Source organism: Zoogloea sp. GDB6, assembly GCF_056724105.1.
Genome location: NZ_CM161497.1, coordinates 1,772,844 through 1,830,514, shown reverse-complemented (window position 1 = coordinate 1,830,514; position 57,671 = coordinate 1,772,844). Strand labels below are relative to the sequence as shown.

Annotated in this window: 49 protein-coding genes and 1 riboswitch (2 of these 50 cut by a window edge); of the genes, 6 read left to right on the top strand and 43 right to left on the bottom strand. The window is 63.0% G+C overall.

The features are described from left to right. From AC1PQG_RS08280 to AC1PQG_RS08225, 12 genes are all read right to left on the bottom strand, one after another. On the bottom strand, positions 1-37 hold the 5' end (the start) of the coding sequence (locus AC1PQG_RS08280) for a glutathione peroxidase (protein WP_481122118.1). The gene continues 464 nt to the left of window position 1, outside the view; 37 of the gene's 501 nt are visible here — the first part of the coding sequence; the start codon lies at positions 35-37; its stop codon lies off the left edge, out of view. Further along, positions 34-228 (bottom strand): Fe-S cluster assembly protein IscX, encoded by a 195-nt coding sequence (gene iscX, locus AC1PQG_RS08275; protein ID WP_481122117.1) that lies wholly within the window; start codon positions 226-228, stop codon positions 34-36. Before iscX ends, AC1PQG_RS08280 begins: the two co-directional genes overlap by 4 nt. Then, positions 228-569 (bottom strand): ISC system 2Fe-2S type ferredoxin, encoded by a 342-nt coding sequence (gene fdx / locus AC1PQG_RS08270; protein ID WP_079433529.1) that lies wholly within the window; start codon positions 567-569, stop codon positions 228-230. The genes iscX and fdx overlap by 1 nt, the downstream gene beginning before the upstream one ends. A gap of 23 nt (positions 570-592) precedes the next feature. Next, on the bottom strand, positions 593-2,461 hold the full coding sequence (gene hscA / locus AC1PQG_RS08265; protein ID WP_481122116.1) for a Fe-S protein assembly chaperone HscA: 1,869 nt from the start codon (positions 2,459-2,461) through the stop codon (positions 593-595). Next, the gene (gene hscB / locus AC1PQG_RS08260; protein WP_481122115.1) at positions 2,461-2,991 is read right to left on the bottom strand and encodes a Fe-S protein assembly co-chaperone HscB; all 531 of its coding nucleotides are present in this window, start codon (positions 2,989-2,991) and stop codon (positions 2,461-2,463) included. The genes hscA and hscB overlap by 1 nt, the downstream gene beginning before the upstream one ends. Positions 2,992-3,044: 53 nt before the next feature. Beyond that, complete coding sequence (gene iscA / locus AC1PQG_RS08255; RefSeq protein WP_481122114.1) at positions 3,045-3,368, bottom strand: iron-sulfur cluster assembly protein IscA; 324 nt, start codon at positions 3,366-3,368, stop codon at positions 3,045-3,047. Positions 3,369-3,382: 14 nt separating this feature from the next. Next, positions 3,383-3,766, bottom strand: coding sequence for a Fe-S cluster assembly scaffold IscU (iscU, locus tag AC1PQG_RS08250; RefSeq protein ID WP_079433533.1), 384 nt, complete (start codon positions 3,764-3,766; stop codon positions 3,383-3,385). A gap of 13 nt (positions 3,767-3,779) precedes the next feature. Beyond that, on the bottom strand, positions 3,780-4,991 hold the full coding sequence (locus AC1PQG_RS08245) for an IscS subfamily cysteine desulfurase (RefSeq protein WP_481122983.1): 1,212 nt from the start codon (positions 4,989-4,991) through the stop codon (positions 3,780-3,782). Between the two features lie 43 nt (positions 4,992-5,034). Beyond that, positions 5,035-6,183 carry a cysteine desulfurase family protein gene (locus AC1PQG_RS08240; RefSeq protein WP_481122113.1) on the bottom strand — a complete coding sequence of 383 codons (1,149 nt, stop codon included), beginning with the start codon at positions 6,181-6,183 and terminating at the stop codon, positions 5,035-5,037. A 16-nt stretch (positions 6,184-6,199) separates the two neighbouring features. Then, positions 6,200-6,688, bottom strand: coding sequence for a Fe-S cluster assembly transcriptional regulator IscR (gene iscR / locus AC1PQG_RS08235; protein WP_481122112.1), 489 nt, complete (start codon positions 6,686-6,688; stop codon positions 6,200-6,202). Positions 6,689-6,788: 100 nt separating this feature from the next. Further along, complete coding sequence (gene cysE / locus AC1PQG_RS08230) at positions 6,789-7,550, bottom strand: serine O-acetyltransferase (protein WP_481122111.1); 762 nt, start codon at positions 7,548-7,550, stop codon at positions 6,789-6,791. 94 nt (positions 7,551-7,644) lie between these two features. Then, complete coding sequence (locus AC1PQG_RS08225; RefSeq protein WP_481122110.1) at positions 7,645-8,367, bottom strand: RNA methyltransferase; 723 nt, start codon at positions 8,365-8,367, stop codon at positions 7,645-7,647. A gap of 78 nt (positions 8,368-8,445) precedes the next feature. On the opposite strand from AC1PQG_RS08225, the gene AC1PQG_RS08220 reads away from it, so the two are divergent. Both AC1PQG_RS08220 and AC1PQG_RS08215 read left to right on the top strand, forming a co-directional pair. Next, positions 8,446-9,252, top strand: a complete 807-nt coding sequence (locus AC1PQG_RS08220; protein WP_079433539.1) for an inositol monophosphatase family protein — start codon at positions 8,446-8,448, stop codon at positions 9,250-9,252. Between the two features lie 9 nt (positions 9,253-9,261). Next, positions 9,262-9,879: an arylesterase gene (locus AC1PQG_RS08215; RefSeq protein ID WP_481122109.1), complete on the top strand. Its 618-nt coding sequence runs from the start codon at positions 9,262-9,264 to the stop codon at positions 9,877-9,879. On the opposite strand, the gene AC1PQG_RS08210 is transcribed toward AC1PQG_RS08215, so the two are convergent. The 16 genes from AC1PQG_RS08210 to AC1PQG_RS08135 form a co-directional block, all read right to left on the bottom strand. Continuing rightward, positions 9,876-10,445 carry a class I SAM-dependent methyltransferase gene (locus AC1PQG_RS08210; RefSeq protein WP_481122108.1) on the bottom strand — a complete coding sequence of 190 codons (570 nt, stop codon included), beginning with the start codon at positions 10,443-10,445 and terminating at the stop codon, positions 9,876-9,878. The genes AC1PQG_RS08215 and AC1PQG_RS08210 overlap by 4 nt on opposite strands. Before the next feature lie 213 nt (positions 10,446-10,658). Beyond that, positions 10,659-12,758, bottom strand: a complete 2,100-nt coding sequence (gene pnp / locus AC1PQG_RS08205) for a polyribonucleotide nucleotidyltransferase (RefSeq protein WP_481122107.1) — start codon at positions 12,756-12,758, stop codon at positions 10,659-10,661. 197 nt (positions 12,759-12,955) lie between these two features. Next, a complete protein-coding gene (gene rpsO / locus AC1PQG_RS08200) occupies positions 12,956-13,225 on the bottom strand; it encodes a 30S ribosomal protein S15 (RefSeq protein WP_481114832.1) in 270 nt (89 codons plus the stop codon). Between the two features lie 74 nt (positions 13,226-13,299). Beyond that, positions 13,300-14,217, bottom strand: a complete 918-nt coding sequence (truB, locus tag AC1PQG_RS08195; protein ID WP_481122106.1) for a tRNA pseudouridine(55) synthase TruB — start codon at positions 14,215-14,217, stop codon at positions 13,300-13,302. A gap of 49 nt (positions 14,218-14,266) precedes the next feature. Continuing rightward, positions 14,267-14,683, bottom strand: coding sequence for a 30S ribosome-binding factor RbfA (rbfA, locus tag AC1PQG_RS08190; RefSeq protein WP_481122105.1), 417 nt, complete (start codon positions 14,681-14,683; stop codon positions 14,267-14,269). A gap of 3 nt (positions 14,684-14,686) precedes the next feature. Continuing rightward, the gene (gene infB, locus AC1PQG_RS08185; RefSeq protein WP_481122104.1) at positions 14,687-17,551 is read right to left on the bottom strand and encodes a translation initiation factor IF-2; all 2,865 of its coding nucleotides are present in this window, start codon (positions 17,549-17,551) and stop codon (positions 14,687-14,689) included. 19 nt (positions 17,552-17,570) lie between these two features. Beyond that, positions 17,571-19,043: a transcription termination factor NusA gene (nusA, locus tag AC1PQG_RS08180; RefSeq protein WP_481122103.1), complete on the bottom strand. Its 1,473-nt coding sequence runs from the start codon at positions 19,041-19,043 to the stop codon at positions 17,571-17,573. 21 nt (positions 19,044-19,064) lie between these two features. After that, positions 19,065-19,493, bottom strand: a complete 429-nt coding sequence (gene rimP, locus AC1PQG_RS08175) for a ribosome maturation factor RimP (RefSeq protein ID WP_481122102.1) — start codon at positions 19,491-19,493, stop codon at positions 19,065-19,067. Positions 19,494-19,626: 133 nt separating this feature from the next. Next, entirely contained in the window at positions 19,627-20,574 is a 948-nt protein-coding gene (rluB, locus tag AC1PQG_RS08170; RefSeq protein WP_481122101.1) for a 23S rRNA pseudouridine(2605) synthase RluB, read from the bottom strand. 178 nt (positions 20,575-20,752) lie between these two features. After that, positions 20,753-21,328, bottom strand: coding sequence for an SMC-Scp complex subunit ScpB (gene scpB, locus AC1PQG_RS08165; RefSeq protein WP_481122982.1), 576 nt, complete (start codon positions 21,326-21,328; stop codon positions 20,753-20,755). Continuing rightward, positions 21,306-22,148, bottom strand: coding sequence for a segregation and condensation protein A (locus tag AC1PQG_RS08160; RefSeq protein ID WP_481122100.1), 843 nt, complete (start codon positions 22,146-22,148; stop codon positions 21,306-21,308). Before AC1PQG_RS08160 ends, scpB begins: the two co-directional genes overlap by 23 nt. A gap of 67 nt (positions 22,149-22,215) precedes the next feature. Continuing rightward, on the bottom strand, positions 22,216-23,418 hold the full coding sequence (locus tag AC1PQG_RS08155; RefSeq protein ID WP_481122099.1) for a tryptophan--tRNA ligase: 1,203 nt from the start codon (positions 23,416-23,418) through the stop codon (positions 22,216-22,218). A gap of 6 nt (positions 23,419-23,424) precedes the next feature. Continuing rightward, the gene (locus AC1PQG_RS08150; protein WP_481122098.1) at positions 23,425-24,084 is read right to left on the bottom strand and encodes a site-2 protease family protein; all 660 of its coding nucleotides are present in this window, start codon (positions 24,082-24,084) and stop codon (positions 23,425-23,427) included. 97 nt (positions 24,085-24,181) lie between these two features. Continuing rightward, a complete protein-coding gene (locus AC1PQG_RS08145; protein ID WP_481122097.1) occupies positions 24,182-24,805 on the bottom strand; it encodes an L-threonylcarbamoyladenylate synthase in 624 nt (207 codons plus the stop codon). A gap of 21 nt (positions 24,806-24,826) precedes the next feature. Beyond that, the gene (locus AC1PQG_RS08140) at positions 24,827-25,666 is read right to left on the bottom strand and encodes a 3',5'-nucleoside bisphosphate phosphatase (RefSeq protein WP_481122096.1); all 840 of its coding nucleotides are present in this window, start codon (positions 25,664-25,666) and stop codon (positions 24,827-24,829) included. Beyond that, positions 25,663-26,541: an alpha/beta fold hydrolase gene (locus tag AC1PQG_RS08135; RefSeq protein WP_481122095.1), complete on the bottom strand. Its 879-nt coding sequence runs from the start codon at positions 26,539-26,541 to the stop codon at positions 25,663-25,665. Before AC1PQG_RS08135 ends, AC1PQG_RS08140 begins: the two co-directional genes overlap by 4 nt. Before the next feature lie 53 nt (positions 26,542-26,594). After that, a riboswitch (glycine riboswitch) is annotated at positions 26,595-26,689 on the top strand. Positions 26,690-26,869: 180 nt separating this feature from the next. On the opposite strand from AC1PQG_RS08135, the gene gcvT reads away from it, so the two are divergent. The 3 genes from gcvT to gcvP all read left to right on the top strand — a co-directional run bounded on the left by gcvT (position 26,870) and on the right by gcvP (position 31,350). Then, positions 26,870-27,952, top strand: a complete 1,083-nt coding sequence (gene gcvT, locus AC1PQG_RS08130) for a glycine cleavage system aminomethyltransferase GcvT (protein WP_481122094.1) — start codon at positions 26,870-26,872, stop codon at positions 27,950-27,952. Between the two features lie 55 nt (positions 27,953-28,007). Beyond that, positions 28,008-28,385 carry a glycine cleavage system protein GcvH gene (gcvH, locus tag AC1PQG_RS08125; RefSeq protein ID WP_481122093.1) on the top strand — a complete coding sequence of 126 codons (378 nt, stop codon included), beginning with the start codon at positions 28,008-28,010 and terminating at the stop codon, positions 28,383-28,385. Positions 28,386-28,458: 73 nt separating this feature from the next. Then, positions 28,459-31,350, top strand: a complete 2,892-nt coding sequence (gene gcvP / locus AC1PQG_RS08120; RefSeq protein ID WP_481122092.1) for an aminomethyl-transferring glycine dehydrogenase — start codon at positions 28,459-28,461, stop codon at positions 31,348-31,350. Positions 31,351-31,433: 83 nt separating this feature from the next. On the opposite strand, the gene AC1PQG_RS08115 is transcribed toward gcvP, so the two are convergent. The 9 genes from AC1PQG_RS08115 to modD all read right to left on the bottom strand — a co-directional run bounded on the left by AC1PQG_RS08115 (position 31,434) and on the right by modD (position 45,580). Continuing rightward, a complete protein-coding gene (locus tag AC1PQG_RS08115; protein WP_481122091.1) occupies positions 31,434-32,216 on the bottom strand; it encodes a S1 family peptidase in 783 nt (260 codons plus the stop codon). 11 nt (positions 32,217-32,227) lie between these two features. Next, positions 32,228-33,106, bottom strand: coding sequence for a transglycosylase SLT domain-containing protein (locus AC1PQG_RS08110; protein ID WP_481122090.1), 879 nt, complete (start codon positions 33,104-33,106; stop codon positions 32,228-32,230). Between the two features lie 46 nt (positions 33,107-33,152). Beyond that, positions 33,153-34,433, bottom strand: a complete 1,281-nt coding sequence (locus AC1PQG_RS08105; protein WP_481122089.1) for a nucleotide sugar dehydrogenase — start codon at positions 34,431-34,433, stop codon at positions 33,153-33,155. A 42-nt stretch (positions 34,434-34,475) separates the two neighbouring features. Continuing rightward, positions 34,476-37,283 carry an XrtA/PEP-CTERM system TPR-repeat protein PrsT gene (gene prsT / locus AC1PQG_RS08100; protein ID WP_481122088.1) on the bottom strand — a complete coding sequence of 936 codons (2,808 nt, stop codon included), beginning with the start codon at positions 37,281-37,283 and terminating at the stop codon, positions 34,476-34,478. Next, a complete protein-coding gene (prsR, locus tag AC1PQG_RS08095; protein WP_481122087.1) occupies positions 37,280-38,647 on the bottom strand; it encodes a PEP-CTERM-box response regulator transcription factor in 1,368 nt (455 codons plus the stop codon). The genes prsT and prsR overlap by 4 nt, the downstream gene beginning before the upstream one ends. Before the next feature lie 4 nt (positions 38,648-38,651). Beyond that, the gene (gene prsK, locus AC1PQG_RS08090; RefSeq protein ID WP_481122086.1) at positions 38,652-40,748 is read right to left on the bottom strand and encodes an XrtA/PEP-CTERM system histidine kinase PrsK; all 2,097 of its coding nucleotides are present in this window, start codon (positions 40,746-40,748) and stop codon (positions 38,652-38,654) included. A gap of 87 nt (positions 40,749-40,835) precedes the next feature. Beyond that, positions 40,836-42,221 (bottom strand): TIGR03013 family XrtA/PEP-CTERM system glycosyltransferase, encoded by a 1,386-nt coding sequence (locus AC1PQG_RS08085; RefSeq protein ID WP_481122085.1) that lies wholly within the window; start codon positions 42,219-42,221, stop codon positions 40,836-40,838. Between the two features lie 414 nt (positions 42,222-42,635). Beyond that, positions 42,636-44,531, bottom strand: a complete 1,896-nt coding sequence (locus tag AC1PQG_RS08080; protein WP_481122084.1) for a potassium transporter Kup — start codon at positions 44,529-44,531, stop codon at positions 42,636-42,638. Positions 44,532-44,716: 185 nt separating this feature from the next. Next, positions 44,717-45,580, bottom strand: a complete 864-nt coding sequence (gene modD, locus AC1PQG_RS08075; RefSeq protein WP_481122083.1) for a ModD protein — start codon at positions 45,578-45,580, stop codon at positions 44,717-44,719. A 238-nt stretch (positions 45,581-45,818) separates the two neighbouring features. On the opposite strand from modD, the gene AC1PQG_RS08070 reads away from it, so the two are divergent. After that, complete coding sequence (locus tag AC1PQG_RS08070; RefSeq protein WP_481122082.1) at positions 45,819-49,127, top strand: EAL domain-containing protein; 3,309 nt, start codon at positions 45,819-45,821, stop codon at positions 49,125-49,127. 9 nt (positions 49,128-49,136) lie between these two features. Here AC1PQG_RS08070 and AC1PQG_RS08065 read toward each other — a convergent pair whose 3' ends face one another. The 6 genes in view from AC1PQG_RS08065 to AC1PQG_RS08040 are tightly spaced (at most 31 nt apart) and all read right to left on the bottom strand, a layout consistent with a single transcriptional unit that may run on beyond the window. Next, on the bottom strand, positions 49,137-50,087 hold the full coding sequence (locus AC1PQG_RS08065) for a response regulator (protein WP_481122081.1): 951 nt from the start codon (positions 50,085-50,087) through the stop codon (positions 49,137-49,139). Then, positions 50,080-53,484, bottom strand: coding sequence for a hybrid sensor histidine kinase/response regulator (locus tag AC1PQG_RS08060; protein ID WP_481122080.1), 3,405 nt, complete (start codon positions 53,482-53,484; stop codon positions 50,080-50,082). The genes AC1PQG_RS08065 and AC1PQG_RS08060 overlap by 8 nt, the downstream gene beginning before the upstream one ends. Continuing rightward, the gene (locus AC1PQG_RS08055) at positions 53,484-54,857 is read right to left on the bottom strand and encodes a sigma-54-dependent transcriptional regulator (protein WP_481122079.1); all 1,374 of its coding nucleotides are present in this window, start codon (positions 54,855-54,857) and stop codon (positions 53,484-53,486) included. Before AC1PQG_RS08055 ends, AC1PQG_RS08060 begins: the two co-directional genes overlap by 1 nt. Beyond that, positions 54,854-56,437 carry a sensor histidine kinase gene (locus AC1PQG_RS08050; protein WP_481122078.1) on the bottom strand — a complete coding sequence of 528 codons (1,584 nt, stop codon included), beginning with the start codon at positions 56,435-56,437 and terminating at the stop codon, positions 54,854-54,856. Before AC1PQG_RS08050 ends, AC1PQG_RS08055 begins: the two co-directional genes overlap by 4 nt. Further along, positions 56,434-56,691, bottom strand: coding sequence for a PP0621 family protein (locus AC1PQG_RS08045; RefSeq protein WP_481122077.1), 258 nt, complete (start codon positions 56,689-56,691; stop codon positions 56,434-56,436). The genes AC1PQG_RS08050 and AC1PQG_RS08045 overlap by 4 nt, the downstream gene beginning before the upstream one ends. Positions 56,692-56,722: 31 nt before the next feature. Beyond that, a protein-coding gene (locus tag AC1PQG_RS08040) for a pyridoxal phosphate-dependent aminotransferase (RefSeq protein WP_481122076.1) crosses the window boundary here: on the bottom strand, positions 56,723-57,671 show its 3' portion. Its footprint extends 212 nt past the window's final position; 949 of the gene's 1,161 nt are visible here — the last part of the coding sequence; its start codon lies off the right edge, out of view; its stop codon occupies positions 56,723-56,725.

Here is a 57,671-nt window from a genome sequence, read left to right as displayed (position 1 = left end):
CGAAACTGTAGATGGTGGCCGGCGCCGCGGCAGTCACTCGGACTCCTCGATCCAGGCCTGCTGAATCGCTTCCAGCACGCGCTCGCCGCAGTGCTTGGGATCGTCATTGAACTCCGGCAAGGCCATGACCCAGCGCATCAGGTCCACGAAATTGATCCGCGTCGGATCAGTGTCGGGATGCGTGTCGGCAAGCTGGATGGCGATTTCCTGCACATCGGTCCATTTCATCAGTGCTTGCCCTCCCGCGCCATGTTGATGGAGTACTTGGGAATTTCCACCGTCAGCGGCGTTTCGCCGACGATGGCCTGGCAGGACAGGCGCGACGTCGGCTCCAGGCCCCAAGCCTTGTCCAGCAAATCCTCTTCCAGTTCCTCGGCCGGCTCCAGGCTGTTGAAGCCATCACGCACGACCACGTGGCAGGTCGTGCAGGCGCAGGACTTCTCGCAGGCATGTTCGATCTCGATGCCATTGGCGAGCAAGCTGTCGCAAATGCTCTGGCCGGGTTCGGCCTCAATGACAGCCCCTTCCGGGCAGAGTTCCACATGGGGCAGCACAATCAATGTCGTCATGGTTCTTTTCCGTCCGGATTCGTTCAGATCCGGATCTCGTCAATCTTGTGGCCCGCCAGCGCGCCACGGATGCTCTTGTCCATGCGGCGCGAGGCGAACTCGTTGGAAGCGCGGTTGAAGGCCTCCAGCTGGATCTTGATGGCGCGTGCGTCCTGGCCTTCCGCGGAGCTGCGCAAAGCCGCAATGGCTGCATCCAGCTCCGCCCTCTCGTCATCGTTGAGCAATTCGCCATCGGCCTGAAGCGCCTTCTCCGTCGCCTCGATCACGCGCTCGGCTTCGACCTGCTGCTCCTTCAGCGCACGCACTTCCATGTCGTTCTGTGCATGCTCGAAACCGGCCTTCAGCATCTCGGCGATCTCGTCGTCGGCGAGGCCGTAGGACGGCTTCACCTCGACGCGCGCCTCGACACCGGTGGTCTGTTCCCGCGCGGAGACGGACAACAGGCCGTCCGCGTCCACCTGGAAAGTCACGCGGATGCGCGCCGCACCTGCCACCATCGCCGGAATGCCGCGCAGCTCGAAGCGGGCCAGCGAGCGGCAATCGGACACCAGCTCGCGCTCGCCCTGCACCACGTGGAAGGCCATCGCACTCTGGCCGTCCTTGAAGGTTGTGAAGTCCTGCGCACGTGCGGTGGGAATCGTCGAATTACGCGGAATGATCTTCTCGACCAGCCCACCCATCGTCTCGATGCCGAGGGACAAGGGGATCACGTCGAGCAGCAGCCATTCGTCTTCCGTCGCCCGGTTGCCGGCCAGCACATTGGCCTGCATTGCGGCGCCGACAGCGACGACGGTATCCGGATCGAGGTTGGTCAGCGGGGTCTGGCCGAAGAGCTCGCCGACCGCCCGTTGCACGTGGGGCATGCGCGTCGCACCGCCGACCATCACCACGCCCTTCACGTCCTCCGGCGACAGGTTGGCGTCCCGCAGGGCTTTCTTGACCGGCTTGAGGGTCTTGCTGACCAGATTGGCAGTGATCTCGGCGAAGACCTGGCGCTCGATGACCAGATCGACTTCGTCGCCGTTCTCGAGCGCCGTGCGGATCGGCACGGACTCGTCGAGAGTCAGGCGCTCCTTGACCTCCCGCGCCTTCATCAACAGGCGGCGGGAGTCCCGGTCGGACGGCAGAGAGATGCCGGCATTGTCGAGAATCCAGCAGAACAGGCGGTGATCGAAGTCGTCGCCGCCCAGGGCTGCATCGCCGCTGGTCGCCACCACCTCAAAGACCCCGCGCGACAGGCGCAAGATGGAAATATCAAAGGTGCCGCCGCCGAGGTCATAGACCGCGTAGATGCCTTCGGACGCGTTCTCGAGACCGTAGGCGATCGCCGCCGCGGTCGGCTCGTTGAGCAGGCGCAGCACGTTGAGGCCGGCCACCCGCGCCGCGTCCTTGGTCGCCTGGCGCTGGGCATCGTCGAAATAGGCCGGCACCGTGATCACCGCGCCGGTCAGATCCCCGCCGAGGCTGTGCTCGGCGCGCTGGCGCAGGTTCTTCAGGATCTCGGCGGACACCTCGACCGGGCTCTTCACGCCCTGGACGGTGCGCAGGCGCACCATGCCCTCCGCGTCCACGAAGTCGTAGGGCATCGTCTCCACGTGAGCGACGTCCTTCAGACCGCGGCCCATGAAGCGTTTCACGGACACGATGGTGTTGCGCGGGTCGATCGCCTGGGCGGTCTGGGCCGAGCGGCCGATGTCCACCGTCCCATCCGGCAGGTAACGCACGACGGACGGCAGCAGCATCTTGCCGTTCTCGTCCTGCAGGCATTGGGGCACGCCATTGCGTACGGTAGCCACCAGCGAATTGGTCGTGCCCAGATCGATGCCCACCGCCAGCCGATGCTGGTGGGGGGCGGTGGACATGCCCGGTTCGGAAATTTGCAGCAAAGCCATCAGGATTCCAGCGCCGTCAAGGCGTCATTGATTTCGTGTTGCAGCTTCTCGAGGAACTTGAGGCGGCGCACCGTATCGGCCGCGGCCTCCAGATCGCCGGCGGTGTCGAACTCCGCTTCGAGCTGCTCGACCAGCCCCTTCGTGTCACGCCGGATGCGCCGGGCAAGATCGTCCAGCACATCCTCGTCGGCCGCTTCGCGGGCTTCTTCCAGCGCCTCTCGCCACTCCATCTGCTCCATCAGGAACTCGGCGGACATGGCGGTATTGGTCTCGAAGGCCGGATCGACACCCTTCAACTCAAGCAGGTACTGGCCGCGGGCAAGCGGGCTCTTGAGGGTCCGGAAGGCCTCGTTGGCACGCGTCGCCCACTGCATGGACAGGCGCTTTTCGGCGTCCGACAGATGGGCGAAACGATCCGGATGCACCCGGCCCTGCATCTCGAGGTAAGCCTGCTCGAGACGATCCAGGTCCACGGCAAAGCGCGGCTCAAGGCCGAACAGCTCGAAGAAATCCTGCTTCATGTCGAGCATGTCAGCCCTCCCCCGCGCCTGGCAAGCAAAACGTTCCGTGAAACGGCGTCATCCTAGACCGAGAAGCTCTCGCCGCAGCCGCACTCACCCTTGACGTTCGGGTTGTTGAACTTGAAACCTTCGTTCAAGCCCTCCCGCACGAAGTCGAGCTCGGTGCCGTCCATGTAGGGCAGGCTCTTCGGATCGATCAGCACCTTCAGGCCGTGGCTTTCGAAGACGACATCTTCCGGCAGCACCTCATCGGCGAATTCCAGCTTGTAGGCCATTCCGGAACACCCCGACGTGCGCACCCCCAGACGAATGCCGACGCCCTTGCCGCGCTTGGCGATGAAGTTGCCGATGTGATTTGCAGCCTTGTCGGAGAGGGTTACTGCCATGATCGCGTTTCCTTTCAGCCGTTGTGCTTCTTCTTGTAATCCTCGACCGCCGCCTTGATGGCGTCCTCAGCCAGGATCGAGCAGTGGATCTTCACCGGCGGCAGGGCCAGTTCCTCGGCGATGGCGGTGTTCTTGATCTCCAGCGCCTGATCGAGGGTCTTGCCCTTCACCCATTCGGTGACGAGGGAACTGGAAGCAATAGCCGAGCCACAACCATAGGTCTTGAACTTGGCGTCTTCGATCACGCCGTCCTTGCCGACCTTGATCTGCAGTTTCATCACGTCGCCGCAGGCCGGCGCACCGACCATGCCGGTACCGACATCTTCGTCTTCCTTGCCGAACGCGCCGACGTTACGGGGGTTCTCGTAGTGATCCAGAACTTTTTCGCTGTATGCCATTTTCGCTCTCCTGTCAGTGCGCAGCCCACTGCACGGTGTCCAGATCGATGCCTTCCTTGAACATGTCCCACAGGGGCGACAGTTCGCGGAGCTTCCCGATCTTGTGCTGCAGCAGATCAATTGTGTAATCGATTTCCTCGACCGTCGTGAAGCGGCCGATGGTGAAACGGATGGAACTGTGGGCCAGTTCGTCGTTGCGGCCAAGGGCACGCAACACGTAGGACGGCTCCAGGCTGGCCGACGTGCAGGCCGAACCGCTGGACACGGCGATGTCCTTGATCGCCATGATCAGCGACTCACCTTCAACATAGGCGAAGCTGATGTTCAGGTTGTGCGGCACGCGGTGCGCCATATCGCCGTTCACGAAGGTCTCCTCGATGGCCGACAGGCCTTCCAGCAGACGGTCGCGCAGCGCGCCGATACGCTTGTTTTCTTCCGCCATTTCCAGGCGGGCCAGGCGGAAGGCTTCGCCCATACCGACGATCTGGTGCGTCGCCAGCGTGCCGGAGCGCAGGCCGCGCTCGTGGCCACCGCCGTGCATCTGGGCTTCCAGGCGCACGCGCGGCTTGCGGCGCACGTAGAGGGCGCCAACGCCCTTCGGGCCGTAGGTCTTGTGGGCGCTGAAGGACATCAGGTCCACCTTCAGCTTGGACAGGTCGATATCGACCTTGCCGGTGGCCTGGGCCGCATCCACGTGGAAGACGATGCCCTTGTCGCGGCAGATCTCGCCGATCTCGGCGATCGGCTGAACCACGCCGATTTCGTTATTAACGAACATCACCGACACGACAACGGTGTCCGGGCGGATCGCCGCCTTCAGGACATCCAGGTCGATCAGGCCGTTTTCCTGCACGTCGAGGTAAGTCGCCTCGAAGCCCTGACGCTCCAGTTCGCGCACGGTGTCGAGAACCGCCTTGTGCTCGGTCTTGACGGTGATGATGTGCTTGCCCTTGCCGGAGTAGAAGTGCGCGGCACCCTTGATCGCCAGGTTGTTGGACTCGGTGGCGCCGGAGGTCCAGATGATTTCCTTCGGATCGGCGTTCACCAGCGCAGCAACCTCCTCGCGGGCTTCCTCGACAGCCTTTTCAGCCGTCCAGCCGAAGGCATGGCTACGGGATGCCGGGTTGCCGAACAGCTCCGTGAGGTAGGGAATCATCTTCTCCGCCACGCGGGGATCCACCGGCGTCGTTGCCGAATAGTCGAGGTAGATCGGGAACTTGAGCATCTTCATCTTCTCCGTACTGCAAAAATTTAATCGTTCCAGTCACTTAGACCGCCATGGCGGCAAGCGTTCGGAGGTTTTCGAGGTTCTCGCGAAGCGCCCCCAGAAAACCATCCACATCCTGTTCCGTACTGCCGTCGCCGAGGCTGACGCGTACCGCCGAGCGGGCCAGCCCTGCCTCGACGCCCATCGCCAGCAGCGTGTGCGAAGGCTCGGGGTTGGCGCTGGAGCACGCGGAGCCGCTGGCCACCGCATACCCCGCCCGATCGAGCTTGCCGACCAGGGTCTCGCCATCCACCCCGGCCATGGCGAAAAAGCTGGTGTTCGCCAGGCGTTCGGCTTCCGCCGAAAAAATCGTCGTACCCAAGGCAACCAGACCACGCTCCAGGCGTTGCTGCAGCCTGCCAAGCCGTTCCATACGGTCACGGCGCAAGGCGACGGCGCGCTCACAGGCGGCGCCGAAGCCCACGATGGCCATCACGTTCTCGGTGCCGGAACGCAGATTCCGTTCCTGGCCGCCACCGGCGATCAGCGGGGCGAGCTCGACCCGCTTGTCGACGATCAGCGCGCCCGCGCCGATAGGCCCGTAGATCTTGTGCGCTGACAGCGTAAGGCCATGCACGCCGAGCGCCCGGAAATCCACGTCGATCTTGCCCAGTGCCTGCACCGCATCACAGTGCATCCAGCCGCCGCGGGCGCGGACTTGCGCCGCCAGCACCGGCACGTCCTGAATCACGCCGGTCTCGTTATTGGCCAGCATCACCGACACCAGCTTCGGTTTGTCGGCAAGCAGACGTTGGAAATCCGACATGTCGAGGCGCCCAGCCCCATCCACGGCGACCTCTTCGCAGCGCCAGCCCGCGCGCTGCAGTTGCCGCGCCGGCTCCCGCACGCAGGGATGCTCGATGGCGCTGATCGCCACCAGCCCCGGCTTGAGGTTGGCCGCCGCGCCCTTGATGAAGAGGTTGTTGGCCTCGGAGCCACCACTCGTGAAGAGCACCTCGGTCGGATGGGCATTGACCGCCGCCGCCACCTGGGCGCGGGCTTCGTCGATGGCCTTGCGTGCCGCGCGGCCGTATTCGTGGCGGCTAGACCCGTTGCCGAAACGCCCGCCAAACCACGGCAGCATTGCTTCCCTGACCAGCGGGTCGAGGGGCGTCGTCGCGTTGTGGTCCAGGTATGCGGGGGCGAACACGGGCCGTCCTTGTCGCTCAGGCGGTGAGTTGCAGCTTGTCGGCGGATTTGCCGGCCGCCGGCGTACGCTCGTCGTGGAGCACGGCCACCTGGGCACACTTCTGCCGCTGCTGCTCGACGAGGCTGGCCAGCGTCACCGAATGGAGGTACTCGTACATCCGGCGATTGAGGTTGGTCCACAGCTCGTGGGTCATGCAGCGCTGCTCGTCCTGGCAGTTTTCCTTGCCGCCACAGGAGGTTGCATCCAGCGGCTCATCCACCGCCGCGATGATGTCCGCCACGGTGATGGAGGCCATGTCCCGCGCCAGCGCGTAGCCACCACCGGGCCCGCGCACGCTGCTGACCAGTTCGAAACGGCGCAGCTTGCCGAACAGTTGCTCGAGATAGGAAAGGGAGATCTTTTGGCGATCGGCGATCCCGGCCAGCGTCACCGGGCCGTCCGCGCAACGCAGCGCGAGATCGATCATTGCCGTGACAGCAAAACGACCTTTGGTTGTGAGTCTCATATCGGCTCCCGGGGGCTGGTAAAAGAATAGTTGAATATTTCGGTCAACAATACCAAACCCGACAAATTCAATCAACTATTTTCCCACCCGCACCAGGCAGTCAGTCGACCATTTTCCCCAGGCCCTTCGGATCGAAGGCGTCCTCCGCCCTGGCCGTGCCTTCCACGCAGATTCCCGCGTCGACGAGCTTCTCCACCAGCACACGGATACGCCGGTCCGTCTCGACCGCATGATCGAGCAGGCCGTGCAGCGCCTTGGAAACCGGGTCATCCAGATCCTTCGTCACGCCATAGGCAGTAAAGCCGATCTGCTCGGCCTTGGCCTCGCGCTCCCGATTGGACTTGTCATCGGCCGCGACAATGCGTGCCGGATTGCCGACCGCAGTTGCGCCGGCCGGCACCGGTTTGACGACCACCGCATTGGAACCCACCTTGGCCCCGTCACCAACCTCGAAGCCGCCCAGAACCTTGGCTCCGGCACCGATGACGACACCACGACCGAGCGTCGGATGCCGCTTTGTACCGCGATAAAGCGAGGTTCCACCCAGGGTGACCCCCTGGTAGATCGTACAGCCGTCCCCTATCACGGCGGTCTCGCCGATGACGACGCCCATACCGTGGTCGATGAAGACCCGGCGACCGATGGTGGCCCCCGGATGGATCTCCACACCGGTCAGCATCCGGGCCACGTGGCTCGTAAAGCGGCCAACCCAGTAAAAACCACGCTGCCACGCCGCGTGGGCAAAACGATGCAGCCACAAGGCGTGCATGCCGGGATAGCAGGTCAGCACTTCCCACTTGGAGCGTGCGGCTGGATCGTGTTCGAGAACATTGGCCAGATCTTCACGCAGACGACGGAACATGAAAGGGAACCCCCTGGACTGAAGTGCACTGAAGCCGGCCCACCTGCAGGCCGAAAACCCGCGGCAGGCCCTGTTTATTTCCGACTATTTTAGTCTACTTCTTTTCGAAGGCGCTCAACATTCCGCGCAGAATGTTGACCTCGTCCTTTTCGAGACGAATCCGCCCGTACAGGCGGCGCAGGCGCGGCCACAAACGCTTCGAGCTTTCCGGGTTGAAGAAGCCGCTCGCGGTGATCGCCCGATCCAGATGAGCATAAAAGCCCTCGATCTGCTCATGGGTTGCCGGTTCGAACTCGGTTGCCGGCGCCCGCCCCGGGTCGATCGCCGCCATTCGCAGCTCGTAGCACAGCAACTGCACGGCTGCACCCAGATTAAGAGAGGAATAGGCTTCACTGACCGGGACCTTCACCGGCATGTGGCACAAGGCGACGTCCTCGTTGGACAGCCCCTTGGTCTCGTTGCCGAAGACCAGCGCCACGTCACCACTACCTGCCAGCTGGATCACGTCCGCCGCAGCCTCCCGCGCCCACTTCATCGGCACGGCAAGCTCACGCCGGCGCGCGGTGAGCGCCGCCGCGAAGACTGTGCCTTCCAGTGCCTCCGCCAGCGTCTCCACGACACGGGCGGATTCGAGGATGTCGTCGGCCCCCGCCGCACGGGCAGTGGCAACCGGATCCGGAAAAGACTGGGGACTGACCAGCACCAGCTGCGACAGACCCATGGTTTTCATGGCCCGGGCGGCGGCACCGATATTGCCGGGGTGACTGGTGCGGGTGAGGACAACACGCACGCGCTCAAGCGCGCCATCGTTGTTCATATTAAAATAAGCGGTTTTCCGAATTAGAGTCGACCGGTGGGCATCCGATGCCCGTACCGGCAAAGCTCGCCAGACACCATGCATCCCACACTGAACATTGCCATCAAGGCCGCGCGCCGCGCAGCCACCGTCATCAACCGGGCGTCCCTCGATGTGGACCTGCTCCGTGTCGAGGTCAAGAGCCCCAACGATTTTGTGACGGAAGTGGATCGCGCCGCAGAAGAAGCCATCATCCAGGTTCTCCGCGAGGCCTATCCGAGCCACAGCATTCTAGCAGAAGAGTCCGGCGAGACCGGCCCGGAGGCGGAAACCGAATACCAGTGGATCATCGACCCCCTCGATGGCACCACCAACTTCATCCACGGCTTCCCCCAGTACGCGATCTCCATCGCGCTGGCCCGCAAGGGTGTCGTCGAACAGGCGGTCGTCTTCGACCCCAACCGCAATGAGCTGTTCACCGCCTCCAAGGGCGCCGGCGCCTTCCTGAACGACCGCCGCATCCGCGTCTCCAAGCGAGTCAAGCTACAGGACGCGCTGCTCGGCACCGGCTTCCCCTATCGCCAGTTCACGCACGCCGACACCTACCTGGCGATCTTCAAGGAACTCACGCAGAAGACCGCCGGCCTGCGCCGCCCAGGCGCCGCGGCTCTTGACCTGGCTTACGTCGCCGCCGGCCGCCTCGACGGCTTCTGGGAATTCGGCCTGTCGCCGTGGGACACGGCCGCCGGCAGCCTGCTCATCAGCGAGGCGGGCGGCCTGATCAGCGATCTGTCCGGTGAAGCCGACTACCTCAACACCGGCAACGTAGTCGCCGGCACACCGAAGATCTTCCCGGCCCTGCTGCAGATCATCCAGGGCCACTGCGGCGACAAGCTCAGCGCCTGAAACCCCTTGATGAAGCTGGCGCCCCTTCTCCGCACGCTATGCCTGGGCATGCTGCTGGCGTACAGCCCGGCATGGGCCGCCAGCAAGATCCTGGTGTGGGGCGACAGTCTTTCCGCAGGTTACGGCCTGCGGCCGCAGGAAGCCTGGCCGGTGCTGCTCGGGCAGAAGATCGGCACGGCCAAGCTGCCTTACGAAGTAGTAAATGGCAGCATCAGCGGCGAAACCACTGCAGGCGGCCTCAGCCGTCTGCCGGCGGCCCTGCAGGCCCACAAGCCCGCCATCGTGATCATCGAGCTCGGAGCCAACGACGGGCTGCGCGGCCTGCCAGTGAAGGCCATGAGCACCAACCTGCAGGGCATGATCGACGCCAGCCGCCAGGCTGGCGCCAAGATCCTGCTGATCGGCATGCGCATGCCGCCCAATTACGGGCCGAGCTACACCAGCGCCTTTGAAGGAACCTATCGGGACCTGGCCAAGACCAACCGGACCCGCCTCGTTCCTTTCCTGATGCAGGGCTTTGCCGACCGCCCGGACCACTTCCAGCAGGACGGCATCCATCCAATTGCCGCCGCCCAGCCGCTGATCGTCGACACAGTCTGGCAGGAACTCCGCCCCCTCCTCCGCTAAGGCGTCAACGCCGCCACCGGCAAGCGTAGCGAAGGCGCATGCCCCTTCACTGCGCAGATCCGCTGAATGACAGCCGGCTTCGGCTCGCTCACCTCCCCCTGCTCGTATGCGAGAACAGTGCACGAACCCGAAACGCGCTCGAAGAGTTCATGGGAGCGCAGCAGGAAATCAGGATTGCTTGGCTTGCCGAAGCGCTCATTGCCGACCATGAAGGTCTCGTAGATCAGCACCCCGCCATGGGCGAGCGCGGTCAGCAACAAGGGCAGGCGCGGCCGAAAGAGATAATTGGTGACCACAATCGCATCAAACTGGCGCCCCTCGTACGGCCAAGGCCCCTCCTCCAGATCGACACCCCGCGTGACGACATGAGGCACCGCCGCCAGCAACTCCAGGGCCACCGCATCCCGATCCACCGCCTCGACCCGGAATCCCCGCCCTGCCAGCCAGCGCGCGTGACGGCCGCTGCCACAGGCAAGATCGAGAACCTCTCCCCCCGAAGCAATCAAAGGTGCAAAACGCGTCACCCACGGTGACGGCGTCAATACAGACATCTGATGACGCATCATTTTCCAGACTCCAAGCCGACACGCGATCTGCGGCCCGCACTCACCAAGCAGTTATCAAGCACTCAGGACAGCGCACTCCCGCCAACGCCAACCTCCTGCACCCGATTCTAAGCCGCCGGTCGCCCTTGTCCGCAAGGCCCCGCAATTTGCGCTACCCAAAATGAAGAGGGGCGCTTTCGCGCCCCTCTTCCCCTCACAAGTCAGTCCGCGTTATTACTGCGGAGCCTGCTCGTTCAGGAGTGCCTTCATGGACAGGCGCACGCGGCCCTTTTCGTCGGTCTCGAGCACCTTCACGCGGACGACCTGACCTTCCTTGAGGTAGTCGGACACGGCATTGACGCGCTCGTTGGCGATCTGGGAAACGTGCAGCAAACCATCACGGCCCGGCAGGATGTTGATGATCGCGCCGAAATCGAGGATACGGACCACCGGACCTTCGTAGACCTTGCCCACTTCGACTTCGGCAGTGATCTCTTCGATGCGCTTCTTGGCCTCCTGAGCGCCTTCGGCACTGACGGAGGAGATCGTCACATTGCCATCGTCGGTGATCTCGATGATGGTGCCGGTCTCTTCCTGCAGGCCACGAATCACCGCACCGCCCTTGCCGATCACGTCACGGATCTTCTCGGGGTTGATCTTCAGCGTGATCATGCGCGGCGCGAAGGTGGACACCTCGTCACGGGCTTCGCCCAGCGAGGTCTTCATCAGGCCGAGGATGTGCATGCGGCCTTCCTTGGCCTGGGCCAGCGCGACCTGCATGATTTCCTTGGTGATGCCGAGGATCTTGATGTCCATCTGCAGCGCGGTCACGCCCTTCTCGGTACCAGCAACCTTGAAGTCCATGTCGCCGAGGTGATCTTCGTCACCCAGGATGTCGGTGAGCACGGCGAAACGGCCACCGTCCTTGATCAGACCCATGGCGATGCCGGCCACCGGCGCGGTCAGCGGCACACCTGCGTCCATCATGGCCAGGGAGCCACCGCAGACGGACGCCATGGAGCTGGAGCCGTTGGATTCGGTGATTTCGGACACCACGCGAACGGTGTAGCTGAACTCTTCCTTGCCCGGCAGCACCGCAGCGAGAGCACGCTTGGCCAGACGGCCGTGGCCGATCTCGCGACGCTTCGGGGAGCCGAAACGACCGCACTCACCGGTGGAGAACGGCGGGAAGTTGTAGTGCAGCATGAAGCGCTCGCGGTACTCGCCAGCCACAGCATCGATGATCTGCTCGTCGCGACCAGTGCCGAGGGTGGTGACCACCAGCGCCTGGGTTTCGCCACGGGTGAACAGCGCGGAGCCGTGGGTACGCGGCAGCACGCCGACGCGGATGTCGATCGGACGCACGGTACGGGTGTCGCGACCGTCGATACGCGGCTCGCCGCTGAGGATACGGCCACGGACGACCTTGGCTTCCAGGTCGAAGATGATGTTGTTGACGGTGTTCGCGTCGAACTCCACGCCTTCGGCGGTCAGCGCGGCGTGCACTTCGGTACCGATGGCGGACAGCTGCGCCGAACGAGCCTGCTTCGCGGTGATGCGGAAGGCTTCCTCGATCTTGGCACCGGCGATCTCGGTCACACGGGCGATCAGCGCCTCGTTCTTGGCGGGCGCCTGCCAGTCCCATTCGGGCTTGCCAGCCACATCGACCAGTTCGTTGATCGCGTTGATGGCAGCCTGCATCTGGGTATGGCCGAACACCACGCCACCCAGCATCACGTCTTCCGGCAGCTCCAGGGCTTCGGATTCAACCATCAGCACGGCGCTTTCAGTACCGGCAACCACCAGATTCATCTGGCTGGTTTCCAGCTGGGAAGCGGTCGGATTGAGAATGTACTCGCCGTTCAGGTAGCCGACGCGACAGGCGCCGATCGGGCCCGCGAACGGGATGCCGGCGATCGCCAGCGCCGCGGAGGCGGCGATCATCGCCGGGATGTCCGCATCCACTTCGGGGTTCAGGGACACGACCTGAGCGATGACCTGCACTTCGTTGTAGAAGCCATCCGGGAAGAGCGGACGGATCGGACGGTCGATCAGACGGGAGGTCAGCGTCTCCTTCTCGGTCGGACGGCCTTCACGCTTGAAGAAGCCACCGGGGATGCGGCCCGCGGAATAGAACTTCTCGACGTAGTCGACGGTAAGGGGGAAGAAATCCTGGCCCGGCTTAGCGTTCTTGGCAGCCACTACGGTCGCCAGCACGACGGTGTCGTCCATATTGACGAGAACCGCGCCGTGGGCCTGACGGGCGATCTCGCCGGTCTCCAGGGTCACGGTATGGGAGCCGTAGGTGAAACTCTTCTTGATTGCGGTAGGCAAAGGAGGTCCTTTCATTCAATCGGCAGGCGGCAAACCACAACCGCACAGATAGCCGAGGTCAAGCGCCGTTCTCTCTGGCGCACAGATGTGACAAAGCCGGCGAAGCCACTCGGACTTACACCGGCTGTGCCCATGATCAAACCCGCGCAAAATGCGCAAGGAATGTCACGTTCAGTAACGAAGCTACGTCTATCCGCTTACTTGCGCAGACCAAGGCGGGCGATCAGCTCACGATAGCTGTCGACGTTCTTGCGCTTCAGGTAGTCGAGGAGCTTGCGACGCTGGCTCACCATCATCAGCAGGCCGCGACGGGAATGGTGGTCCTTGACGTTAACCTTGAAGTGGCCGGTCAGATCGTTGATGCGGGCGGTAAGCAGAGCGACTTGCACTTCCGGAGAACCGGTGTCGCCCTTGGCGCGTGCGTAGTCGCCAACGATTTGCGCTTTTTGTTCAGTGGAGATTGCCATTGTTTAACTCGGTTAGTTTTAGCCTTGCGAAGCGCGCGATTATATCGAACGCCAGCGGGATTACTCAAGAAATTTCATTGGGTGCCTGTTGACATCAGACGGGTTGGCACCAACACACCGCCTTCGGTGAGCGTTCCCACACCGAGAAAACGCTCGTCGTGATAAACACGCAACAACACACCTGCCATGCCCTCTTCCACCGTGACCGACTGGCCGTGGGTGAAGCTGCGCATGCGGACCTCATCCAGGAGCTGGACCCCCATGTGCGACAACAGCGCATCGACCGGCGCTAGACGGGCATCCCGCTCTTCCAGCGAGAGCGCCTCGAAGTCGGCCAGCGGCGTCGTCACATCCAGCGCAAAGGGGCCGATATGCGTGCGGCGCAACGCCGTCAAATGCGCGCCACAGCCCAGCAAGGCACCCAGATCGGAAGCCAGCGTGCGCACATAGGTTCCCTTGCTGCACGCCACCCGGATGCGCAGGCTATCGCCATCACGCCCCAGGCACTCGAAGCGATGGATCGTCACCCGGCGGGGTTCGCGCGGGATCTCGATGCCGGCCCGCGCATACTCGTACAAGGCCTTGCCATGGTGCTTGAGCGCCGAATACATCGGCGGCACCTGCTCGATCTCACCCCGCAGGCGCGCCATCGCCGCTTCGACCTCGGCATCGGACGCACGAACCTCCGCGCGGGCGAGCACCTCACCCTCCGCGTCGGCCGTCGTGGTGGTGACGCCGAGCAACACCGTCGCATCGTAGCCCTTGTCGGCGTCGAGCAGGGTCTGGGAAAACTTGGTCGCTTCGCCGAAGGTCAGCGGCAACAAGCCACTTGCCATCGGATCAAGCGTGCCCGTATGGCCGGCCTTGGCCGCGTTCAACAGACGTCGGGCCTTCTGCAGCGCATGGTTGGACGTCAAGCCTACTGGCTTGTCGAGAAACAATACGCCGTCGACGACACGCCGCTGGATGCGGCGCTGGGGAGCTTTAGTCAAACAGGAAATTCCAGAAAAAGCGGCAGCGCGGTGAGCGCTGCCGGCTGTATCAGGCCGCAGTGTCGGGCTTGCTGTCCTCTTCCGGCTCGTCACCTTCATCGGCGGCGAACTGGCGATCGGTCTCGACAGCCTTGTCGATCAAGGCCGAAATCCGGTTGCCGGTTTCGACGGAAGGATCGTAATGGAAGTGCAGCTCGGGCAGCGTATGGATACGCACCCGGCGCCCCAGCTCGCGACGCAGGAAGCTGCTGGCACGACGCAGCCCCTTCAGGATTTCTTCGAGCCCTTCCTGCCCCTTCATCGAGGTGAAGAACACCTTGGCGTGGGCATAGTCAGGGGTGATCTCCACGTCGGTCAGCGTAATGAAACCGACGCGGGGATCCTTCACTTCCAGGCGGATCAGCTCGGCCAGTTCGCGGCGGATCTGCTCCGCCACGCGCTGACCACGGGAAAACTCCTTCGGCATGGCTTACAGCGTCCGGGCGATTTCCTGGATCTCGAAGATCTCGAGCTGGTCGCCTTCCTGAAGATCGTTGAAATTGCGAACCTGCAGGCCGCACTCGTAGCCAAACTTGACTTCCTTGACGTCGTCCTTGAAGCGCTTGAGCGACTCAAGTTCGCCGCTGTGGATGACCACGTGGTTGCGCAGCACACGAACCAGTGAGTTGCGCTTGACCAGGCCTTCCAGCACGTAACAACCGGCGATGGTGCCGACCTTGGAGATCGTGAAGACCTGACGGACTTCGACCATACCCAGGACCTGCTCGCGCTTTTCGGGCGCCAGCATGCCGGACAGCGCGCTCTTCACCTCATCAACGGCGTCGTAGATGATGTTGTAGTAGCGCAGATCAACACCGAAAGTCTCGGCCAGCTTGCGGGCGTTGGCATCGGCACGGATGTTGAAGCCGATGATGACCGCGCCGGAAGCCTGAGCCAGGTTGACGTCGGATTCGCTGATCGCGCCGACACCACCGTGGATGACCTGCACGCGAACCTCGTCGGTGGACAGCTTGACCAGCGAGTGGGCCAGCGCCTCCTGGGAGCCCTGCACGTCGGCCTTGATGATCAACGGCAGGGTCTTCACCTCGCCCTCGCCCATCTGCTCGAACATGCTCTCCAGCTTGGCGGCCTGCTGCTTGGCCAGCTTCACATCGCGGAACTTGCCTTGGCGGAACAGGGCGATTTCACGCGCCTTGCGCTCGTCGGCCAGCGCCACGACCTCGTCACCTGCGCCCGGAACCTCGGACAAGCCAAGAATCTCGACCGGGATGGACGGGCCGGCTTCTTCGATGGGCTTGCCGTTTTCATCGAGCATGGCACGGACGCGACCGAAGGTAGCGCCAGCCAGCAGAACATCACCACGACGCAGGGTGCCGGACTGGACCAACAGCGTGGCCACCGGGCCGCGGCCCTTGTCGAGGCGGGCTTCGATGATCAGGCCCTTGGCCATGGACTCCTGCGGAGCCGTCAGCTCGAGCACTTCGGCCTGCAGCAGGATGGCTTCAAGCAGGTCGTCGATACCCTGGCCGGTCTTGGCCGAGACTTCGACGAACATGGTGTCGCCGCCGTAGGCTTCCGGCACCACGCCTTCCGCAATCAGCTCCTGGCGCACGCGCTCGGGGTTGGCGCCCGGCTTGTCGATCTTGTTGACCGCCACGATCAGCGGCACTTCCGCCGCCTTCGCGTGGTGGATGGCTTCCTTGGTCTGCGGCATCACGCCGTCGTCCGCCGCCACCACCAGCACCACCAAGTCAGTGGCCTTGGCACCACGAGCACGCATTGCCGTAAAGGCCTCGTGACCCGGGGTATCCAGGAAGGTCACCATGCCACGCTCGGTTTCCACGTGGTAGGCGCCGATGTGCTGGGTAATGCCGCCAGCTTCGCCAGCAGCCACCTTGGCACGACGAATGTAGTCGAGCAGCGACGTCTTGCCGTGGTCGACGTGGCCCATCACGGTCACCACCGGAGCGCGCGGCTCCAGCGCGAAGTCCTTGTGCTCGGCGTTTTCCTCGAGGAAGGCGTCCGGATCGTCCAGCTTGGCCGCCATCGCCTTGTGGCCCATTTCCTCGACGATGATCATCGCCGTGTCCTGATCCAGCACCTGATTGATGGTGACCATGGTGCCCATCTTCATCAGGGCCTTGATGACCTCGGTGGCCTTGATCGCCATCTTGTGGGCGAGGTCCGCAACGGAGATCGTCTCCGGCACATGCACTTCGCGCACAATGGGTTCGGTCGGGGCAACGAAGCTCTGGGTATCCTGCTGACGGCCACCATTGCGACCGCCACTACGGCCGCCACCACGCCAGCCACCAGCACCACCCGTGGTATCGCCACGGGTCTTGATGCCTGCGCCACGACGCTTGGAGTCGCCTGCAGCCTCCTTGGCGACCACTTTCTTGCCGTCCTTGCTGCGCGGCGCACCCTTGTCGTCCGCCTTGGCGGGCTTGTGCAGCGTGCCGGACTTGGTTGCGGCTTCACCTTCAGCCTTGGCCTTTTCGGCTGCTGCCTGACGCTGCTTCTCTTCTTCGGCCCGCTGCAGCATCGCAGCGCGAGCGCGCGCTTCGCGCTCCTGCTTTTCCTTCAGATCGGCCGCCTGACGGGCTGCCAGTTCAGCGCTACGCTGCGCTTCGCGCTCGCGGGACGCCTTCTCTTCGGCAGACAGGATCGAGCCGACCACGACACGGCGCACCGGACGCTGCTGCGGCGGCGGCGTAACCTCCTTCGCAGGCGCAGCAGCAACAGGCTCAGGGGCGGCCGGTTCGGGCGTCGGCACGACGGCCTCGACCACGGGAGCGGGCGCCACCACCTCGACGACGGGCTCGGGCACGGGGACCGGCTCGGGTTCAGGTTCAGGTTCAGGTTCCGGAGCCACCTCAACGACAGGCTCGGGTTCCGGCTCAGGAGCAGGAGCCGCCACGACCTCTACCTCCACCGATGCCGGCTCCGCCACCATCTCAAGCTCAGGGACGACAATATCCGCCTCCGCCGACTCTGCCATGGCTGCAGCCGCCGCAGTCTCAGGCACCAGTGTCTCGTCGCGCTTAACGAAGACGCGCTTCTTGCGTACTTCGACCTGCACGGTGCGCGCACGCCCCGTGGAGTCGGTCGCCTTGATCTCGCTGGTCTGCTTGCGGGTCAGGGTGATCTTCGCCTTGGACGCGGAGTCGCCGTGGGCCCGGCGGAGAAAGTCGAGAAGACGATTCTTGTCCTGCTCGGAGAGCAGATCGGTTTCCTTCGCCTTGTCTACGCCAGCCTTCTGCAACTGCTCGAGCAACACGGAGGCCGGCATCTTGAGTTCGCCGGCAAATTGTGTAACGGTTGTCTGTCCCATCTTGATGAACCTCCGGGTATTACTCGAACCAGTGCGCGCGCGCCTTGGTAATCAGATTCTTCGCCCGCTCTTCGTCCAGCCCCGACATTTCCATCAGTTCATCCACTGCCAGATCGGCCAACTCATCACGGGTATGCACACCGCCCTGGGCCAGCTTGGCAGCCAGGGGTTTATCCATCCCCTCCAGCCCCAGCATGTCCTCAGCGACGGACTCCAACTGCTCTTCGGTCACGATGGCCTCAGTCAGGAGCACGTTACGCGCACGATTGCGCAGCTCATTGACCGTGTCCTCGTCGAACGACTCGATTTCCAGCATCTCGGCCAGTGGCACGTAAGCAATTTCCTCGAGGGACGAGAAACCCTCGTCGATCAGGATGTCAGCCACCTCTTCGTCCACATCCAGCTTGGAAATGAACAACTGGCGAACCGTGCTGTGCTCGGCCTCGGACTTCCGCTCGGATTCGGCTTCGGTCATCAGATTGATGGTCCAGCCGGTCAGCTCGGAAGCCAGCTTCACGTTCTGGCCATTGCGCCCGATGGCGATGGCCAAGTTGTTTTCATCGACGACCACATCCATCGCATGGGCTTCCTCATCCACGACGATGGAAGACACTTCCGCGGGTTGTAGTGCGCCGATCACGAACTGGGCAGCCTCCGGCGACCACAGCACGATATCGATATTCTCGCCGCCGATCTCGTTACGGACCGCCGTCACGCGCGAACCACGCAGACCGACACAGGTACCGATCGGATCGATGCGGGGATCGTTGGACTTTACGCCGATCTTGGCGCGCAGGCCGGGGTCACGGGCACAAGCCTTGATCTCGAGCAAACCGTCGTCGATCTCCGGCACTTCGAGTTCGAACAGCCTGATCACGAATTCGGGCGCAGTGCGCGACAGAATCAGTTGCGGGCCGCGGGCACCACGATCGATGCGCAGCAGATAAGCCTTGACTCGGTCCCCGACGCGCAGGTTTTCCTTCGGGATCATCTGGTCGCGGGGCAGCACAGCCTCCAGACGACCGACCTCGATGATCGCATTGCCACGCTCCATGCGCTTGATCGCGCCGGAGATGATGAACTCCTTGCGCTCGAGGAAGTCGCTGAGGATCTGCTCACGCTCAGCGTCGCGCACCTTCTGCAGAATGACCTGCTTGGCAGCCTGCGCACCGATACGGCCGAAGTCGATGGGCTCCAGCGCCTCTTCCACAAAATCGCCAACCTGGATGTCCGGGTATTCTTCACGGGCGTCGATCAGCCCCATCTGGGCTTCGTCATTGTCCACCTCTTCGTCGGGCAACACCTGCCAGCGACGGAAAGACTCGTAATCGCCGGTTTCCCGGTCGATGGACACACGCACGTCGGCTTCGTCGTGAATACGCTTCTTGGTCGCCTGAGCGAGCGCGGATTCCAGCGCAGAGAAAACGATTTCCTTCGAAACGTTCTTCTCGCGGGCCAGCGCATCAACCAACAGCAAAATTTCGCGGCTCATACCTGCTAACCTCCAAATCCCTCAAAACCTGGGTACCAGGCGGGCCTTTTCAATTTCTTCAAACGGGATCTCCATCAACCCCTTTTCCGTTTCGATGACGACGACGCCATCCTTCAGACCTTGCAACACACCGGCGAAATTACGCTGATTGGCGATCGGCATGCTCAACCGTAGCTGCACATCCTGTCCGGCAAAACGTTCAAAATCGGCGGGCTTCTTGAGAGCCCGATCCAACCCGGGGGAGGAGACTTCGAGACGGTCGTAATCGACGTTCTCGACCTCAAAGATCCGGGTCAGCTGATTGCTCACAGTGGCGCAATCGTCCACCGTGATACCGTTCGGCGAATCGATGAACACCCGCATCAGGCGCCCACGGGGCGAGGTTTCGAAGTCGACCAGCTCATAGCCAAGGCCTTCCGCGGTCTGTTCGATAAGTTTCAGCAACTCCATTTCCTAGCCCACAAATGAAAAATGGGCGAAACGCCCATCCCTGTTTAAATTCGACCGGATGTCGGTTCTTTCGAACCGGTAAAACGAAAGGATTATACCAGCCCGCCGAAGCGGGCGCAATTTCAACCCTTCGTCAACGGGGAGATGCCGTCTGGCGACGGGGCTGACGAGCTGACCGCCGCCCCTTGTCGCCAGCATCGACAGGCTTCGGCAACCCGGCCAGCGCACAGACATCCTCCACCGACATGTCCTCCCACATGCCGCGCTTGAGGCGTGACGGTAGCAGCACCGGCCCGTAACGGACGCGCATCAGGCGGCTGACAGTCAGGCCTAGGGCTTCGAACATCCGCCGCACTTCACGGTTGCGGCCTTCGGACAAGGTCACCCGGTACCAACGGTTGGCGCCCTCACCACCGGCATCCAGCAGCGTATTGAACTTGGCCGGACCATCCTCCAGCTCGATCCCTTGCAACAGCGCGTTGCGCTGCGCCTCGTCGAGCTCACCGAGAATACGCACTGCGTACTCCCGATCCAGTTCGTAGCGGGGATGCATCAGCTTGTTGGCGAGATCCCCGTCGTTCACGAAGAGCAACAGGCCGGAAGTATTGAAGTCCAGCCGGCCGACCGCGATCCAGCGGCCCTTGCGCAGCACCGGCAGGTGGTCGAACACCGTCGGGCGACCTTCAGGATCGTCCCGGGAAACGATCTCTCCTTCGGGCTTGTGATACAGCACCACTCGCGGGATCCGCGGCGCAAAGCGCAGCGGCATCAACTTGCCGTTGATGCGCACCCGATCCCCGGGCCCCACCTTCTGCCCCACGTCGGCAGGTTCGCCGTTCACGGAGATACGGCCGGCCACGATCCACTCCTCGATCTCGCGACGGGAGCCGATTCCGGCCGCAGCCAGCACCTTGTGCAACCGCTGCGGCTCGGTGTAAGTGGTTTCCTGAGGCTTGCGCCGGTGTTCGCCCTCAGCGGGCGGCAGCAACTCGTTGCTGGCCAACGGATAGGCAACATCCGAAGCCCCAGGCGCACTGCGGCGCCCCCGCCAGTTGCCGCGACCACCACCCAAGTCGCTCACGCCAATGGCCGAGGCGTTGCTCTTCGGCTGACGCCCGCCGTCCTGGTCATACTCGGACCGCCCGCGGCGCGCAGCTTCGCCCGCAGACTGCCCGCGCCCGCGACGGCCGCCCGTAGGGCCCCCGTCCGCCATTCCACCCGGGCGACCGCCCGCGGCTGCCGGCTTGCCGGTCTTGGGCCTAAACGGCCGATTCTTCGGTTTTTGGGAGGTTGACAAGATCCATGATCCTTTCGATTTCAGTCAACGGAGGCAACTCGGTCAGACTGCGCAAACCGAGGTCCTCCAGGAATTTTCTCGTCGTGGCGTACAGGCCGGGCCGCCCTGGCGTATCCCGGTACCCCACCACGTCTACCCATCCTCGGGATTCGAGGGTCTTCAATACACTGCTCGACACCATCACGCCGCGGACATCCTCAATATCGCCGCGGGTCACCGGCTGCCGGTAGGCGATGATCGCCAGGGTTTCCAGCACCGCCCGCGAATACTTGGGCGGGCGCTCCTGCTTTAGCCTGTCGAGATACACCTGATATTCCAGACGAGTCTGGAAGCGCCAGCCGCCGGCCGTCTGAACGAGTTCAACGCCCCTCCCCTGCCAATCCGCAGTCAGTTCAGCCAGCAGGCGGCGAATCGTATCCGCCCCCGGATCAGGCTCAAACAACTGCCTCAACTCACTCACCCGCAACGGCGACGTTGCTGCCAGCAAGGCTGCTTCGAGCACCAGCTTGAATTGCTCAGGCGTCTGCACGCTCACTATAGGCACGCTTCACGTAGATCGGCGCAAAGGCCTCGTTCTGAGTCACCACAACTAGGCGCTCCTTCACTAACTCAAGGGTAGCCAAAAAACTGACCACCAATCCGGCAACGCCCAGCTCGGGATCAAACAGGGATTCAAATACTACAAATGCGTCGTCCTGCAACTTGCGCAGGATCAAGGTCATGTGCTCGCGCACCGACAGTTCTTCACGCTGGATCGTGTGGTTCCGCCGCAGACGACTCTGCCTGGCGATCTTGAGCCAGGCCAGTTGCAGATCGTGCAGGCTCACTTCCGGCAAACGCTCGACAACCTTCTCAGCCACGAAGACGCCAACCCACTCGAAATCCCGCTCAACCCGCGGCATGGCATCCAGCCGCACGGCCGCCATCTTGATCTGCTCATATTCCATCAACCGGCGCACCAACTCCGCCCGCGGATCGAGCTCCTCCGCCTCGTCGGCTCGCGGCGGCCGCGGCAGCAGCATACGCGACTTGATCTCCAGCAGCGTCGCCGCCATCAGCAGGTAATCCGCCGCCAGCTCCAGGTTGTGCTGGCGCATGGCCTCCACGTATTCGAGGTACTGCGCCGTGAGCGGCACCATCGGAATGTCGAGGACGTTGATGTTGGCCTTGCGGATCAGGTAGAGCAGCAGGTCGAGCGGCCCCTCGAACGCTTCGAGAATGACCTCCAGCGCGTCGGGCGGAATGTATAGGTCCTTGGGCAGGGCGAAGATCGGCTGACCATACATCCGACCTATCACCCCCTCCAAGGGTTCGACAGCGGGCGCCGGATCCAGCGGAGCGGTCAGCCCCCCGTCCATGCCGTGCACCTTAGCATGCCGGGAACACCACCCCCAAGCCGACCTTCATTCCGCATCCGCAGCACCGTCAGCTATAACTCAAACCCATCGAGTCACGCACTTCACGCATGGTCTCTTGGGCCAGCTTGCGGGCCTTGTCGCAACCGTCGGCAACGATGCTGCGCACCAGCGACGGATCGTCCAGATACGGCTGGGCACGCTCGCGCATTACGTCCTGCTCCCTCAGCACCGCATCGATGACCGGCTGTTTGCACTCGATGCAGCCGATGCCGGCGCTCGTACACCCTTGAGTCACCCAGTTGCGGGTCGTCTCGTCGGAATAGATGACATGGAACTGCCACACTGGACACTTCTCCGGATTGCCGGGATCAGTGCGCCGGACACGGGCTGGGTCGGTCTGCATCGTGCGAATCTTTTTCGAGACGGTCTCCGCCTCTTCACGCAGGAAGATCGTGTTGCCGTAGGACTTGGACATCTTCTGGCCGTCCAGCCCAGGCATGCGCGAAGCCTCGGTGAGCAGCGCATCGGGTTCGACGAGGATCACCTTGCCGCTGCCTTCCAGGTAACCATACAGACGCTCCCGGTCGCCCAACGACAGGTTCTGGGTTTCCTCCAGCAAAGCCTTGCCGAGGGCCAGCCCCTCCTCGTCGCCGTTCTGCTGGAAACGCGTACGGAATTCCTCGTACAACTTGGCACGCTTGGAACCCAGCTTCTTGACAGCCTCCTTGGCCTTCTCCTCGAAGCCGGGCTCACGACCATACATGTGGTTGAAGCGCCGGGCCAGCTCGCGCGTGAATTCCACGTGGGGCAGCTGATCCTCGCCAACCGGTACCTTGTCGGCGCGGTAGATCAGGATGTCGGCGCTCATCAGCAGCGGGTAGCCGAGGAAGCCGTAGGTGGACAGGTCCTTGTGCACCAGCTTTTCCTGCTGGTCCTTGTAGGTCGGCACCCGCTCCAGCCAGCCCAGCGGCGTCATCATCGACATCAGCAGATGCAGTTCGGCATGCTCGGGCACGCGGGACTGGATGAAGATCGTCGCCTGGGACGGATCGACCCCTGCCGCCAGCCAATCGACGATCATATCCCACACGCTGTTTTCGATACCGCGGGGGTTGTCATAGTCGGTGGTCAGCGCATGCCAGTCGGCCGCGAAGAACAGGCAGGGATATTCCGCCTGCAGCTTGACCCAGTTTTTCAGCACACCGTGGTAGTGGCCGAGGTGGAGCCGCCCGGTGGGGCGCATGCCGGAGAGGACGCGTTCAGCGAACATGGGATGTCAGAGTCCAAAAACGATTGCGATGGCAAAACGGAACAAGGCCACCAGCGGTCCGAGAATGTCGCCCAGAATGCCGGTGAACAGCAACAACAGCAGGATCGGAAAACCATAGGGCTCGATCTGCGCAAACTTGTAGGCCTGCCGCGCGGGCAGCAGGCTCACGACAATACGGCCACCGTCGAGCGGCGGCAGCGGCACGAGGTTCAAGAACATCAGCACCGCGTTGATCTGGATGCCGGCATCGGCCATCTTCGCCATCGGCAACGCATACATGTTGTCCGGCGATGCCGCTGCGAGCCGGAACAGCAGCGCCCAGCCGATGGCCATCACCAGGTTGGCAAGCGGCCCGGCCGCCGCGACCCACAGCATGTCCGCCTTCGGATTGCGCAAGCGGCCGAAATTGACCGGCACCGGCCTGGCCCAGCCGAACAATATCGGCGAGCCGCCCACTAGCGCACTCGCCGCAATGATCAGCCCGGGCACCAGCACCGTGCCCACCGGATCGATGTGACGCAGTGGATTGAGGCTGATCCGCCCGGCCTGCTCTGCCGTCGTGTCGCCAAAATGACGTGCCGCGTAGCCATGAGCGGCCTCGTGCAACGTGATGGCGAAGAGAACGGGCAAGGCCCAGATGGTCAGGGTGGTGATCAGTTCTTGCATGGCAGGCGCTACCGAAGGCCGGCGATTCTAACAGAGCCGCAGGCCATCCCCCCCTCCGCGCTCGCGATGCGGTCGAACGGCGCGCCCTGCAAGCCGCTCACAGACCGAAGGGCTCGAGACTGCCCCGCCCTTCGCGCACCAACTCGGGCACACCGCTGGTCAGGTCAATGACCGTCGTCGCCTCGCCGCGACAGGCGCCCGCCTCGATCACCAGATCGACATCCTTCTCGAGCCGATCACGAATCTCCTCGGCGTCGGTCAGCGGATGCTCCTCGTCCGGCAGCAACAACGTCGAGCTCAACATCGGCTCACCCAGTTCGGCCAGCAGCGCCGACACCACCGGATGATCCGGAATACGGATGCCGATCGTCTTGCGCTTGGGATGGAGAACCCGTCGCGGCAGTTCCTTGGTGCCTTCGAGGATGAAGGTATAAGGCCCAGGCGTGGTGGCCTTCAGCAGGCGGTATTGCGTGTTGTCGACACGTGCGTAAGTGGCAATTTCCGACAGGTCACGGCACAGCAGCGTGAACTGGTGACGCTCATCCACGTCACGGATACGCCGGATGCGCGCCAGCAGCGGGCTGTCGCCGGTGCGCCCACCGAGGGCGTATGCGGAATCGGTGGGAAAGGCGATGAGGCCGCCGTCGCGCATGATCTGGGCAGCCTGCTTGATCAGCCGCTGCTGGGGTTGTTCAGGATGAACGGAGAAGAACTGGGCCATGATTCAGTCAAACAATGGAATTCACACCAGGCGCGTCCACACCGGCGTAAGGTCAGGGGGAAGCGGAGGCGCCTTCCCCAGGTCGATGGGACTGTCCTCCGGGCCGTGGAAGTCGGAAGCCCGCGACGCCAGCAACCCGAACTTGCGGGCCAGGCGTGCGAAAGCCAGCACCTGCCCACCATCGTGGGCACCGCAAGACACTTCAACGGCGTCGCCACCACGGTCGCGGAAGGTTTCCAGCAGGATATCCATCTCCGCGTGGCTCAGGCGATAGCGGCCCGGATGGGCGATCACCGCCAGCCCTCCCGCACCTTTGATCCAGCTGAGGGCATCCTCCAGCGTCGCCCACACGTGCTCCACATAACCCGGCTTGCCGCGGGCCAAATAATGCAGGAAGACGTCATGGACGTTCTTGGCACAACCTCTTTCGACGAGAAACCGCGCGAAGTGGGCACGGCTGAGCAGCGCCGGATTGCCGGCGTAGGCCAGTGCGCCTTCCAGCGCGCCGGAGATACCGATCCGCTCGAGTTCGGCAGCGATGCGCGCAGCGCGGCCGTCCCGCCCGCTGCGCACCTGGGCAAGACCGGCAACGAGGGCAGGATTAGTCCGGTCTATGCCCAGGCCCACCATGTGCACCGTCTGGTCCAGCCAGGACACCGAGATCTCCACGCCGGGCACGAAGCGCAGACCAACCTCATCGGCCGCCGCAACTGCCTCGCCCAGGCCGAGCAGTTCATCGTGATCGGTGAGCGCTAGCAGCTCCACGCCGTTAACCTTCGCGCGGCGAACGACCTCTGCCGGAGCCAAAGTTCCGTCGGACGCGGTGGAGTGGCAGTGCAGATCGGCGTTCAGAGCATTCATGGCGTATTCGACAACAAAAAAGTCTCAATGATCCGCGCGACGATTTCCGGCTGATCATGATGCAGGTTGTGGCCGGAGTCGGAAACTTCGACCTCTCGGAAATTGCGGAAACACGCCTTCCCTTCCGCATGGGCCTCATCGCTGACACCAAGCCGCCGACGCAGAGCCGGATCGGCCGGTTCGATCCACAAGGTCGGTGCCGTCACCCTGCGCCAGCACGCAAGCGCCTCCGCTCTCCGATAGGAGATCGGATTGACCCGGCGATGGGCGGGATCACCTGCCATTCGGATACCATCATCGCCATCGGGCTCGCCAAGGTGCCTGACAAGGAAAGCAGCCTTGTCAGGCGTGAGTCGCGGATTGTCCGCCTGCAGTCTGGCGGCCAGCGTATCCCGATCGGGATACCCCCGAAAGGTCGAGTCGGCTTCGAGCTGCAACAACCATTTCTCCAGTCGTCCCGGCGCATCGACCGGCCGGCTGTCTGCCAAGCCGAAGGCATCAAGGGCAACAAGCTTTGCAACGCGACTGGGCCGAACCCCGGCGTACTGGCAGGCGACGTTGCCGCCCAAACTATGACCGACCAGATTTACCGACTCATCGGAAGCAACAACACGCAGAATCGCGTCCAGGTCGGCCAAGTAATCCGGATACCAATAGGCATCGGAGCCCGCCCATTCCGTCTGGCCGAAGCCGCGCCAGTCGGGCGCAATAACGTGCCAGTCAGCCTGCAAAGCATCGACAATGAACTGGAAAGATGCGGAAACATCCATCCATCCATGCAGCATGAACAGCTTGGGAGCGCCTTCACGCCCCCACTCGCGCAGGTGGTAACGCAGGCCTCGGATGCCGACAAAACGGCTTCTGGAAGGGATCATCTTTAATAGTGTATCAGACCCTTGTCGCGCCTCGCCCTCGATGGTAAGGTGCGCGCCGTCGTGTGGGAGAGCGTTCGCCGGCCTGATGCCGCGAACCGCCGAAGGCGCAACCCCCGGAACCGCTCAGGCAAAAGGACCGCCGACGAATCAAGAATCTGGAGAGTGATGCCCCCTGCCCAACGCGCAGGCCGCATCCACCGAAGGGGCACGCAGAAGGTCTAGACCGCTGCAATCTCTCAGGTACAAAGGACAGATGGGGCCGAGGCGAATTCACGTCGCATCGGCCCCATTGCTTTTCTACACTGGAACGATTGTCACGGAGAGCCTCATGGCCCAACAAACCCCGCTTTACACCTCCCATATCGCCGCCGGCGCCCGCATGGTCGACTTCGCCGGCTGGGATATGCCGGTCAATTACGGCTCGCAGATCGAGGAGCACCACGCGGTGCGCCGCGACGCCGGCATGTTCGACGTCTCCCACATGCTCGCCCTCGACCTGGAGGGTGCCGACGCCAAGGCCTTCCTGCGCGGCCTGATCGCCAACGACGTGGCCAAGCTCACCGAACCCGGCAAGGCGCTTTACTCCTGCATGCTCAACGAACAGGGCGGTGTCATCGACGACCTGATCGTCTACTTTCTGTCCGACACCAGCTACCGCATCGTCGTCAATGCCGGCACTGCCGACAAGGACGTGGCCTGGATGCAACAACGCCTGGCCGCCACCGGCACGCAGGCCACGCTCGCCGTGCGCCGCGACCTGGCGATGATCGCCGTGCAAGGCCCCAACGCCCGCGCCAAGACCTGGGCAGCCCTTCCTGGCACCGAGGCCGCATCCGCCGGCCTCAAGGTGTTCCAGGCCGCCGAGTTCGGCGACATCTTCATCGCCCGCACCGGCTACACCGGGGAGGACGGTTTCGAGCTGACCCTGCCGGTCGGCAAGGCCGTCACTACCTGGGACGCCCTCGTCGCTGCCGGCGTCAAGCCCTGCGGCCTCGGAGCACGCGACACCCTGCGCCTGGAGGCCGGCATGGCCCTCTACGGCAACGACATGGACGATACGGTATCCCCGCTGGATGCCGGCCTGGCCTGGACGGTGGACTTCAAGGACGAAAGCCGCGACTTTGTCGGCAAGGCAGCCCTCGTCACCAAGGGCGCGGGCAAGCAGACCTTGGGCCTGATCCTCGAAGACAAAGGTGTGCTGCGCTCCCACCAGAAGGTGATCACCGCCCGGGGTGAGGGCGAAACCACCAGCGGCACCTTCTCGCCGACGCTGGAAAAATCCATCGCGCTGGCCCGCCTGCCACTCGGCGTGGCTGCTGGTGACGCCGTCGAAGTCGAGATCCGCGGCAAGCACCTCAAGGCCCGTGTGGTAAAAGCCCCCTTTGCCCGCAACGGCAAGGCGCTGGCCTGACAGCTGCACGGCATCGAACCCCATTCCCCTTCATCGACTTGAACAAGGACATACCATGAACACTCCCGCGAACCTGCGCTACACCGCCTCCCACGAATGGGTCCGCGTCGAAGCGGACGGCACCCTGACCGTCGGCGTCACCGACCACGCCCAAGAAGCCCTCGGCGACGTGGTCTTCCTCGAGTTGCCGGAAGCCGGCCGCGTCGTCGCCAAGGAAGAAGCCATCGCCGTGATCGAATCCGTCAAGGCCGCCTCCGACATCTACGCGCCGGTCGCCGGCGAGATCCTCGAAGCCAACCAGGCCGCCGTGGACGCCCCCGAGTCCGTCAATGCCGACGCCTACGCCGCCTGGCTGTTCAAGATCAAGCCGGCCAACGCCGCCGACGTGGACGGTCTGCTGGACGCCGCCGGCTACGAAGCAGCCATCGGCTGATCACCCCTTCGCGGGCGCGCCCGGCCGGCGCGCCCCACCCTGCTGTTGCTGTAACCCAACCCGAGTTTCTCCCATGTCGAAGACCCTTCTCTCCGCCCCGCTCGCCACGCTCGAACAGGGCGACGACTTCATTCGCCGTCATCTGGGCCCCTGTGCCAACGAGCTGCCGGCCATGCTCGCCGCCGTCGGCGTCGACTCTCTGGACACCCTGGTCGCCCAGACCGTGCCTGCCGGCATCCGCCTGCCCGCGCCGCTGGCCCTCGGCGAACCGACGCCGGAGCACGTCGCCCTCGCCAAGCTCAAGACCATCGCCGGCAAGAATGTGCTGAAGAAGTCCCTCATCGGCATGGGCTACTACGACACCATCACGCCGAAGGTCATCCTCCGTAACGTGATGGAGAACCCGGGCTGGTATACCGCCTACACGCCTTATCAAGCAGAAATCGCCCAGGGCCGCCTGGAAGCGCTGCTGAACTTCCAGCAGATGGTCATCGACCTCACCGGCCTGGAACTCGCCAACGCCTCGCTGCTCGACGAAGCTACCGCGGCGGCCGAAGCGATGGCGATGGCGCGCCGCATTTCCAAGGTGAAGAGCCAGGCCTTCTTCGTCGATGAGGGCGTCTTCACGCAGACCCTCGACGTGGTGCGCACCCGTGCCGCCTATTTCGGCTTCGAGCTGATCGTCGGCCCGGTGGCAGATGCCGCCCGCCACGAAGTCTTCGGTGCCCTGCTGCAGTATCCCAACGAGCGCGGTGAAGTCAGCGACATCGCTGCACCGGTCGCCGCACTGAAGGCCAAGGGCGCGGTGGTCGCCGTCGCCTCCGACCTGCTCGCACTGGTGCTCCTCAAGTCGCCCGGCGAGCTGGGTGCCGACATCGCCCTCGGCTCGGCCCAGCGCTTCGGCGTACCCCTCGGCTTCGGGGGCCCCCACGCCGCCTTCTTCGCCACCCGCCAAGCCCACGTGCGCTCCATGCCGGGCCGCATCATCGGCGTGTCGAAGGACGTCCGCGGCAAGACCGCCCTGCGCATGACGCTGCAGACCCGCGAGCAGCACATCCGCCGCGAAAAGGCCAACTCCAACATCTGTACGTCCCAGGTCCTGCTGGCCAACATGGCCGGCATGTACGCGGTCTACCACGGTCCGGAAGGCCTGCGCACCATTGCCGCCCGCGTCCATCGCCTGGCTGCAGTGCTCGCCGAGGGCCTCCGGCAAGCCGGCTTCGAGCTGGCGGCAGACAGCTTCTTCGACACCCTGCAGGTGGCCACGGACGAACGCAGCACCACCATCTACGCAGCCGCCCAGGCCGCCGGTTACAACCTGCGCCACGTGGACGGCAAGGGACTCGGCATCTCCATCGACGAGAAGACCACTATCGCCGACATCGCCGCGCTACTAGAAGCCTTCGGTGCCAAGGCCGACGTGGCGGCGCTGGACACCCAGGTCGCCAGCCGCGGCGGCAATCTGCCGGAAGCCCTGCTGCGTAACGACGCCATCCTGTCCCACCCGGTATTCAACACCCACCACACCGAGCACGAGATGCTGCGCTACCTGAAGCGCCTGCAGAACCGCGACCTGGCCCTCGACCACTCGATGATCTCTCTGGGCTCGTGCACGATGAAGCTCAACGCCACCAGCGAGATGATCCCGGTCACCTGGCCCGAATTCGCCGACATCCACCCCTTTGCTCCGGCGGACCAGACCACCGGCTACCTGGAGATGATCGATGGCCTCGCCGCACAACTTCGTGAGATCACCGGCTTCGACGCGATCTGCATGCAGCCCAACTCCGGCGCCCAGGGCGAATACGCCGGTCTGGTGGCGATCCGCCGCTACCACGCGTCCCGCGGCGAGCAGCACCGCAACGTATGTCTGATCCCCAAGTCGGCCCACGGCACCAACCCGGCCACCGCGCAGATGTGCGGCATGGACGTGGTGGTCGTCAATTGCGACGACAACGGCAACGTGGACCTGACCGACCTGCAGGCCAAGGCCGCCCAGCACGCCGACAAGCTGGCCGCACTGATGATCACCTATCCGTCCACCCACGGTGTCTTCGAGGAAGCCATCCGCGAGATCTGCGCCAGCGTGCACCAATACGGCGGCCAGGTTTACATGGACGGCGCCAATCTCAACGCCCAAGTCGGCCTCACCTCCCCCGCCACCATCGGCGCCGACGTGAGCCACATGAACCTGCACAAGACCTTCTGCATCCCCCACGGCGGCGGCGGACCGGGCATGGGCCCGATCGGCCTGAAGGCCCACCTGGCGCCCTTCATGGCCGACCACACCGTCGCAGCCACCGGCACTGAAGATCGCCCCAACGCAGGCCAAGGCGCGGTCTCAGCCGCTCAGTTCGGCTCCGCGAGCATCCTGCCGATCTCGTGGATGTACATCACGATGATGGGCAGCCGCGGCCTCAAGCGCGCCACCAAGGTGGCCATCCTCAACGCCAACTACGTGGCCAGCCAGCTGAGCGCCCACTATCCAGTGCTGTACACCGGCAGTCAGGGCCGTGTCGCCCACGAGTGCATCCTCGACATCCGCCCGATCAAGGCCGCCACCGGCATCAGCGAGGTGGACATCGCCAAGCGCCTGATGGACTACGGCTTCCACGCCCCGACCATGTCCTTCCCGGTGGCCGGCACGATCATGGTCGAACCCACCGAGTCCGAGGACAAGGGCGAACTGGACCGCTTCATCGCCGCAATGGTCAGCATCCGGGCCGAGATCCGCGCGATCGAGGAAGGTCGCATGCCGGCCGACAACAATCCGCTGAAGAACGCGCCCCACACCCAGGCCGACTTCTTCGGCGACTGGGATCGCCCCTACTCCCGCCAGGAAGCCGCTTTCCCGCTGGCCTGGGTCGGCGACAACAAGTTCTGGCCGAGCGTGAACCGCATCGACGACGTTTACGGCGACCGCAACCTGTTCTGCTCCTGTGTGCCGATGGACGAACTGGCCTGAAGCCAGCCCAACACTGGCCGAAAAATGAAAAGCCCGGGATGGAGACATCCCGGGCTTTTTTACACCTTGCACGACGACCAAGCTCAGGGCAGCTGCAGCAAGGCCTTGATGAAGGACGCCGGAATCGCATAGGAGATCGCCGACGGATTGGTGATTGCAGCCTCTTTGCTGCCTTTCACGAACACGGTGTTCACGATCCCCAAGACTTCACCAGTCGCCGGACTGTAGATCGGACTGCCGCTGTTGCCCGGGTAGGAAACAGCGTCCAGTTGAAACACGGAATAGCTCCCGACAGCCAACCGACGCACTGTTTGGGCTTCCAGTTGGCGGGCGCTCGGCAGAGGCTGCCCGACAGGCGTGATTGCGGAAATAATTCCCTTGTGGGTGACCGGCACGATGCCAATCGTCGCCCCCAGCGGAAAACCTGTGAGTGCGATGTCCTGACCATCACGCACAGCATCGGAATTACCCAGACGCAGTGCTGGCATCGGCGGTCCATCAAAGCGCAGCACCGACACATCGTGGTCACGGTCGATCGCTTCGCGACGAACAGGCCTGACCGAAGCCCGCCCCGTGCCGGGCAAAGCAATGACCAATTGCTCCTTGGTTTCCGAGTTCTCGACAACGGCCCCCTCTACGTGGGCGTTCGTCACAACCTGGTTGCCGTTTCCTGCGACGAAGCCAGTACCCACGAAGCGGAACTGCGGGCTGCGAGTCGGTTCGAATGTTCCCACCGCAACAACCGACCTCTTCACAACAGCAACGGTATCGGCCAGATCCGCCAAGACATCGCCAGATACGCCTCCCAGCGCCCCACACAGTACGGCGGCAAACGCCACAGACGGCACAGTCGAACGAGTCTGCATCCACTTTCCCATCACCGCCCCACGACCTTGAGCGCCTGCAGCACGGGGGATGCATCGACAACCCGGGCGTCAAAGGGATGCTCGGTACGCGGGAAGAACTCCAGGATACGCTTCACGTAGTTCTGGGTCTCCTTGAACGGCGGCACCCCACGATAACGGTCAACCGCGCCTTCGCCGGCGTTATAGCCCGCCACCGCCAGCGCGACATTGCCGCGATAATAGGCCAGCAACCAGCGCAGATAGGCCAGCCCGCCCTTGATGTTCTGGACGGGGTCGAAGGTGTCCTTCACGTTGAAACGGCTCGCAGTCTCGGGAATCAGCTGCATCACCCCCATCGCGTTCTTCGGTGAGGTGGCATTGGAGTCGAAATTGGACTCAGTCGTCGCGATGGCCAGCGCCAGGCGCGGCTCGATGGAAAAGCGCGGGGCCAGCGTCGTGACGAGTTCGACTACTTTCTTCTTCTGCTCAGGAAGCGAGGCCAGGTATTTCTGTGTGTCCCAAGTATCCCTGGCTACGAATCCGCGCTCACCATCCCGCGAGGTCAGGCAATCCGGGACCGCTCCAGTGTAGTCGCCGACCAGTCGGCGCGCCTTCTCGGCACCCGCGTGGCCCTTGAAGACAGCCATCTCGAACAAGGTTGCCGCATAGCGATCATCCCGTTCCACACCACGACCGTTGGCGTACATCCAGCCGAGGCTGTACATCGCCTCAGCATTGCCCATCCGGACGGCCTCGCAATACAGCTCGACGGCCTGCTCCGGATCACGCGGCACCCCCTCACCGTGCTCGTAGGCCAAGGCTTGTTCGACGATACGCTCAGAGTCGGCACCCTGCTCGGCTGCATGTCCCATTCCCGAGACCCCAAAGGCCATGCCAAGGGATACGATCAAGGATCTTTTCCAACCATGCATCACTGCCGACTCCCAACCCATCCTTTTAGAGCCGCCAGACCGTCACGCCAGCGGCTTCGAGTTCAGCCTGATCATAGAAGCTCTTGACGTCGGTAAATACACCGTTTGGCTCGAGCTTCTCGCAAAGACGCCCTACACCCAGTTCAGAATATTCCGTGTGCGCGACTGCTGCAACGATAGCCTTGGCACGCGGCAGTTCATCCCAGGCTATCAGACTCACACCGTACTCGTGCTCGGCCTCCACGGACTCCGCGACGGGATCGTGCACCAGCACGTTGCAGCCATAGCTCTGCAGTTCATGGATCACGTCGATAACCTTGCTGTTACGCAGGTCCGGACAGTTCTCCTTGAAAGTCAGGCCCAGCACGATGACGTTCGCGCCCTTGATGCTGTGACCAGCACCGATCATCTGCTTCACGGTCTGCTCGGCGACGTACTTGCCCATGCTGTCGTTAATGCGCCGGCCAGCCAGGATGACCTGCGGATGGTATCCAAGCATGTCGGCTTTGTGCGTGAGGTAATAAGGATCGACACCGATGCAGTGACCACCAACCAGACCCGGACGGAAAGGCAGGAAATTCCACTTGGTACCAGCCGCCTTCAGGACCTCAAGGGTATCGATGCCGATCTTGTGGAAAATCACCGACAATTCGTTCATCAGCGCGATGTTGAGGTCACGCTGAGTGTTTTCGATTACCTTCGCGGCCTCGGCCACCTTGATGGAACTCGCGGAATAAACCCCCGCGGTAATCACCATGCCATAAGTCTCGGCCACCTTCTTGAGCGTCTCCGGCGTATCACCCGACACCACCTTGACGATCTTGGTGACGGTGCGCTCTTTGTCACCCGGATTGATCCGCTCAGGCGAATACCCGACGAAGAAGTCTTCCTTCCACTTGAGGCCGGAGAACTTCTCGAGGATCGGAATGCAGACATCTTCGGTCGCGCCGGGATAGACGGTGGATTCGTACACGACGGTGGCACCACGCTTGAGGTTGCGACCGACGCTCTCGGACGACTTGACCAGCGGGGTGAAGTCCGGCTGGTGTGCTTCATCGACCGGCGTGGGAACCGCCACAATGATGAAGTCCGCCTCACCGATTACCTTGGGGTCGGTACTGCAGGTGAGATGAACAGCGGCCTTCAAGTCCTCAGTACTGACTTCACCCGTCGGATCGACGAAACGCCCGTAGGCAGCAACCTTCTCGGCTGACAGATCAAAACCCACGGTCTTCATCTTCTTGCCAAACTCAACGGCCAGGGGCAACCCCACATAGCCGAGGCCGATAACAGCGATGGTACTCATGATCACGTTCCTGAAATATTGATTGCCAAATGGTGAGAACCGTTACAACGAAGCTCGCAACTTGTCGATCTCGATACGGATTGCCGTCTTTTCCGGTGCATTCTTCACCGCAAGGTCGAGTTCTTTGCGAGCCCCTCCCGCATCGCCAGACTTGATCAGCGCCCGTGCAAGGTTCAATCTCAATTGAGGTAGATTGGGCCCCAGGCTGACTGCCTTCTTCAAGGTTTCAACCCCTTTGTCAACATCTCCGTTTTCAAGCTGCAACGTGCCATAGGTATCGAGCACAACCGGACTGTTGGGTGCCAGATTAACGGCCTGCTGTGCAACACCAAGAGCACTCTTGTCCTTCAACTTGCCCAATGCCCACGCCAGGTTGTTCAACAACATGGGATTCTTCGGAGCAATCTCCAGCATCTGGCGATACTGCTGCACAGCCTGATCGTACTTCTGGGCGGCCAGATTGCTTTCCGCAATATAGCTGCGTAGCGTGAGGTCCTTCGGATTAGCCTTTATCCAATCGGAAGCCAGCTTGCTGGCTTCCTGGGACTGACCCGCAGCCACCTTGGATCCATACAGCCGGACAGCCGCTTGAGCTGACTTGTCACGCTGGAACGCCTCGCCATATGCCACCACGGCTTCATTCTTCCGCCCCAGAGCAAACTGGACATCACCTTCAAGGACGAAACCCACCGCGGACTTGCTCTGTTGCTTTTGGACGTTCTTGGCGATACGCACTGCCTCCTCACCCCTCTTGGTATTGACAAGGATGGCAATCAGGCGCTGCTGGACCTCGATGCTATCGGGCTTGATCACAAGAGCTTTCCTCAAGGATTGCTCTGCACCCGTACTGTCCTTCACCGACGATTGAAGATCGGCCAGGGACAGCAGGGCGTTGGGCGAATTAGGCTGTTTGTCGACGAGTTTGGAGAAGGTGGCGATAGCCTGCTGCAGTTCACCGGCTGCAACCTGCGATCGACCAAGCAGTTCCAAAGCCACGGGATCATCCGGAGCCGATGCAGCAGCCTCCTGAGCCAGTAGCAAGGCACGCTTGGCATCCCCGAGTTGGACCAACATGCGCACCAACGCAACACGGATCGGCAAGAAACTCGGCAGCTCAGCCAACCCCTTTTCCAATACGGCCTGCACTTCCTTGGTCGAGGCGCCGGTCAAAGCCAGAAGCTCTCCATACTGCATGTAAGCCTCTGGAATCTTCTTGTTCTTGCTGAGGAAGTCCTCATAGCGCTTGCGCGCAGCGGCCGGATTCTTCTCGCTGATATCCAGACGGGCCAGATTGCCGAGGGCCGGAAGGAAATCCGGCTTCAACTCCAGTGCCCGTTCAAAAGCTTTGCGCGCTCCGGCCACGTCCTTGCTGGCCATGAACACACCCCCCTTCATATTGAAGGTCACCGGATCATTCGGCCTCTTCTTCTCCAGGCCCTTGACCGCCTCCATCGCCTTGGCACCTTCACCGCGACGCAAATGAGCCATGATCAATGCAATGTCAGGCTGGGTGTTATCGGTGTCCAGAGCCGACGCAGCCTCCAGATCCTGGAACGCCCGTTCGGTTTCCCCCGCAGCCAGCCGGGAAACCCCGAGGCGGGTCCGGTACTGGGCATTTTTTGGATCAGCCACACTTGCACGGCGGAAATACTCTTCGGAGCGCGTGAAATCGCCATTCATGGCATAGACCTGCCCTGCCAGGCTGAGAACGGCGGTGTCGTCAGAATGATCCTTCAACAGGGGCTGCAAGGCATCCAGAGCCTTTGCCGGCTCTTGCAATCCAAGATGGGATGCGACGAGCAGACGTCGCGCAAGAGGCAAGTTTGGCGCCTTCTCGAGAACTTTGCCCAGGTTGTCCCGCGCCTGACCGAAGTCGCGCCGTTGAAGTTGCAAACTGGAGGCGAGCAACAATGCCGGGGGGTAATTCGGCGCAACACGCAGCACCTGTTGAACCCCTTCGTATGCCTCCTTGCTCTTCCCGTTCCGCAGGTCGATAAAGGCCTGGATATAGAGCGCCAGGGGATGATTCCCTACCGCCTTCTTCAAATCGTTGACCTTGCTCTGCGCAACATCGAGCTTATTGCTACGCAGAAGCTGTGAAATCAAGCTTTGGTAGGCGGGCAGATCCGTCGGTCGAGCGGCAATAACTGCCTCAAACTCGGGAATGGACTCCTCGGGCCGATTCAAGCCTAGCAGAAGCTCCCCGCGCAATGCGTGCGCTTCCGGCAACTTGGGAGCGTCCTTGATGACCGCATCGACATCCGCCAGCGCCCCCTGCAGGTCACGACCACTCGCCTTGACTCTGGCCAGACCGACGCGCGCCTGAGGATAGCCCGGAAACTCCTTGAGCGCCCCCTCGAAAGCCTGGACCGCCTCATCACGTTTGCCCTGGGTCATTTGTGCCAACCCGACGGTTGCCAGCAAAGATGCCCGCGCCTCAGCCTGGGACAGCTTCTGATCATGCAGTTCGGTCAGAACCCGCACACCCTGGCCACTAAACAGAAGACTCTCGGCCAGAACCGGCACCACCTGATCAGGCGAAAATCCCAAATCCAGAGCCCGCTTGAGCTCCTTCTCGGCATCGGCGTAATTCCCCTGCTGAAAATGCACTTTACCCAACAGATAACGCGCCTCGGCAAAACTGGGATTCTTTTGCAGCGCGTTCTTCAACTGAATCGTCGCAGCGTTGGTGTCGTTCTTTGCCAGATATTCCTTGGCAGACGCCAGCATCGATTCGGGGTTCCCCCCGCAAGCAGTCAAAAGAAGGGCACACAGGGCGCTGATGGCGGCACTTCGCACCTTGGCACCATGCCTGAACGGGAAACGCATCTGCGGGGATTCTTGGGTCACGTTGAAATCTCTTTCTTCAAACCGAAGCGGTTCATCAAATCGTAAAGGGTTGGGCGACTGATACCCAACACCTCGGCCGCGCGGGCCACATTGCCATTGACCCGGGCCATCACCCGGACCACCGCTCGACGTTCGGCATCTTCGCGCACGACCCGCAGGTTCAGTGCCTCCAACTCCTCGTCCGCGTTCTTGCCGAGCCCGACATCGTCGGCAGTAATGCAATTCGCATCTGCCATGATAACCGCTCGCTTGATGGCATTTTCAAGCTCACGAATATTTCCGGGCCAACGATGCGACTCGATACTTTGGACCGCATCATCAGTGAGTGTCATCACGCCTCGCCCATGCTCGCCGGCAAAACGTTGCACAAAGGCATGAGCCAGCAATACGGCGTCCCCATCCCGATCCCGCAGCGCGGGGATGTCAACCACGATTTCAGCCAACCGGTAATACAAATCCTCCCGGAAGCGCCCGGCCTGGATGAGCCCCTTTACGTCCTGGTGCGTCGCGCAGACGATTCGCACATCGACCGGGATCTCCTCACGACCGCCGATCCGTTCGATGACCCGCTCCTGCAGAAAGCGCAACAGCTTGGCCTGCAGAGGCAAAGGCAAATCACCGATCTCATCAAGGAACAGGGTCCCCTTGTTAGCGACTTCGATCTTGCCGAGCGTTTGTTTCACCGCTCCGGTGAAGGCACCTCTTTCGTAACCAAACAGCTCGCTCTCGAGCAGATTTTCCGGGATCGCGGCACAGTTGATGGCGACGAAACGCTCATTGCGACGCGGAGAAAGCTCATGCAAACCGCGCGCCAGCACCTCTTTGCCGGTTCCACTCTCACCCAGCAACATCACCGTGACGTTTGCCGACGCAACCTTCTCGATCAGGCGGCACACCCGCAGCATACCGGGATCCCGCGTGATCACGCCCGCCAGGGCACTACCCTGCTGAATCTTGAGTTTGCGGTTGTCCTGCTGCAGATCGTACAGGCGCAATGCCCGATCAAAAGTGAGAGACAGCAACTCGGGCTCGAAGGGCTTAGCAAAAAAGTCGTACGCGCCCATTCCCACGGCACGAACTGCATTCTCCCGGTCGTGCTGGCCCGTCAGCACCACAACCTTGGTATCTGGCGCCAGTGCCAGAATCTCCCCCAGCAGCTTGAAACCCTCGGTCACATCGTCGGGGGCCGGCGGCAGCCCAAGATCCATCGTCACGACGGCCGGCTCATGGCGCCGCAGTTGAACAATAGCCTCTTCCCGATCGGCGGCGACCACAGTTTCATACTGATCGAAAGCCCAACGCATCTGCTTTTGCAGCGCGGGATCGTCCTCGACGATCAACAAAGTCCTGCGTTTCTCACTCATATGACTACTCAGCCAATGCTTCGTTACCGGCATTCTGGGGTTGCGCGGCGAGCGGCAGGCGGATCTCGAATCTTGACCCCACACCCACCTCGCTCTGCACCGTTAGGCTTCCCCCAAGTTCATTCACGTACTGCTGCGCCTCATAGGCTCCGACCCCCATGCCGCTGGCTTTGGTCGTCTGGAACGGCTTGAACAATTGTTCCCGAATGAAAGCGGCCGACATGCCCGACCCGCTATCCCGAACGGTAATGCAGGCAAATTTACCCTCCTGGGATAGCCCGACTGACACACTACCATGCTCGGGTGTCGCGTCCAGAGCATTTTGCACTATATGACCGAGTATTCGCTCAAGGCGCTCAGCATGGGCCAAGACAGCCAGGTCCGGCAGGACGCCGAGTAGCCTGGGACTGGGTTTGAACAATCGCTTGGACTGCAGCACATGCTCGACAACCCCTCCGATCTGGACAGGACGACGCTGGTTGATCGGAGTCTTCTCCATCAACTGAGCCATCAACCCCCGCATACGTGTTTCCACATGCTTCACCGTTTCAAGCATATCCGCCTGGAATTCCGGATTGTCCTTGTGACGCTCGGCATTACGCAACATCAGCGAGAGTTGGGCCACGAGATTCTTCAAATCATGGACAACGAAGGCGGACATACGGTTGAACGCATCGAATTTACGCGCCTCAATCAAGGCCTCGGCAGCCTGCATCCGCGTGATGTAGCCCGCGGCTTGCCGCCCCGCCATCTTGAGCAGATCGAGCACTTCCCAATTCACATCCACGGGCGTTCGAGGCGTCAGGAGAATCACGAACCCCACCAGCACGCCCGAGGAAATCAGCGGCACGATCAACCACATATCCGAAAGCTCCGACGCCCAAACCGGCATAGGCAAACCGGCTCCGGATGACAGCCCACTGCGCATCTCCTGCAGATTCACCACCCATTCCCGCTCCAGCAGGAAGCGACAGAACTCTGAATCGGCCTGCTCGCGCACACCATAATCCGGCATGTTGAGACGCGCCTGCTGGCCGTAGATGCCATTCAAATCGCAAAGCCAGACCCCTCCGCCAGGACTTTCGACCAGATCTGCAAGCGCCTTGACCACGGACTCACCAAGGCTCAACCCATCCCCCGCCACCGACAAGGCCTGAGTCACGCTCAGCCACTCCTTTCGGTAGTCATAGCGATATGCGAAGAAATGCTTGGCCAGCAGAACCCGCAAACGAGCCCGGAATGCCCCCGAAACGACCAGCACACAGAGGAACAGAATGCCACTGAAGAGCAGCGCCAACTGAAGAGCCTCTCCCCACTCCCCACCGAAATAGCGCATGTAGTAACCAGCACCGGCGATCACCAACAGGTACAGGCCGGAGCCGGCCAGCGCCGTCGAATGGAAAACCACATGGCGGGACAGGGAAACACGCAGCGTCCAATCCGGATTGCGGGACGCCGAGACCGCCAGCAAAGGAATGGTCAGCGTATGGGCAAAGCCACGGACACTCCAGGTAACCGGATCAATGCGGCTGAACAGCAGCATATCCGCATACAGATACACATCGAAGGCAAACAGACTGCCCAAGGCAAGCGTCAGCGGCTTGATGCCCCAACGATAGCGTTCAGGTACCGCACGATAGAAAAGCTCGAGCAGAACAAGCCCGAACACGGAGGACATCAATGACGTCGCAGCCCAAGTACGCATTGGCGTGCCATAAAGCGGCACTCCCAAGCTGAAACAGAAGACTCCGCCGGCAGCAAGGGCCACCACGGCCAATGCTCCCGGTGCGGGCCAGCGTGGCAACTCATCTATTTTGCTGTCGGCGGACGATTGGGACAGCAAGGCAACAAGAAAGCCGAACCAAGCGGCAAGCCGCAGTACGTCAAAAAAATTAGCCAGCTGGAACAACCACCCCCAGCCTGAAACGGAGAATGCCCAGTTAGCCCCTGCCCACAGGGCTCCGCCCGCTGCTGCGGCAATCAGCAAGGCTCCACGCCGCCCCTTTTTCCAGGCTACCGCCAGATACAGTCCGAATATCGCGTGGACGATGGCCGCGAACGCGTAACTCCAGACCGATACTTGGGACAGGACGGATTCCATCGGCTCTCAACAAAAAGGCACGTGCCCCCGCTTGGCGGGAGCACGGCATGTCATTCCGTCAGGGGTGAAAACAACGCAATAGAACGATCAATGCGCGCCGTCACCCGTCAAAACCACGCGAACGGTTTCAAACAACACTACAGTGTCCAGAAACAGCGTGTGATTCTTCACATAATAGAGATCGTACTGCAGTTTGTTGATCGCATCATCGACGGATGAACCGTACTGGTAACGAACCTGGGCCCAGCCCGTCACGCCCGGTTTGACGCAATGGCGAACCGCGTAGAACGGGATGTCCTTGGTCAGCTGGTCCACGAAGAAAGGGCGTTCGGGGCGCGGCCCAACCAGGCTCATATCCCCCCTCAACACATTGAACAGCTGTGGCAACTCGTCGATACGCACCTTCCGAATGAAGCGGCCGACGCGCGTGACCCGGTCGTCGTTGGCCGCAGCCCAGCGCGGCTTGCCATCTCGCTCGGCATCCCGACGCATACTGCGGAACTTGGTGACTTTGAACAACCGACCGCCAAGACCGACACGTTCCTGACGATAGAGCACCGGAGCACCGTCCTCAATCACGATAGCCAGCGCAGCCAGTACCATGACCGGAGCAGCAAGGAGGAGTAGGCAAAGAGAAGCCACGATATCGAAGATCCGCTTCACCAGCGTACGCCCCCAGCCCTGACGGAAGCCTTCCCCATAAATCAGCCAACTGGCTCGCAGGGAGTCGATTCGCACCTGACCTCGCACCCGCTCGAAAAAGCTGGACAGATCCAGGACCTTGATGCCGGCCATCTTGCAGTCGAGCAATTCGCGCAGCGGGATCACTCCCCCCCGACGCTCCTTGAGCGCAACGATGATCTCATTGACGCGCAGTTCATTGGCCGCAGCCAGCAGACTGCCATCGAAATGGACGATCCGCTTCGGGTCGACCCTCACTTCGTCATTGCTGCCTGCCGGGTAGAACCCCACTACCTGCAGGCTGGCATTGGCGGGATGCGTCAGTGCGTGTTCGACTGCGACGGCATCCGCTCCCGTCCCGATAACCATGATTCTCTTGACCAAAACCCCTGCCCCTGCACGTCGAACTGCAACTCCCCGCACGGCGACCACCAGCCCCAGCAGGGCGATGACGTTCAGCTCTACCGCATCATGGGCGAAAACCCCCCACGGCAACACCCGAAATACGCCATACGCCACCGGAACGCTCAGCACGATGGAAATGACCACCCGCATCACGGTTTCACGCCATTCGCCACTGAAACTGACTCGATAGAGGCCGAGGGCCCCATTAAGCATCATCATCACCGCAGCAAACATCAGCGCGGATGGCACGACGGAGAACAGGAGCGCGCCATCCACCTTGTCCTGAACCAGGAACACGACAATCACCGCAACAAACAGCAACAGCGCATCGAACAACAACTGCAGCACAGTGTTGGAAGGTACGTAATGATTGAAGAGTTTTAGCATTCCGAGCTCCGGCCGATCTTGCAATACGGCCGCCCATGCAAATTAGATGAAGCCGTCAAACGCAGACGCACTCACACCCCAGAAAAAAGCAGCACATTATCTATGAAGACGGCGTGAAGGTCATGCCGATTGTGCACTGCAAATTTGCCAAATGCGTGAAACCCCGCGCCTCAGCACGATAGCCCCAGGCGCTCGAAACACCCGTGATACCCGTCACGGGGAGAAGTACTTTTCGACGAATGCGATGCCCACAACGGGCTCAAATGAGAACCAAAATTATATGAAAGGCATTCTTAAATCTGAATTAGTTTTTTGATTTTATTAAAAAAATAAAAAATTATCACTTATTTCATTTTAAAAGCAACAGATTCCAACAACCCTTTAAAAACGACAAATACATAATTCCAGAAGCCATCAAAGCTCAATTTGGGTACCAAATTCAACCACCCGATTGGCCGGAATGCAGAAAAAATCGGCGGCGCTGTGCGCATTTCTGAAGAGCAGAATGAACAGCCGCTCCCGCCACAGGCCGAGGGAGGCCCCGGTTCTGGGGATCAACGTCTCCCGCCCCAGGAAGAACGAAGACTCCATCAGTTCGAAAGGCAACCCCTGATCTTCACACATGGCCAGTGCGGCGGGGATGTCCGGATCGTCCTTGAACCCATAGCGGACAAAGACACGGTAGAAACCGAAATCCAGTTCCTCCACCCGGACCCGGTCCACAGCCTGCACGTAGGGGATGTCGTCGGTCATCACGTTCACCAGCACCACACGCGCATGCAACACCTTGTTGTGCAGCAGATTGTGCAACAGAGCACGGGGCACTCCGTCCGGCGCCGTGGTCATGAACACGCCGGTTCCCGGAACGCGCAGCGGGGGGTCATGAAACATGGACTGGATGAACAGATCGAGGGGCATCGTGTCCTGCCGCATGCGCTCCGAAAGCAGTGCACGCCCCCGTTTCCAGGTCATCAGCAGGGTATGGACCGCCAGCCCCATTGCCAGCGGAAACCAGCCTCCATCGAAGATCTTGACGCTGTTGGCGGCAAAGAAGCCGAAATCAACGGTGAAGAACAGGGTCAGGAAGGCCACCGCCGGCGCCCAGCGCCACTGCCACAGCGCCCGCACCACCACAAAGGCGAGCACCGTGTCGATCATCATCGTCAAGGTCACCGCGATGCCATAGGCAGAGGCCAGTGCGCTCGACGAACGGAAGCCGATCACCAGCGCAACCACCGCCCCCAACAGCAGCCAGTTCACGTTGGGCACGTAGATCTGCCCCATCTCCTTGTCGGAGGTGTGAATCACGTGGATACGCGGCGAATAGCCCAACTGCACGGCCTGCTTGGTCAGCGAGAAGGCGCCCGAGATCACTGCCTGGGAAGCGATGATGGTAGCCAGCGTAGACAAGCCGACCATGGGCAGCAGCAAGGGCTGCGGCACCAGCAGGTAGAAGGGATTGGATACGGCCGCGGGATTGTCGAGGATCAGCGCCCCCTGCCCCAGGTAATTGAGGTAGAGGGCCGGAAACACGTAGCCGAACCACGCGACCTTGATCGGGCGCCGGCCGAAATGGCCCATGTCCGCATACAGGGCCTCGCCACCGGTGATCGCCAACACTACCGCCCCCAGCGCCAGGAAGCCAAGCCAATGATTATCAGCAAAGAAACTCACCGCGTAGGCGGGATTGATGGCGCGCAGCACATCGGGGTGGCGTGTGACGTTCATCGCCCCGAGCACGCCGAGGGTCGTGAACCAGAACAGCATCACCGGGCCGAACACCGCGCCGACCTGGGCGGTCCCCTTGCTCTGGATGATGAACAGGCCGGTCAGCACGAGCAGCGAGATCGGCAGCACATAAGGCTTGAAGGCCGGCGTCACCACCTCCAGCCCCTCCACCGCCGACAGCACCGAAATGGCCGGCGTGATTACCCCGTCGCCGTAGAACAAGGCGGCACCGAACAGTCCCAGGCCGGCCATCGCGGCGCCCAGGCGTGGCGACTTGCTGGTACGAAGGGCGAGGGACGTCAGGGCCATGATGCCCCCCTCCCCCCGGTTGTCGGCCCGCATGATGTAGACCACGTACTTGAGGGACACGACGATAGTCAGCGCCCAGAACACCAGGGACAGGATGCCCAGCACGTTGTCCGGGGTAACCGGCACCGCGTGAGGACCGTTGAAGACTTCCTTCATCGTGTACAAGGGACTGGTGCCGATGTCACCGAATACCACTCCCATCGCCGCCAGCGCGACCGGCAGGACCTGCATACGGGACTGCTTCTCTTGCCCGGGGGCAAGCACTGTACTCATACGGCTCTCCTGAAACACCTCCGGACGGATCCACCGATCCCCCCTGGAACTCACTGCCGACGGCGGATTGCCACAGTCGGGCGCCCCAGGAGGCCGGTTCATCGGCGAAGTCCGGCCACGCTTGGGGCCGAGATACTACCGCATTGCAACAGGAGCCGGAGACAGAACGCTCCGGAGACGACGACTCATGCCAACGGCAGTTCAAAACTGACGGCGACGTCGGCGGGCGGCGCGGTATAGGGCGCGGACGTCACCAGCAGATCGGCACCGGCCGCCACGAAGGCCGCCGCATTGTCCGCCTTCACCCCTCCGGCGGCGGCGAGCAGCGGCGCTCCGTGCCCGTTGGACGCGTGCTCATTCACCCATTGCCGACATTCCGCCACCTGCTCGACGGAGAACTTCTCGAGTTGCAGCACATCAGCCCCCGCCCGGGCCCATTCGGCAGCCTCCTCAACGCTGCTGACCTCGACGACGATCTTCTTTTCCGGCTCCCGGGCCCGCAAGCGGACCACAGTCTGCGCCGGCGTCTCGCTCAGGAACAGGCGATGCTCTGCAAATACCAGCAGGGATTCGGACAGGCCCATACGGTGGATCGTCGCCCCACCGGCGCGCACAGCCTTCACCGACATGGCTTTCGCACCCGGCACATTCTTCCGGGTGCACGCCACCGCGACCCGTCGCCCTCCCGCCTCTGCCGCCTTGACGATGGCTGCGGCTGCCGTTGCCAGCCCGCTGGCCCACTCCATCAGGACCTGTCCGGTCTTCCACGCGGAGTGCAGGGAATCAACTCCCCCTTCGGCTTCGAGCAGCAGACGCCCAGCCTCCACGTGAGTCCCCGACGGCACCCACAGGCGCGCCCGCGCCCCGACCAGCTCGAAAAGGCGTGTCGCCTCCTCCGATCCACATACCGTCATGGCGCCCCGCGCGCGAAAGGCCACCCGCCCCTCTCGCCCGCCGATACCCAGCGACGCCGTGGTCAGATCACCGCAGGACACATCGTCGGCCAGCAACGCAAGAAGGGTCACGTCCGCCAAATTGAACGAAGACATCATCAAGGCTCCCGAAATCGATCACAGAAACAGATTGAGGACGGTCGATGATACTCGCCAGGCGCTTTAATGCAGCGGCTGCGGAGTACACCACAGCAGCCCGACGGTTATGCTCCACCTGGAAAATCTGGCAACGCTACAATGACGACGACTTGCCGTACGGAACCCGGGTTCGCACAGAACAGCCCTTGACCGCCATCGGCTTTCGACACCAGCAACCTGATACCGCAGACAGCCAATGCCTTTCTCCCAGCGGATACAGCAACTCGCCGGAATTGCTGTCGCCTATGCGCTGTGCGGCCTGATCGCACTGCATATCGCGATCCCGCCCGGCTACGTCGCACCGCTCTACCCCCCCGCCGGAATCGCCCTGGCCGCCATGCTCATCAAAGGCCGACGCATCTGGCCAGCCATCTTTCTCGGTGCAGCCATCACCAACGTGGAAGCGGTCGCACGTGCGGGGCTCGGGGGGATCAACTGGATCATGCCCCTGTGCGTCGGCACCGGCGCGGTGCTGCAGGCCTTCGCCGGCGTGGCGCTGATACGGCGCTGGGTCGGTTTTCCCAATTCCCTCGACAGCGCCGGCTCCATCCTGCGCTTCTTCTTCGTCGCCGCCCCGCTCAGTTGCCTGATCAGTGCCAGCATCGGCGTCGGCGCCCTGTCCCTGCTCGGCTCGGTCCCGGAACACGATGCCATCTTCAGTTGGTGGAACTGGTGGGCCGGCGACGCCATCGGCATTCTCATCGCCTGCCCTCTGATCTTCGCCTTCTGGGGGCAGCCGCAGCGGGACTGGGCACCTCGCCGCCTGGGTCTCGTGATTCCCATGGGCACCGCACTGTTCCTGCTGGTCGGCCTGGAAATCCAGATCGGCCAATGGGAGCGTCAGCGCCTGCAATCCCGTTTCGAAAGTGACGCCCACTTCATCTCCAATCTGCTGACCAGCCGCCTGGCCAACTATCAGTCGGTCCTGCAATCCGCCGAACGGGTGATGGTCGCCGCACCGGATCTGGATGACGAAGGCTTCCAGCAGTTCGCCGCGTCATGGCTGACCCGCCTCGGCGGCGTCCAGGCCATCGGCTGGATTCCCCGCGTTGCGGGCACCCAGCGCACAGCCTTCGAACACGCAGCACGCAGTGCATCGGGCGTTGGCGACTTCCAGATACTCGATCGCGGAACAGCCGGCGAACTGTACCCGGCCCGTGACCGCGCCGAGTATTACCCCGTCCGCTTCGTCGCCCCGCTGGAGTCCAATCGGCGCGTCTTCGGTGTCGATGTATCGACGATCCCAGCCAGCGCGGAAGCCATGCAGCGCACCAGCGCCGACGGCCAGGCCGCCGCCTCCAGGGCCTTCGAGCTCACCCAGGAGACGCAGGGCATGGCCGGCGTCGTGCTGTACCAGCGGGCCAATCACCACGGCCTGCCTCCGCCGACCCGTCTCGACGGTTTCGTCTTCGTCGCGCTGCGCGTCGAGGAAAGCGTGGCCAGTGCCCTGCGCGGCCATGAGATCCCCGGCATCCAGTACTGCTTGACCGAAAATGTGGGCGGCCAGAAGGTCGGCAACCATCTCGCCGGCCACCAATCCTGTCCGCTGGCTGACGCTGTCGGCACCGATGGACTGACCCCCTGGATAGAGCCCATTGAGTTCGGAGGTCAGTCCTGGACGCTGACCCTCAGCACCGATCCGAGTTACTCCTTCCGCCAGCGGGGCTGGGAAGCCTGGACCCTTCTTGCCATCGGCCTGTTGAGCATCGGCACACTGGGCGCTTTCCTGCTTGCCACCACGGGCCGCGCCCGCCGCATTGAAGAGCTGGTGGATCGGCGCACCATCGAACTGGCCGACGCAGGCCGTCGCCTGATCGACCAACAGGCGATGCTGACCCACGCCGAGCGGATCGCCCACCTCGGCAGCTGGGAAGCCGACCCGGTGAGCGACCGCAACCACTGGTCTGCCGAGCTCTATCGCATTCTCGGCGTACCGACCGACACCCCGAGTACCCTGCAGAACTTCCTGGCTGCCATCCACCCGGAGGACCGTCTGCGGTTGCAGAACACCCTCGACAGAGTTCAGCAAGGGCAGCCCGGCGCCAACCTGGACATGCGCCTGACGAGCCCGGGCAGGGACGGCTGCATTGTGCATGTCAGCATCGAAGCCGCGCCGGCCAGCAATGGCATGTGCACCCTACGGGGCACCGTGCAGGACGTTTCGGAAAGCCGGGCCGCGCAAGCCCACATCCATTACCTGGCCCACTACGACCCCCTGACCGGTCTGCCGAACCGCAGCCTGTGGATCAGCCGCGCCGAGCAGGCACTGGCTTTCGCCCGGCGCAACCATACCTGCGTCGGCGTGCTGTTCTTAGATCTGGACAACTTCAAGAAGGTGAACGACACCCTCGGCCATCCAACCGGCGACCGCCTGCTGTCGGCCGCCGCCAAACGTCTATCCCAATGCCTGCGCGATGAAGATGTGCTGGCCCGTCTGGGCGGTGACGAATTCGTCGTGCTGCTCCCCCAACTGTCCCGCTCGGAAGATGCCGCCACCGTCGCCCGCAAGCTCATCGACAGCCTGCTCGCGCCCTTTGACATCGACGGCCAGGAGCTCACCGTCAGCACCAGCATCGGAATTGCCCTCGCGCCCGACAATGGCACCCACGTGGACGTGCTACTGAAACATGCCGACACTGCCATGTACGACGCCAAAAATGAGGGACGCAACGATTTCCGCTTCTTCACGTCCGAGATGAACAGCCGTGCCTACGCGCGCCTCATGCTGGAGAACGCACTGCGACGTGCCATTGAACGCAACGAACTGGTCCTCGAATACCAGCCCCAGTGGGAGATGCCCGGCAAACGGCTGATCGGCGTCGAAGCCCTGGTGCGCTGGGACAGCCCTGACCGGGGACGCGTCCTGCCGGGCGAGTTCATTCCCCTCGCCGAAGAAACCGGCCTGATCCACGCCATCGGTGACTGGGTCCTGCACGAGGCATCCCGCCAGCAGGCCGCCTGGCGGGATGCCGGCCTGCCGGAGCTGACCGTTGCCATCAACATCTCGGCCCTACAGTTCCGCCGCCCGGGCTTCATCGACCGGCTCCGCCATGCACTGACCCACTGGAACATACCGCCCAGCGGTATCGAGCTGGAAATCACGGAAAGCGCGCTGATGCAGCCCAGTAGCGACACCGAACAGCAGTTCGCCACACTGAGCAAGCTGGGGGTCGGCCTCGCGCTGGACGATTTCGGCACCGGCTATTCAAGCCTGTCCTACCTCAAGCGCCTACCGTTGACGCGCTTGAAAATCGACCGCTCTTTCGTGCAGGACCTGCCCGGCGACCCGGAAGACGCCGCGATTGCCACCGCCACCCTGTCGATCGCTCGCGATCTGGGCCTCGACGTAGTTGCAGAAGGCGTCGAAACCGAAGCCCAGCGCGACTTCCTCCTCGAACGCCAATGCCGCGTGATGCAGGGCTACCTGCTCGCCCGGCCGCAATCCGCCGCTGACATCACCCGCTTGCTGCGCAGCGAGGCGGAACGCAGTGCGGTCCCGGCCTGAACATCTGAACTAACCCTCGCCGGCGCCGCCACTGCGGATCCGCGCCATCGCCACGGACGCCGCCGCGGTGCGGTTCTCGACGCCCAGCTTGGCGAAGACGTGTTCCAGATGCTTGTTGACGGTACGCGGGCTGGAACCGAGGATCTCGCCGATGTCCGGGCTGGTCTTCCCCTTGATCACCCAATAGAGCACCTCAGCCTCGCGGTTGGTCAGGCGGAAAGCCCCCATCAGCGCGTCGAGCACCGCCGCGTCAGACTCCTCGCGCAGGCTCACCAGCCACTCGTCGTCGCCGGTCCGGTCGTGCAGCGTGAAGATCAGCCGGCGCGCGCCCTGATTCAGAGACAGCGGCGGAAACTCGCGCCCCTCGCCACGGGCGCGGCCGGAGGACTGTACCCAAGCCATCACCGGCGGTGGCGCCTGATCTTCCAGGCCTTCCACGCCCTCGAAATAAGTCTGCATCAGCTTCCTCGCCAGCGGCGTCTGCCATACCACCCGACCGCTCTCCGGGCGGAGGGCCAGCGTCGCCTGGCCGAAGGCGTCCAGCGCACTGCGCGCCTGCTTCATCAGGCGCGCGCTCTGCATGTGGGCGGCGATGCGGGCCAGTACCTCCTGCGGGCGGATCGGCTTGGTCACGTAGTCCGCACCACCGGCGGCGAAGGCGGCCACCACGTGCTCGGTCTCGGTCAGCCCGGTCATGAAGACGATGGGGATGTGGCGCGTCGTGAAATCGGCTTTCAGGCGCCGCGCCACCTCGAAGCCATCCATGCCCGGCATCATCGCGTCGAGCAGGATCACGTCGGGCAGGCTCTGGCGCGCCCGCTGCAATGCCGTCTCGCCGTTGGTGGCGACCAGCACCGTGTAGCCGGATTCGTCGAGGGCGTCGTGGAGCACCGACAGATTCTCCGGAATGTCGTCCACGATCAGCACGAGGTCGGAATTGAGCCGGTCGAAATCAGGCATGGCGGGCTTTTTCCAGCAACGGTGGAATGGCATCGAGGCGGAAACCGCGGGTCAGCTCGCGGACTTCGGCCACAAAAGCGGCATAGGCCGGATCGGCTGCTTCGATGTCGGCCAGGCGGGCCAGGATACCCTTCACATAGCCGAGCTCGACCTGGTGTGCCAACGGCTCCAGCAGCACAGCCGGCGGCGCGACCCAGCTGACCGGCGGCGCGGACGGCAACGCGTCGACAGACTCCAGCCATTCGAGGCCCAAGCGCAGCCCGATCCAGTCCAGCAACTCGTTCACCTGCACCGGCTTGAGGATGAAGTCCGCGGCACCGATCCCCAGGTCGTTGTCGTCGGTGTGCAGGCCCCGCTCGTAGGCGTTGGCCGAGATGATCGCCACCGGCGTCCCGGCGTAGGCGCCAGCGCGGAGGCGGCGCACCGTCTCCCAGCCATCCATGCCCGGCATCGCCAGGTCCATGAAGACCAGGTCGGGGCGAAATTCCGGCAACAGGTTCAGGCATTCCTGTCCGGACGCCGTCTGGGCCAGCACGAAGCCGAGGGGCTCCAGCAGCGTGATCAGGAATTCCCGGTCCACCCGCTCGTTGTCCACGATCAGGATGCGCCGCCGCTCACCGCGGTAGCCCAGCCGGTTGCGGCGCGGCAGCTGGCGTGTCGCCAGCTCGTCGCGGACCTGTGGCAGGAACAGGCGCACGCGGAAGGTGGTACCAACGCCAAGTTCGCTGTTCACCGTCAGCTCGCCGCCCATCACATCGGCGAACATGCGGCTGATCGTCAGCCCCAGCCCTGCCCCGCTCGCCCCCTGGGCCGAACTGCCACGGGAAAAGGGCTCGAAGATGCGCTCGATCTCGGCCGCCGAAATGCCTGGCCCGGAATCCTCGATCTCGAAGGTCGCCATTTCCATGCGGTAGGCGAGGCGCAGGCTGATGTGACCCTTGGCGGTGAACTTCACCGCGTTGCCGAGCAGGTTGATGAGGATCTGGCGCAGGCGCTTCTCGTCGGCACGCAGGAAGGCCGGCAGCTCACCCTTCGGCTCGAAAAGGAACTCCAGCCCCTTGTTGCGTGCCTGCAGCTCGAACATGCCGACGATCTGCGCCATGAAATCGCGGAAATCCAGCGGCTTCACGTCCAGCGTCAGCTTGCCGCCCTCGATGCGGGCGATGTCCAGCGTACCTTCGATGACCGACAGCAGGTGGTCACCGCTGCGGCGGATCACGTTGATCGCCTGGCGCCGATGCACCGGGATCGAATCGTCCCCGTCGAGGATCTGCGCGTAGCCGAGGATGCTGTTCAGCGGCGTGCGCAGTTCATGGCTGATCGCGGTGATGTAGCGGCTCTTGGCCTGATTGGCCAGGTCGGCCACCTGCTTGGCTTTCTGCAACTGCTCGTCGGTGCGCCGGTGGGAATCGATCTCGCGCATCAGCAGGTGGGTCTGGCGATTCGACTCCTCCTGCGCCACCTGACGGCTTTTGTGGGTCAGCACCAGCCACCACACCACCAGCCCGGCCAGCAGCAGCAACGCCGCGTAGCCTTTCAGGAAAGCCAGCCGCAAGGCCGGCGCGAACTCCGGCGCGCTCGCACCGAGCAGGCTGAGGCCGTGGTAGTGCAGCAACCACATCAGCAGCGCCAGCCCCGGCGCGATGACACCCATCAACAGCAGGTAGTGGCCGAGCCCGGTTTCCAGGTAAGGCCACACCGAGCGCGGCAGCAGGCGCCGCATCGCCGCCGACCACTGGGCCGAAAGCCGCGCCTCGGGCTTGCACAAGTCGTTGCAGCGGGCATCCAGCGAGCAGCACAGGGAGCAGATATCGCCCTGGTAGGCCGGACAGTAGGCCAGGTCGTCAGCCTCGTACTCGCTCTCGCAGATCGCGCAACAGCGGGTGCCGCCAGCCGCGGACGAGACCGGCCGGCGGGCGATATAGTAGCGTCCGCCAGTGAGCCAGGCGATCAGCGGCGCGGTGACGAAGGCGACCACCAGCGCGATGAGCGCCGAGAAGGCCGCCGCATCCGGCCCGAACACGCCCAGGTAGGCTGCCACCGACAGCACCGAGGCGATCCCCATCGCACCGACGCCGACCGGATTGACGTCGTACAGGTGGGCGCGCTTGAACTCGATGCCTGGTGGCGACAGGCCCAGCGGCTTGTTGACGACCAGATCGGCGACCACCGCCATCATCCATGAGATAGCCACGTTGGCGTACAGGCCGAGCACCTTGCCGAGGGCCTGGAACACGTCCAGTTCCATCAGCACCAGCGCGATCAATGTATTGAAGACCACCCACACCACCCGCCCCGGGTGACTGTGGGTCAGCCGCGCGAAGAAGTTCGACCACGCCAGCGAGCCGGCGTAGGCATTGGTGACGTTGATCTTGAGCTGGGACACCACGACGAACAGCGCCGTCGCCGCCACCGCCCAGTGCAGGCCGGGAAACACATACTCGTAGGCGGCTAGGTACATCTGGTTGGGGTCCACCGCTCGATCCGCCGGCACCGAGTTGCTGATCGCCAGATAGGCCAGCAGCGCGCCGCCAAGCATCTTGATCACCCCCGGCAGCACCCAGCCCGGCCCGCCGAGCAGCACCCCTGCCCACCAGTGCCAGCGATTGGCCGGCGTCTTCTCGGGCATGAAGCGCAGGTAGTCGGCCTGCTCCCCCATCTGAGTCATCAGCGCGATGCCCACCGTCAGCGCAGCGCCGAAAGCCCGCATGTCGAAACCCGCACCGACACCATGTTCGCCGCCGTAGGAGACGATGCTATGCAGTACATCCGGGCGTTCGCTGAACACGAAGACGTAGGGCACCACCAGCATCAGGATCCACAGCGGCTGGGTCCACGCCTGCAGGCGGCTGATCGCCGTCACCCCGTGGGTGACCAGCGGAATCACCACCACCGCGCACAGCAGGTAGCCCCAGGCCGGCGGGATGTCGAAGGCCAGATCCAGCGCGTAGGCCATGATCGCCGCTTCGAGGGCGAAGAAGATGAAGGTGAAGGACGCGTAGACCAGTGATGTGAGCGTCGAACCGATATAGCCGAAGCCGGCGCCGCGGGTCAGCAGGTCCATGTCCACACCGTAGCGCGCCGCATAAACGCTGATCGGCAGGCCGGCCAGGAAGATGATCAGCCCGGCGGCGAGGATCGCCCACAGTGCGTTGCTGAAACCATAATCCACCAGCAGGGTGGCACCGACCGCCTCCAGCACCAGGAAGGAGGCCACGCCGAAGGCGGTATTGGCGACCCGCCATTCCGACCAGCGCCGGAAGCTGCGCGGCGTGAAGCGCAGCGCGTAATCCTCGATGGTCTCGCGGGCGACCCAGGCGTTGTAGTCGCGCCGGACCTTGACCACCCGCTGGACGGCATCCTGTTCCGTCGCAGCGGTCGTGGCCTCGGCGTCCATCACTCCTTCATGCCCAGCCGTTCCAAGCGATAGCGCAGGGAACGGAAGGTCACACCCAGGTGGCGGGCTGCTGCGGTGCGGTTGCCGCCTGATTTCTCCAGAGCCTCCTCGATGGCATGGCGCTCAACCTGATCGAGATAGTCCTGCAGGTCAGTGCCGGCCGGCGCCGTGGCGGTGGCCGGACTGCTCTCGCCAATGTCGGCCGGATCGAGCAGCAGGTCGTCCGCCTCGATCACTTGTCCGCTCGACAGGGCCAGCGCCCGCTCCAGGATGTTCTCCAGCTCGCGCACATTGCCCGGGAAGGAATAGGCTCCCAGCGCCTTTACCGCACCTTCGCTGAGGCAAGCCACCGGCATGCCGGACACCTCGGCCAGGCGCTCGAGAAGGATCTCCGCCAGCCGCGGGATATCCTCGCTGCGCTCGCGCAGCGCCGGCATGCGCAGTTCGATGACGTTGAGGCGGTAGAACAGATCCTGGCGAAAGCGCGAAGCCTCCACCATGGCCTTCAGGTTCTGATGGGTGGCACTGAGGATACGCACATCCACGGCCGTTTCAGCGGTGTCACCGAGGCGGCGGAACTTCTTTTCCTGGATCGCCCGCAGCAGCTTGACCTGCATCGCCAGAGGCAGGTCGCCGACCTCATCAAGGAACAGGGTGCCACCGTGGGCGGCCTGGAAGAAGCCTTCCCGGTCTGTGTCGGCGCCGGTAAAGGCCCCCTTCTTCGCCCCGAAGAACTCGCTCTCCATGAGGTTTTCCGGGATCGCACCACAGTTTACCGCCACGAAGGGCGCCGCCGCACGGGGGCCCAGTTCGTGGATCATCCGCGCCGCGCGCTCCTTGCCACTACCGGACTCGCCGGAGATGAAGACCGGCGCCTGGCTTCTGGCCAGTTTTTCGATCAGCGAGCGGACCTGCACCATCGCCGGCGAATCACCAATCAGGCTGGAACTGTCCTTGTGCTGATTGTCACCGTCCTTGGCCGATACCGAGAAGACGGATTTCACCAAGGCCCGCAGTTGGTCGATGGAAACCGGTTTGGCGAGGTAATCGAAGGCACCGGCCTTGAGCGCCGTCACCGCGTTGTCCATGCTGCCGAAAGCGGTGATCACCGCCACGGGCAGATCGCGGACGTTTTCCGAGATGTAGCGTACCAGCTCCAGACCGTCGCCGTCAGGCAGGCGCATGTCGGTCAGGCACAGGCGATAGCGCTTCTCGCCGAGCAGGCGCCGGGCTTCCGCCAGGTTGGCAGCGCCGTCGCTGACCAAGCCGAGGCGTAACAGGGTGAGTTCGAGCAGTTCGCGGATGTCATCCTCGTCGTCGACGATGAGAACATCCGGCCCGCCGGAGCGGGCCCTTCTTTCGTGCTGGATCATGGTTTCACGCGTCCAGTGATGCGGAAATGGGCACCAGCCGGCGAAGCGCCGGGCTCATCGCGGCACAGTTCGAGCACCGCGCCGTTGGCCTCGGCCAGCTCCCGGGCAATGTACAACCCCAGGCCGGTCCCTTTCGAATGGGTGGTGAAAAAGGGTTCGAAAACCTGCGTCCGCAGCTCTTCGGGAATCCCCGGACCATCGTCGGACACATCCAGTGCCACGCGACCGTCATCGCAGGGCGATGCCGTAATTGTCACCGCAGCCGGCCCGCCACTGCAATGGCGGCGCGCATTGCCCACAAGATTCCACAAAATCTGGCGCAGGTGGGTCCGGTCCATCGCCATCTGCAGTTCAGGCCCAACCCGGTTGACCACGAGCTCCGGCGGATCGCTGGCGTTCGCCACCGCGAACTCCTCCAGGAACTCGTCCACGAAATCCCGCAGCTGCAGGGCTTCCGGCAGCGCCTCGTCGCGCCGCCCGAGGGCCAGTACGTCGCCGACCAGGCGGTCGATGCGCTGCGCGTTGTTACCGATGATGCGGATCAGGCGGGCCTGCATGTCGCTGCGCTTCTCGTCGCGGAGCAGTTCTGCCGCCTGGTAAACCGAGGCCAGCGGATTGCGGATCTCGTGGGCGATGCTGGCGGTCAGGCGTCCAAGCGCAGCCAGCTTGACCTGCTGGATCTGGCGATGGGTGCGGTCGTAGTCCTCCAGATAGATCAACGTCTCGCCAGCCTCCCCGGCAGGGAGAAGACGCACGAGCAGCATCTTGCCGGTCAGTTCGGCGCGGATGCGCCGTGCCGAATCCGCCGTATTCACGCCACGCTGCAATTCCCGCGCCAGGGCTGGCGCGCAGGCCGCCAGCACGGCTCCCTCCTGCAGCGCCGGACCGAGCAAGGCCGCGGCCTGGGGGTTGTAATGGCGCACGGCGCCATCCTCGCCAACCACCAACACACCGTCCTGCATGTCTTTGATGATCTGCCGATTCAGACGCAACTGGCTGGCCAGATCGGCTCCACGCTGGCGAGCCAGGTTCTCGTTGGCGATCGCCCGCAGGGCCAGCAGACGCGCCACTTGGGCGATGGCGAAGAAACCGATGCAAGTCACCCCGACGGTGAAGAAGTCCGTCATCGGCCGGTCCGACAACAGGCGCGAGGTGTTCTCGAGCAGCACCGCCAGCGTCGCATAGGATGCATAGAACAGCACCATGCGCCCCTGCCCGACCAGACCGGCACCGGCCAGCGCCACCAAGATCAGGATCGGCATGCCGCTGCGGTAGCCGCCACTGGCCCACATGATCAGCGTCAGCAGCGTGATGTCCACCATCACCTGCACAGTCACCAGACGGTTCATGCCGAGGAGGCGGGCGGCGTCCGGGAAGCCGAGGATCAGCACCGCCGCCAGATAGGCAAAAGCAGCGCCGAAGAACAGGGCCGGGGAATCGCTGCCAAGCTGCAGCGCCCGTCCCGCCACGACGAAAATCCCGGCCAGCACCAGGCGGAACAGATTGAAATAGCGCAGCGGCTGGCTACGGTCGTCACCAGGCAGAAACTGGCTCGCGAAGGGGGCGGAACCGGCGCTCACGGGCGGGCGCCGAGGCGGCGGTGCTCCTCCGAGCAGAAGAAGCGGCCGCCGCTCATCACACCTTCGCTCTCCGGCACATGCACACCGCAATGGGCGCAGGCCACCATCTGCTCGATCTCGCCTGCCGGCGCCTGGCTCGCCCCCTGCTCCGGCGCGGCATCGCCACCCTCCTCGCGTCGCGGGCCACTCTGCAGTGCGCGACGAACATAGAAAACAGCCAGCAGGAACAGGACGAACAGCAGGATATTGCGCAAGACGAGGGCCTCCGGGGAATTGCGGGCCAGTTTAGCAGAAGCGTCCGAGGCGCTCGAAAGCCGCCTCCAGCGTGTCGTCGCGCTTGGCAAAACAGAAACGGATGACCTTTTCGTCGCGGCCGTCGCCAAAGAAGGCCGACAGCGGAATCGCCGCGACGCCGACCTCGCGGGTCAGCCATTCGACGAACTCGGTATCCGGCAGGTCGGCGATCGCCGTGTAGCGCGCCGTCTGGAAATAAGTGCCAGCGCAGGGCAGCAGCTCGAAACGGGTGGCCGCCAGCCCACAGCGAAAGAAGTCGCGCTTTTCCTGGTAGAAAGCCGCCAGGCGCAGATGGCGCTCGGCGTCGGCCATGTAGTCGGCCAGCGCCAGTTGCACCGGCGTATTGACGGTGAACACGTTGAACTGATGCACCTTGCGGAATTCCGCCATCAGCTCCCGTGGCGCCAACACGTAGCCGACCTTCCAGCCAGTCACGTGGTAAGTCTTGCCGAAGCTGGAGACGATGACGCTGCGCTCGGCCAGTTCCGGGTAGCGGGCGGCGCTTTCGTGGCGGGCACCGTCGAAGACGATGTGCTCATACACCTCGTCGGCCACCACCACGATGCCCGTACCGCGGGTGATCTCCGCCAGCCGCTGCAGGTCGGCTGCCGACCACACGGTACCGGTGGGGTTGTGCGGCGTGTTGATCATGATCATCCGCGTGCGCGGCGTCACCAGCGCCTGCACCGCGTCCCAATCGGGCCGGTAGTCCGGCGCGGCCAGGCGAGCGCGGCGCACCACGCCACCCTGCAAGGTGATGGCCGGCACGTAGGAATCGTAGACCGGCTCGAAGACGATCACCTCGTCGCCAGGATGGACCAGCGCCGCCACCGCAGTGAACAGCGCCTGGGTGGCGCCGGCCGTCACCGTTATCTCGTGCTCCGGATCGTAGGCCGCCCCATATAGATCCTGCACCTTGGCGGCGATCGCCGCGCGCAGC

Coding starts and splice junctions, on each gene's coding strand:
- AC1PQG_RS08225 (WP_481122110.1), bottom strand. CDS start 8,367: ATGAACAACGATGGCGCGCTTGAGCGCGTGCGTGTTGTCCTCACCCGC.
- AC1PQG_RS08155 (WP_481122099.1), bottom strand. CDS start 23,418: ATGTTCGCTGAACGCGTCCTCTCCGGCATGCGCCCCACCGGGCGGCTC.
- AC1PQG_RS08085 (WP_481122085.1), bottom strand. CDS start 42,221: ATGCTAAAACTCTTCAATCATTACGTACCTTCCAACACTGTGCTGCAG.
- cysE (WP_481122111.1), bottom strand. CDS start 7,550: ATGTTCCGTCGTCTGCGTGAAGATCTGGCCAATGTTCTCGAACACGAT.
- AC1PQG_RS08060 (WP_481122080.1), bottom strand. CDS start 53,484: ATGGACGCCGAGGCCACGACCGCTGCGACGGAACAGGATGCCGTCCAG.
- AC1PQG_RS08220 (WP_079433539.1), top strand. CDS start 8,446: ATGCATCCCACACTGAACATTGCCATCAAGGCCGCGCGCCGCGCAGCC.
- AC1PQG_RS08210 (WP_481122108.1), bottom strand. CDS start 10,445: ATGATGCGTCATCAGATGTCTGTATTGACGCCGTCACCGTGGGTGACG.
- nusA (WP_481122103.1), bottom strand. CDS start 19,043: ATGAGCCGCGAAATTTTGCTGTTGGTTGATGCGCTGGCCCGCGAGAAG.
- prsK (WP_481122086.1), bottom strand. CDS start 40,748: ATGGAATCCGTCCTGTCCCAAGTATCGGTCTGGAGTTACGCGTTCGCG.
- iscA (WP_481122114.1), bottom strand. CDS start 3,368: ATGGCAGTAACCCTCTCCGACAAGGCTGCAAATCACATCGGCAACTTC.
- gcvH (WP_481122093.1), top strand. CDS start 28,008: ATGAACACTCCCGCGAACCTGCGCTACACCGCCTCCCACGAATGGGTC.
- AC1PQG_RS08145 (WP_481122097.1), bottom strand. CDS start 24,805: ATGGCCCAGTTCTTCTCCGTTCATCCTGAACAACCCCAGCAGCGGCTG.
- infB (WP_481122104.1), bottom strand. CDS start 17,551: ATGGGACAGACAACCGTTACACAATTTGCCGGCGAACTCAAGATGCCG.
- AC1PQG_RS08105 (WP_481122089.1), bottom strand. CDS start 34,433: ATGAGTACCATCGCTGTTATCGGCCTCGGCTATGTGGGGTTGCCCCTG.
- hscA (WP_481122116.1), bottom strand. CDS start 2,461: ATGGCTTTGCTGCAAATTTCCGAACCGGGCATGTCCACCGCCCCCCAC.
- gcvP (WP_481122092.1), top strand. CDS start 28,459: ATGTCGAAGACCCTTCTCTCCGCCCCGCTCGCCACGCTCGAACAGGGC.
- AC1PQG_RS08055 (WP_481122079.1), bottom strand. CDS start 54,857: ATGATCCAGCACGAAAGAAGGGCCCGCTCCGGCGGGCCGGATGTTCTC.
- gcvT (WP_481122094.1), top strand. CDS start 26,870: ATGGCCCAACAAACCCCGCTTTACACCTCCCATATCGCCGCCGGCGCC.
- AC1PQG_RS08115 (WP_481122091.1), bottom strand. CDS start 32,216: ATGCAGACTCGTTCGACTGTGCCGTCTGTGGCGTTTGCCGCCGTACTG.
- AC1PQG_RS08135 (WP_481122095.1), bottom strand. CDS start 26,541: ATGATCCCTTCCAGAAGCCGTTTTGTCGGCATCCGAGGCCTGCGTTAC.
- iscU (WP_079433533.1), bottom strand. CDS start 3,766: ATGGCATACAGCGAAAAAGTTCTGGATCACTACGAGAACCCCCGTAAC.
- prsR (WP_481122087.1), bottom strand. CDS start 38,647: ATGAGTGAGAAACGCAGGACTTTGTTGATCGTCGAGGACGATCCCGCG.
- iscR (WP_481122112.1), bottom strand. CDS start 6,688: ATGAGACTCACAACCAAAGGTCGTTTTGCTGTCACGGCAATGATCGAT.
- AC1PQG_RS08080 (WP_481122084.1), bottom strand. CDS start 44,531: ATGAGTACAGTGCTTGCCCCCGGGCAAGAGAAGCAGTCCCGTATGCAG.
- AC1PQG_RS08140 (WP_481122096.1), bottom strand. CDS start 25,666: ATGAATGCTCTGAACGCCGATCTGCACTGCCACTCCACCGCGTCCGAC.
- rpsO (WP_481114832.1), bottom strand. CDS start 13,225: ATGGCAATCTCCACTGAACAAAAAGCGCAAATCGTTGGCGACTACGCA.
- AC1PQG_RS08245 (WP_481122983.1), bottom strand. CDS start 4,991: ATGCTCAAGTTCCCGATCTACCTCGACTATTCGGCAACGACGCCGGTG.
- AC1PQG_RS08215 (WP_481122109.1), top strand. CDS start 9,262: ATGAAGCTGGCGCCCCTTCTCCGCACGCTATGCCTGGGCATGCTGCTG.
- AC1PQG_RS08150 (WP_481122098.1), bottom strand. CDS start 24,084: ATGCAAGAACTGATCACCACCCTGACCATCTGGGCCTTGCCCGTTCTC.
- AC1PQG_RS08065 (WP_481122081.1), bottom strand. CDS start 50,087: ATGCCTGATTTCGACCGGCTCAATTCCGACCTCGTGCTGATCGTGGAC.
- hscB (WP_481122115.1), bottom strand. CDS start 2,991: ATGCTCGACATGAAGCAGGATTTCTTCGAGCTGTTCGGCCTTGAGCCG.
- AC1PQG_RS08070 (WP_481122082.1), top strand. CDS start 45,819: ATGCCTTTCTCCCAGCGGATACAGCAACTCGCCGGAATTGCTGTCGCC.
- iscX (WP_481122117.1), bottom strand. CDS start 228: ATGAAATGGACCGATGTGCAGGAAATCGCCATCCAGCTTGCCGACACG.
- rimP (WP_481122102.1), bottom strand. CDS start 19,493: ATGGAGTTGCTGAAACTTATCGAACAGACCGCGGAAGGCCTTGGCTAT.
- fdx (WP_079433529.1), bottom strand. CDS start 569: ATGACGACATTGATTGTGCTGCCCCATGTGGAACTCTGCCCGGAAGGG.
- AC1PQG_RS08160 (WP_481122100.1), bottom strand. CDS start 22,148: ATGGACGGGGGGCTGACCGCTCCGCTGGATCCGGCGCCCGCTGTCGAA.
- modD (WP_481122083.1), bottom strand. CDS start 45,580: ATGTCTTCGTTCAATTTGGCGGACGTGACCCTTCTTGCGTTGCTGGCC.
- rbfA (WP_481122105.1), bottom strand. CDS start 14,683: ATGCCGAAGGAGTTTTCCCGTGGTCAGCGCGTGGCGGAGCAGATCCGC.